Raw genomic sequence first — 57,671 nt, 5'->3', positions numbered from 1 at the left:
CGCTCAAGACCACCCATACCGTGCGCGCAAGTATCTTGGCGTCCAGCCAGAGAGACCACTCGGCCGCATAGCGGGCGTCGAGTGCAACCCGCTCCTCATAGGGTAGGCGGTTTCGGCCACTCACCTGCCACAACCCTGTAATGCCGGGACGCATGCGGCAATAGTGCACCCAGCGGGCGCCATACAGACTGCGTTGGCGGACCATACAGGGGCGGGGACCGACCAGGCTCATCTCGCCCTTTAACACGTTGAAGAACTGCGGCAGTTCGTCCAAGCTGAGTTTGCGGATCAGCCGACCCACGCGCGTGATGCGCGGATCGTTGTCGAGCTTCTGGTACTTTTGCCACTGTGCGCGCACGGCCGCATCGTGTGCCAGATGTCGCTCGAGCAGCGCATCGCCGTCTTCCACCATCGAGCGGAACTTGTAAAACCGGAACGCCCGCCCATCCTGTCCTAGCCGGGTCTGCCAGAAATGGACCGCGCCCCTGCCTTCCATACGCACGGCGAGGGCCACCAACAGGTACAGCGGGCCAAACAGGACGAAGAACATCAGCGCGCCCATGATGTCGACCGCACGTTTTGCTGCACGCTGTCCCGGCCCGAGGCACAAGGGATCGAACGATTCGCCGATGGCGCGCTGCGGCACGCCGGGCCGGTAACGCCTGCCGCCCACCAGGATGCCGTTGAAATCATCGAGGCGCATCAACTTCACACCATCGTGTGTGCAGCGGAAGGATCCCCGTCCTGCCGAGGCGACAGGGCTTAGGACTTCTGCGGGACATGCCAAGCCGGCGAGTTCATCGTCTGCCGCGCCATCTCAGCGCCACAATGCCAACGCGACCAGCACGAGCGCGCAGAAGATCAACATGCCCACGAAATTGCGGCGCCAGCCTTCGGCCTCCCGTGACCTGCGCTGCGCGCGTTGCAGCACGAGCCGTTGTTCGACGCTTGGCCGGCCCCAGAAGTCCTCATCGTCCTCGTTCCGAACGCGCGCCATGCTGTGTCCTCGAAATGTGAATAAAGCACATTTCGCCGCCAAGTGAGGCATAAAGTCGTAGGACGAGGCCGGTATGCCTCGCCGGAAAGCCTTCAAAAGGGCTGGTCGAAGCGTGGCGCGGGACCTATCTCTCCCAAGCCAAGACACCGTTCATGCAGCCAACCCGTCGACCACGGCGCCGCGCCCCTCAAACCCTTGCCGGTCAACCCACGGCGGCTGAGAGTTGGAACTGCTGCGCACCGCGCTTCGGTCGCGGGGCAGGCGTTCCACGTGCCCGTGTGCCGAACGCAGAAAGCCCACCTGCTCCGCCGACCGCGCCGTCCGGGCATGTCATGAGCATGAGCCGCGCCGCGGCTGGAAACTGCTGCGGGTCCTGCGCCCGGGCGACGAGAAACAGTTCAACCCGCACCCAGATTCTTGTAAACGCGACGCGAACGTCGGCTTACGAAGCAAATTTGGGCCCCATCGATGAATGTCGGGTCACGGCCGCGAGTACCAGTTCGCGGCGCGCTTGGAAGCTGACCTTCGCATGTTCGCGCTGTTGGCCAAGGGCTGCTATAGGCGAGTTTGGCGAACAGGCAGTCCCGGCCATGACCCGACATTCGGTGAAGCGGGGCAAGTCGCCACATAGCGGACGTTCTGCACTCAAGGCAGTGCGACGGTGCGCAGGCAAATATGCCCCTGGCTCAGGTCGGCAAGAGAGCCCGCCGGGCGGCTGCGACAAGTTGCTTGGTCAAGCCATCAAGAAGCGCTGAGGCCGCACGGGCATGCTGCCAGTGCAGAGGAACGTCCAGAGGCGTTTTCCGTACCAGTTCGACAAGCGACCCGTCTTTCAAGTGCGGCGCAATCAACGCCTGCGGGTGGAGCCCCCATCCCATACCGGCCAAAGTTGCCGTCACAAACGCCTGGGTCGAGGGGAGGATGTGACGGGGTAGCTCGACGTGCCGATGGCATAAGCGCTGCGCCCACTGGGCTTGCAACTCATCCTTTGCGTTGAACACCAGGCTGGGCGCGCGGGCCAGACTGCCCGCTCCGACGCCGTCGGCAAAATGACGGGCCATGAATTCCGGACTGGCAGCAGGCAAATAGCGCATCGAACCCAATGGTCGGCTGTTGCATCCGGCGGGGGCACGGCTGCTGCCGGTTACGGCGGCCAGTACCGCGCCACTGCGCAGCCATCCTGCCGTGTGGTCTTGGTCATCCACGGCTATCTCCATGAGCACAGGCGCTGCTGACGCGAATGCGGCAACGGCTGGAGCAAACCATGTTGCCAGACTGTCGGCGTTGACCGCGACGGGTAATGGCACGCGTGCAATCCCCTCCGGCGCCAGCGCTGGAACGGCTCCTTCGAGGTCTTGTTCCAGCAGACGAACCCGGTCCACATGCTGGCATAGGCGGCGGCCGATTTCGGTAGCGCGGCACGGCTGCTCACGCACGACCAGCGCGCAACCGATACGGTCCTCCAATAGTCGAATGCGCTGTGAGATGGCCGAGGGCGTCACGTTCACGGCGCGGGCTGCGCGCTCGAAGCTTCCTTCTCGCACGACTGCGGAGAGTGCGGACAACGCCGAATAGTCCAACATAGAGTAAGTTTAGTTTCGCTAAAGCAGCTTTAGGAAAGATAGTTTGTCTTCATTTATTCATGCGGGCAAGCTTCACCCATGCTCAATTCAGACCCCGCTTCGCTGGCCTTTCCCGTATTCATCCAGGGTGTAGCCCTCAGCCTGGGGCTCATCGTTGCCATCGGCGCTCAGAATGCCTTCGTCCTGCGGCAGGGGCTGCGCCGCGAGCATGTTGGAACCATTGTGTTGTTCTGCGCGGTAGCAGACGGGGCGCTTATTGCTGCGGGTGTCTTGGGCATGGCGCAGGCCTTGGGTGACCGTCCCGGGCTGGCACGAGCGCTTGCACTGGTCGGCTCTGTTTTCTTGGCAGTTTATGGAGTGCAGGCGCTCCGCCGCGCACGCCATCCGCATCGACTGCGGGCGGCGGAAGGGAATACGGCCCTTGGCCGGGGTGCGGCCGTGGCGCAGGCCGCTGCCTTCACTCTCCTCAATCCGCATGTCTACCTGGACACCGTGCTCTTGGTGGGTAGCATCGGCGCGCAGCAGCCCGGGGCACTACGTGGATGGTTCGTCGCCGGCGCGAGCACGGCCAGCATGCTCTGGTTTGGACTTCTGGGCTATGGCGCGCGCTGGCTCGCACCCTGGTTCGCTCGGCCGCGAGCATGGCAGATGCTGGACGGTTTGATTGGCCTGACCATGATGGTGTTGGCGGCGCTTTTGGCAAGTCGAGTCTTCGCGGGCTTCTGAGCTCAGAGGTCAACGCTTCTGTGGAATGACATGTACGTTTCTAAGCATCACCAACTGACAAATCGAGAAGCCGTCTTCGCGCTTATGGAGTCACATCCCCTTGGAGCATGGGTTTGCCAGGCCCGCGGCGCCCTGGTCGCCAACCATGTTCCCTTCTTGCTAGACAGAAGCAGAGGGGCGTTCGGCACCCTGATTGGCCACGTCTCTCGAGCCAACGGCGTGTGGCGCGAACTGAGCAGCGATGCCTCTTCGCTCGTGATGTTCCAAGGACCGCAGGCATACATCACGCCGCGGTGGTATCCGGGCAAAAAAGAGCATGGAATGGTCGTGCCCACGTGGAACTATGCGGTCGCTCATGCGCACGGTGTTGCGCGCGCTGTCGAGGAACGCGGTTGGCTACTGGATATGTTGAACCGGCTCACCGACGCTCATGAGGTTGGGCAGCAGGCGCCGTGGCGGCTCTCCGACGCCCCCGCTTCATACGTCGACAAGCTGCTTGGCGCTATCGTGGGAATTGAGATTCCGATTGAGAGACTTGAAGGAAAACTCAAGGCCAGCCAAGACGAAGCCATGCAAGATAGGCGCGGCACAGTAGCAGCCTTGCAGCAGAGCCCGCGCGAGGAAGAACGAGTAATGGCAAATCTTGTGATGAAGGCCATAGACGCCGAGCCACCCAGTGAACATTGAGCGCGCCTTCGACGCGCACGCCGGAAACGGCGCTCGGCGAGGGCATCGAATGGCTGCTTCCGAGCTTGGGCGTACAGCCGCTTCGGGCCCTACCCTGCCTTACGGCAGCCGACGTCGTACTGCAGGTGTGCAGTGCGGACCTTCCCTGCCGCATAGCGACCTCACGCTGTTAACCGGATTCCTGTCATCCCGATGCCATGGAGATTTCAGCATCGACGGCCGGTTTCAAGGGGGTGCAGACATAGCCGTTGCCGTCGATCAAGCTGGACCCCGCGTCTGCGATCAAGGCCCATCGAATGGCAGCTATCCAATCAGTCGGAGTGGAACTCCGGGCCCGTACCGGCTGTACGCGGGCGCTCCGAAGCAGACCTTGATTGCCTGTGGGCTCAGCCCGGCGACGCTACTGTGCTTTTTGGCCCAGAACTAGTTTTGTGGCCCAATAGGCTGCGACAAGTATGAATGCCCACAAGAGACTGTTCGGCAGCCACGGATGGGCCATACGTGGGTGGGAAGGCGACAATTCGCGAGTCGGGGACGGACGTTCCCTTAGTCAGCGCGGAAGCCCGATGCCTTGATGATGGGTGCCCAGCGAGCGATGTCGCCGGCGACGATTGCCGCGAACTCCTCCGGAGTAGTCCCGGTCGGATCCAAACCGAATTCGATGAGTTTTTGCCGGGTCTGTGGCGAACGAAGGGCCGCCATCAGCGCAGCCGACCATTGATCGATGACAAGCCTTGGGGTTTTGGCGGGTGCAAAGACGCCGACCCAGCCGCTGGCCTGCACCGCAGGGTAGCCTTGCTCAACAAAAGTCGCCACGTCGGGTAGCTGAGGCTCCCGACTCACGCCCGATGTCGCGAGAATACGAAGCCGCCCAGCCCGGTGCAGTTCAATCAGGTCCGATGTCACCGAGATTCCGGCGGGCACGGTGCCGCCGACAAGGTCGATCGACATGGGTCCGAATCCCTTGTAGGCGACCATGGTCATGTCAATGCCGACCGCCCTTGAGGTCAGGACGCCGAGGAAGTGAGGGAGACCTCCCGCCGCAGGCGTCGCGTAGAACGCTTGCGTCGGATGAGCCTGCAGCCAGGCGACGTAGTCAGGAAACGATTTCGCGGGGTGATCGGCCGGAACGGCAAAGGCGAAGCGATAGCTTGCGACCTGCGAGATTGGGGCAAAGTCATGCACTGCGTCGTATTGCACATCCTTAAAGGTCATCGGCGCCAAGACCGGTATGGCGATAGGGAGCATCGCAACGGTTGCACCGTCAGGTACGGCATTCTTAAGCGCCATGGCCGCAATGCGACCCCCGGCCCCAGGCTTTTCTTCGAGGAGCACCGGTCGCTTGAGCAACTCGCTTGTCCGCTCTGCGAAATGGAGACCCACCGCTCTGGCTGCGCCGCCTTCGAAAGCAACCAGAATCTTAGCCGGGCCGGGGTCAGGGGCCTGGGCGAGCGCAGACGGGCCGATCCAGCCGCACATGAATGCTGCAAACGCCCACCAAGTTGTTCGAAGCAGGTTCATTCAACCACCTCTTGAAGACGTCATGGACGACGCTGCATCGAATTATCCACCCCGACTTTCCGTGACCGTCGGCGTGGCTTCGCTTCCCGTGCACGCAGCGCTGCAGGAACAGCTAAGCTTTGAGCGCCTGCTCTCGGAGCTGTCGGTTGCTTTCATCTCGCTGGCTGCACGGGATATTGACCGGGCCATCGACCAGGCCTTGGCGCAGGTCGTTTTTGCCCTGGGGATCGATAGATCGACTTTGAATCGCCTTTTTCCTCTGACTGGCCGGGCCGAAGTGACCCACTCCTTCGCCATCGAGGGAGTGGACCCAGTGCCTAGGTTCCCGTCGGCGCGCGAAACGAACCCGTGGGCGCTAGCAAAGGCCATGGCCAACGAGTCCATCGTCTTCTCCCGCCTGGATGACTTGCCACCGGAGGCAAGCGTCGACAAGGAGACCTGGCGCCGGATCGGACTGAAATCCCACGTCATGATGCCAATCGTGGTGGCGGGGCAATTGCATGGCACTCTCAACTTCGGCTGTGTTCACAGCGAGCGCAGTTGGTCGAACCACCTGGTTGCTCGCATGCGCTTGCTGGCGCAGATTTTCGGCAGCGCTCTGGGGCGCAAGCGCGCCCAAGAGGAACTCGACCTGGCAATCGGCTTCGAACGGCTGGCGAGCAGCGTTCTTGCGTCCCTCGTATTGACGGGGCCTGGAGAAGAGAACCACGGGATCGCCCTCGGCCTTCGGCAGATCGGCGAGTTCATCGGCGCCGAGCGGGTGGCGCTCTGGCACCGTGGCGTCGGCATCCCCTTCGGTTTGACGCAGCAGTGGTACGCGGACGGTTTCGAAGGGCCCGCCGCGGACGGGAAGGCGGTCGAACTGCCATGGGTCTACTCACTGCTCGCCGGTGGTAGCGTCGTACGAATCGCCCACCTTTCGGAGCTTCCGGCAGAGGGGCAGGCAGACGCCGCGACCTTGCGTCAGATCGGCGTACGGTCCCTCCTCGCGGTGCCCATCACGGTGGAGGGCTGCATTGCAGGGGCGCTTACCCTGGCTAGCATCGAACTGGAACACGAATGGCCCGATGTGCTGACGCCCGGCGTGAGCCTGCTGGCCGAGGTCTTCGCCAACCTGCATGCGCGCGACGCGGCGGAGCGCCGGAAGATGGCGGCGGAGGTCGAAGCCGCGCACTGGCGCGAACAGCTCGCGCATCTGGTGCGGGTCCACACGGCGGGCGAAATGTCGGTCGCGCTGGCGCACGAAATCAACCAGCCGCTCGGCGCGATCGAGAACTACGCGCTCGCCGCGCGGCGGTGTGCCAAGGAAGCGGTGCCCGACGTCGTCCGGCTGTGCGGCCTCATCGACAAGGTGATCGGGCAGGCCACGCGCGCGGGCGACATCGTGGCTCGCATGCGCAGCATGGTTCAGCGGCATGAGCTGGAGCCGAAGCTGATCGACATCGGACGGGCGGTGGACGGGTGCATGAGCATGGTCAAGACCGACTGCGCGTTGCGCGACATCGACATCGGGTTGGGGGAGGAGCCGCCGCTGCCGCTGGTGGTGATCGACGAGATCCACTTGCAGCAGGTCATCCTCAACCTGCTTCGCAACGCCATGGAAGCCATCGAGGCCGCGCCGCCGGGCGGCGAGCGCGACATCACGGTCGATCTCAGCCTGAACGAGCGCGACGAGGTCGTGGTGCAGGTCGCCGATCGCGGCATCGGCATCGCGGAAGGCGACCTGGAGCGGATCTTCGAGTCCTTCTATTCGACCAAGTCCAAGGGCCTCGGCGTCGGCTTGGCGATCTGCCGCAAGCTGATCGAGGCGCACGGCGGCACGCTATGGGCGGCGCATCGCGATGGAGGAGGCGCAATGGTCAGTTTCACGCTGCCAACCGCTACATCGTAAGCGTTTGGTACGCCACCTTCACGCGGCCACCAGACACATACCAAATCTGAAAAGGATGTCCACCGAGCCTCAGTCGAACGGCCAAAGCGAAGGTCCGGTGTTGGCCGGGACTGCCTGTTCGCCAAACTCGCCATAGCAGTCGTTGGCCAACCGGGAGACCACGCCGAAGGTCAGCTGTCAGGCACGGCCGTGAATTGGTGCTCGCGGCCATGACCGGTCAGTCGCGCATGAGCCTCCGGCCGACCGGTCTTGCCCGCATACCTGCCGCCAATCGGTGTCGACGACGGACGGTGCGGCCCGTTTGCGAAGGGTCACCGCGCTCAAACGGCCCTACGGCACATGCAACTCCGCTGTGGCCAGGGAGCTGACGTCGTTGGCTCCCCCCACGAGCAGCACATTGCCACTCGGCAACAAGGTCGCGGTGTGGAAATAGCGTGCGGCGATCATGGCGCCCGAGGCCGTCCAGACGCCGTTGGTGGGGTCGTAGAGCTCCGTCGAGGTCTGCGTGATGCCGCTGCTGTTGTACCCCCCCGCGGCCAGTACCTGGCCATCAAGCTGCAGGGTCGCGGTGGCGCCGGTGCGGCCGGTGCTCATGGAGCCGGCGGCCGTCCAGGCGCCGGAGGTGGGGTTGTAGCGCTCCGCCGTGGCGAGAGAGCCACCGCCTGCGTTGCCGCCGTTTCCTCCCGCCACCAGCACCGTTCCGTCCGGCAGCAGGGTGGCGGTATGGGTCAGGCGAGCGGCGAGCAAGGACGCTGTCGGCGTCCACTGGCCGGAGACGGCGTCGTAGAGCTCCGCCGCGGCGAGGGGGCTGCCGTTCGTTCCTCCCGCGACCAGCACCCGGTCATCCGTCAGCAGGGTGGCGGTGAACACGCTCCGAGCAGTGTTCATGTTGCCGGTGGCCGTCCACAGGCCGGTGGCAGGGTCGTACAACTCCGCCGTCGCGAGAAAGCCGCCGTTGGTTCCCCCCGCGACCAGCACCTTGCCACTCGGCAACAGCGTCGCCGTGTGGCCGCTGCGCGCCACGCTCATGGTGCCGGTGGGTGTCCACAGTCCGGTGGCGGGGTCGTAGAGCTCGGCCGAGGCGCGGAATGCGCCGGTGAGGTCCTCCCCGCCCGCGACCAGTACCCGGCCATTCGGCAGCAAGGTCGCGGTGTGGAAGAAGCGAGTTGCGCTCATCGAGCCGGTTGCCGCCCACAGGCCGGTGGCAGGTTCGAACAGCGCCGCCGATGCCAGGGTGATGGTGTCGTCGTACCCTCCGGCGACGAGCACCTTGCCAACCGTCAACAGGGTTGCTGTGTGGTTGGTGCGCGCGACGCTCAGGGAGCCGATCGAAACACTCGTGCCGGCGAGCACCACCGCGATATTCACGTTCGCGGAGACCGATCCCGCCGTATTGCTGCCTGTCACCGTGTAGTCGGCGGCAGCGCTTGCGCCTTGCGGCGTACCGGAGATGACGCCGGTGGCGGCGTCGATGCTCAGTCCGAGGGGCAGCGTCGGCGTCACGGTGAACGTATCAATCGGGCCGCCGGTGCTGTGCGGCAGGTTGGGCGTGATGGGCCTGCCCGTCGTGTACAGGGCCCTTGGTTCCTGGTAGCTCAGCGAGGTGGGCGCCACGGCCGGCAGGTCGCGGACCTCGATCTGCAGCACGGTGCTGGTCGAGCCGGCGCTGTTGCTGGCGGTCGCCGTGAAGCTCGCCGGTGCGGCGAGCCGGTTGGGCGTGCCGGAGATGACGCCGGTGAGGGGGTCGATCACGAGGCCGTCGGGCAGCGCGGGCTGCACCGTGAAGCTGCTGACATCACCGCCCTCCACGGAGGGGTGGTTCGGCGGGATGGGCTGGCCGATGGTGTAGATGGCATCCTGGTTTTCGAAACTCAGATTCGCAGGGGGCTCTGCCCTGGCCTTGACCGCGATCAGCAGGCCGGTCGTGACCGAGCCCGCGAAGTTGCTGCCGGTGACCGCGTAGAGGGCGGGCGCGGCCACCACCCGGGGCGTGCCGCTGATGATTCCGGTCCTCGGGTCGATCTGGAGCCCGTCGGGCAATGCCGGATCAACGGCATAGCGAAGAATCACGCCGCCGCTGTGGCTGGGGGCGTTCGGTTTGATCGGACCGCCCACCACGTAGACGACTGCATTGCGCTCGTAGTGCAACCCTGCGGGGGGCAAGATCGTGACCGGGAAGAAGCCTCCTCCGCCACCGCCACCGCCGCATGAACTCACGCTGAACGTGACCAGGATGCTCAAGACCCATGCCAAGAGGCGCAGGGTGCCTGGCCAAGATGTTGTCTTCATGCCGACCCCTTTCGTCGCGCGAGGGCGGGCAGTATGCGTCCGGTGCCAACGTCTGTCCACTCCCATGGCGCGTCGCACTGGGCGGCGAACCCGGAGCGCCGCCAACGACGGCTCCGTCCGGGACAGATCGCCCGACACGACGTGGCAGCCTTCACGTTGGATTTGCTTTTCGACAACTCCTGGCTTTGGCAAAGGCCGTCATGGACAAGGCCACGACATGGCGTCCCTCCAAGGTTTATGCCACGCGCTCCTCGATCCAGTGAGAGCCTTCGCCGCAGACTTCTTCTCCCGCCCGCACCATCCGTTCCGCGATCTCACGATTGATCGGCGTGTCGGGATGCCACAGGCTGCCAGTGACTTCCCGGCCTTCAGGATCGAACTGACCGCGTCGCCAGCGGACACGAATCTCCTTCATGCGAGGCACCGGTTGCATATGTCGGTGATAGTTTGCGGCCGCGAGGGCGGGAGGGGCTATGGATACCCTCGTTGCGGTGAAGATTGGCGCTGACCAATGCCCGCTCTGTGGCAGAGAATCCCACTGAGGGAGTAGAAACTGATGTCAATTCGATTTTCCGTTTGGAGAAGTTCATGGATACCCAAACTCTCGACCGCCTGGCCATTCGCGATTTGGTCGAAAACTGGGTAATTTGGCGAGACGCTGGGGACTGGGAGCGGTTCGCGACGGTCTGGCACGACGACGGAGTGATGATGGCCACTTGGTTTCAGGGGCCTGCCGCCGAATTCATTCGAGTGACCCGGGAGGGATGGGCAAAGGGCGTCAGCATTCTTCATTTTCTTGGCGGCACCTCCATCGACCTTGTGGGCGATCGCGCCGTCGTACAAACCAAGATGACGATTTCACAGCGTGGCAACGTGCAGAATGTGCCATGCGACGTAGTTTGTACCGGGCGGTTTTTCGATTTCGTCGAGAAGCGTAGCGGCAGATGGGGTCTGGTGTTGCGCCAGCCTATCTATGAAAAAGACAGAGTGGATCCGATCGACCCCGCCTCAAAAATCGAGCTCGACCAAGCAGCACTCGCCAAATTCCCGAAGGGTTATCGGCACCTCGCGTACATCCAAACGCAGATCGGCTACACGGTCAAGTTGGACATGCCGCAGCTCACTGGCCCAGAGGTTGATCACTTGTACGAGCGGGGCAAAACCTGGTTGGCCGGCGGCGCCCTGGTACGGTGAGGGGCGAAAGGTCGGCGATCGACCATAGGGGCAGACTGAAGCCTCGTTCGACAACTAGGAGCGCAAGGAAGTATGCATTTCCCCCCAGTCGCGCAGTCTCATTGCGAATCGTGGCGAGCATGTCGCGTTTGGCTTCAGGAAGACTCGAATAGACGAAGCTACCCGGGACTTCCATCACGACCAAGTAGTTGCATGGGCTGTATGCCTCTGGCTGTATCTGTCGAACCTTTGTAGCTTCAGTGGCCCAGGGCGTCGCGCAGGCGACGAGCAACTCGATCAGCACTAGCAGGGCAATGGCTTCATGGGCGGCGTGCTGCGACTCGCATTAGTGATGAAGTCATTCGTGGTTCCATCGCGCTTGGACGATTTTTTCGAGCCACACGGTGTTCGAGGGCGTTTGGAGGATCATGGCCGCTGCCGGAGCAAAGACACTCGTCATTTCGCATCTCGTGCGGGGCGACGGCTCATTGACCACCGACGAGATGTGGAGCACAGGGCGTCGGCAACTTCAAGGGGCGCGGAATCGTCGGCGACGACCTTATGGACATAGATCGATCGTGCCGGCCAAAGCTGCCTGTCAATCGCGCCCCAAGCAGCTGGCCGCTCTCAGTGCGATCGCGTACGCCAAATCGACAGCACGACCCACACGCTGTTCACGAATGCGAGCAGATAGCCAAACGAGCCAAGCACCGTGAAGATCGGGATGCCGAAGACTTGCGGACCGGAGGTGACCGTCATCACGATCGATGAGCCGATGACGACCGAGGCGGTCATGATGCCGATGGTGATGCGGTTGATCGTACGGTCGAGCTTGAGCACGAAGATGTCGAGCCGTTTCAGATCGAGATCCATGCGCAGGCGGCCGTGGCGCGCATCCTTGAGCAGCCGCGCAAGGTCGCGCGGCATGGCTCGCATCAGATCGAGAAACTGGCCGATGCCCGCGCCACCACGGCGCCCCCATTCCGCCGGCGCGTAGCGCGCGGCGAGCGCGCGCTCGACATAGGGCTTCAGCCGGTCGGCGAGCACAAACTCCGGATCGTATTTTCTTCCGGAGCCTTCCAATGTGATCAGCGCCTTGAACATCAGCGTGAGGTCGGATGGCAGCACGATGCCGTGCGTTCGCAGCATCGCCGTGATTCGACCGATCAATTCGCCGATGCGCATGTCCTTGACTGGCAGGTCACCGTAATCGGCCACGAGTTCGTCGACGTCGGCGGCGAGCCTTTCTTCATCGACCGCCTCTGCACCGGCCCAGTCGAGCAGCACGTCGACCATCGGCTCGCTGTCGCGGCGCGTGATCCCGGCAAGTAAATCCATGATCTGATTGCGGCGCCCAAGCGACAGCCTGCCGGTCATGCCGAAGTCGATCATCGCGATGCGATTGCCAGGCAGGTAGATCACGTTTCCGGGGTGCGGATCGGCCTGGAAGAAGCCATGCTCGAGAATCATCTTGAGCACGTTGTCAACGCCGCGCTCTGCGAGCAACTTGAGATCGAGTCCGGCACGCTCCACCGCGGCCAGGTCCTCGGCGCTGATGCCGTCGATGTGCTCCTGCACGTTCATCACTTCGCTGGTCCACTGCGGGAAGACGTGGGGGATCAGGACGTGTGGCTCGCCCCGGAAGTTGCGTTCAAAGCGCTCGATGTTGTGCGCCTCGGTGGCGAGATCCAGCTCGCGCATTGTCGAGCGGCGAAACTCTTCGACGACGTGCACCGGCTGATAGCGGCGCACCTCGGGTACTTCCTTTTCGACGAACTGCGCGAGATGCGACAGCAGCCGCAGGTCGGCCTCTACCTTGGCTTCGATGCCGGGGCGGCGGATCTTCAACACGACTGCGCGGCCGTCGTGCAATCGCGCGCGATGTACTTGCGCGATGGAGGCGGCCCCCGTCGGCTCCTCTTCGAGATCGACGAAGGCTTCCGCGTGCGGCATGCCGAGCGATCGCTCAATCACCGGCAGGATCTGTTCAAACGGCACCGGCGCCGCGTTACTGCGCAGGCGCGCGAGTTCCGTTGTCCACTTCGGTGGAAGCAGATCCTCGCGCAGCGAGAGCATCTGTCCCAGCTTGATGAAGGTGGGGCCGAGCTCTTCGAGAGCGAGACGCAGTCGCTGTTGCGGCTCGAGCTGCGCACTGTGCGTCACTTGGCCCCAATGGAGTATTTCGCCAGCGCGCTCCAGGAGCGAGGCGACGCCGAGCCGCCGCACGAGATCGCCGAGTCCGTGGCGGATGAATACCAGGCTGATCTCGTGGAGGCGCGGCAGGTCACGCACCGCACTGGCCTCGCGCACGACCTACTTCGCTTTCTTCATTTCTGACTGCTGGCGCAGCGCGTCTGCGAATCCGGCAAGCAGCCCGCTGGTGAGCATCGTCATGTTGGCGCCGTACTGGCGCACGGAGTCGATCCCGGGCGCCGAGCCCGCGCGATACGAGCCGATGCGATTGGCGAATTCGCTCATCACCTGTGCGAAGCGCACGCCGGCATCTGCGCCGACACGCTGAGCGTGCAGCGAGAGATCGACGAGTTCACGGCGCAGGTTGCCGGTGGTGGCATCGGCAATCCGGTCGGCGACCGCGACGTAGTCCTGCTGCAGTACCTGCAGGGCCGCGAACGCATTCTTCAGATCGTTGTCGGAAAACTCCTTGCCGCGCGCCGCCAGCGCCTGCAGTGCCGCGTGGGTCGCCAGCGATGAAGCGTGCAGCGCCTCATCAAGGCCGCGGATCGCCTCCGCGAAGGCCTCGCGTTCCTGCGAGCCCTCAAGCGGCGGCTTCGACACGCCGCCGCTCATGGTCCGCACGACTTCCTTGACGCCCTCGGTGTCGAGGCGACCGCCCGCCAGCATCTGCGCGGTCAGTTCGCGCACCCGCTCGCGGATCGCCTGTTCTTCGGCCTGCGCTTCAACCGGCGCAGAGGCAGCGTTCCCCGCCGGCGCTGTGGGATCCGTCATTTCGCACCCTCCTGTGAAACGATGGGAAGGACAGGATAGACCAATTTGGTGCTCGTTGATGACAGGCCATCGCACGCGGCGCTGGGTTCATCAGCGCTGCTGTCAACAAGGCGGCTCGACTCGGTTCGGTCGGTCACCGCAGAGATCCTTCGAGCCGAAGAAGACGGTGAAGGTCCCGTGGTCCCGTCGGAATTCAGCCTCACGTTGCTGCCGTTGATGACACTGTCCTCGGACTTGATGAGGCCGTCGGAGCCCATGAAGGCCTCCACCGAGACGCAATCACGGCGGAGTTCTTGTACCGGAGGCTATTGATCATGTACTGCACTTTCTGGAGAAAATGGACGCGATCGATACTGAAGGCGAAAGGACCGGGATGTCGGCCGACACGTGGTGGAAGAACGGAATCGTCTATCAGATCTACCCGCGCTCGTTCCAGGATAGCGACGGCGATGGCATTGGCGACCTCGATGGAATCCGCGCGCGGCTCGACTATCTCGCCTCGCTCGGCATTGACGCCGTGTGGATCTCGCCGATCTATCCCTCGCCGATGGCGGACTTCGGGTACGACATTTCCGACTTTTGTGGCATCGACCCACACTTCGGAACGCTGGACGGCTTCGATGCCTTGGTAGGCGATGCCCATTCACGGGGGCTCAGGGTCATCCTGGACTTCGTGCCGAACCATACATCCGACCAGCATCCGTGGTTCGTGCAGAGCCGCAGCGCACGCAGTGACCCGCGGCGCGACTGGTACCTGTGGCGCGACCCGGCGCCCGACGGCGGGCCGCCCAACAACTGGCTCAGCAACTTCGGCGGCCCGGCCTGGACCCTCGATCCGACGACCGGCCAGTACTACTGCCATTCGTTCCTGAAGGAGCAGCCCGACCTCAACTGGCGCAACCCCGAAGTGCGAGCCGCGATGTACGAGGTGCTGCGCTTCTGGCTTCGGCGCGGCGTCGACGGTTTCCGCGTTGACGTTCTCTCGCAAATCATCAAGGACGCGCAGTTTCGCGACAACCCGCCGAACCCCGACTTCACCCCGGGCCAGGACCCGTTTCACCGCTGGTTGATGCTCTACAACACCGACCTCCCGGAGGTGCAGCAGATCGTGGTCGAGATGCGCCGCGTGGTCGATGCGTTCAGCGACACACACTCGTCGCGCGTGCTGATCGGCGAGCTCTACCTGCCGCTCTCGCGCCTGGTCGCCTACTACGGACTCAACGCCCAGGGCGTGCTCGAAGGCGTGCAGTTGCCCTTCAACTTCCAGCTGATCGCGACCGAGTGGCAGGCGGCGCGCATCGACCGGCTGGTGCGCGACTACGAGGCCGCCTTGCCCGCCGGCGCCCAGCCGAACTGGGTGCTGGGCAATCACGACAAGTCCCGCATCGCGAGTCGCGTCGGGCCGCGGATGGCGCGGCTCGCGGCCATGCTGCTGCTCACGCTGCGCGGCACGCCAACCCTCTACTACGGCGACGAGATCGGCATGACGGACGTCCCCATCCCTGTCGACGAGGTCCAGGACCCGTTCGAGAAGAACAAACCCGGCATGGGCCTGGGTCGCGACCCGCAGCGAACGCCGATGCCGTGGAGCGCCGCATCGAACGCCGGCTTCACGACCGGCGCTCCGTGGCTGCGCCTGGCGGACGACTGGCGCACGCTCAACGTCGAAGCTCAGTCACACGACGCAGGGTCGATGCTGGCGCTCTACCGGCGCCTCATCGCGTTGCGCCGTGCGCAGCCTGCGCTGAAGCGGGGCAACTATGAAGCTCTTGACGCCGGGGACGAGGTGCTCGCCTATGCGCGCAACGGCGAAGGACAGCGGCTGGTGGTGCTCTTGAACTTCGGCGCCACCTCGACGCCACTGTCAAAGGCGTTGGTAACGCGCCAGTCGATCGTGCTGGCATCGACCGACGCCGCGCGCGCCGGATTCATCAAAGTGCCCCTGGTATTGGCGCCCTACGAAGGGGTCGTTATCTCGACGTAGCTGTGCGCATGCCAGCGCACGCGCACAGGCCGTCTTGCGTCGGCAATGGTTTCCGAGTTCACGTCCTTGCCGCTGCCGTAGTTGATCTGCCGGTCGGGGCGCCTGTTGAGGCCGATCAGCAGCACGATGCGGCTGCCCGCCGCAAGCTTGCAGGCGGTCACGCGCTCGGCGGTGAACGCAAGCAACTGACGCTCGCCGGCCCTCAGAAGCCGGCGGCGCACGCGATGGCCGGCGTAGCTGGCGCGGAAGTCGTAGGGCTCGAACAGCAGCTGGTATTCACCGCTCTCCGTCTGCTCGTACAGCGAGATGTTGAAGTCCACGTCCTGCCGCGAGGGCGTGATGTCGAACACGCCGCGCAGGCTGCCGTCGATCTCGGTGTCCTCGGGCAGCGGATCGCTGACGAAGCTGATGCTGTTGCGCGTCGGCAGTTGCTTCACGCGCAGCGCGTTCGACCACGGGACGTGCACGTCACGTCGATCGGCGAGATCGACCGAGAGTCGCGCGCTGCCACCGCCTTCGGATGGCGATGGCCACAGGCGGTGCGGGTCGTCGCGCTCGCGGGTGTCGAGGTACAGGCGCAGACGGGTGCGCTCCGGCGAGTCCAGCGTCGGCGCATGGCGCCACCTGTCCGCGCCCATCACCTGGTAGTTGACGCGATCCAACAGGAGAGAAGGCTTGTTCGCGCCCTTCAGGATGTGGTCGAGCCATTGGTAGCGCAGCTCGGGCAGATCGACGCGTGCGACGGGGTCGAGCGTGTAGCCGCGCAGCGTTGCCGCCGTGCCGAGCCGGATCGAGGTCGCGTCGTAGGGGCCGAGCAGCATCGTCGTGTCGGCCTGTGGTCGGTGGCGACGATGCTCGTGGTGAAAGTACAGCGCGCCGGCGTCGGCGCCGTAGTAGCCGGCGAAGCTGAGTACCGGGATGTCGATCCGCGCAAACTGCTCCGCCGACGGCAGGAACTTCTGCCAGAAGCGATCGTGACTCGGGTGCGTCAGCCAGGTTCGGATCAGCCTGCTGCGCCTGCCCAGCAGGACGCGGTCGATGTCCCAGTACGGGCGATCGCCGCGATACCAGCGCGCGTCGAGTGCCTGCCATATCGCGTCCGGGTCGGCGTCGGCGTCGATGTCGGCCCGCAGCGGCTCGAGGGTCGCGTGCTCCAGCGCCCAGCGCACCATGGCGTTGCGGAAGATCTGCCCGGCCATCGGGAAGTCGATGCCCGGCGCCATCGGCGCGATCGTGGCGATGGCCTTGAGTGCCGCCGGTCTCCTGCGGGCGGCCGCCCAGGCGGCGTAGCCGGAGTAGCCGTCGCCGAGCATGGCGACGCGGCCGTCGCTCCACGGCTGCCGGGCAATCCAGTCGATGACGGCGGCAGCGTCTTCGCCGTCGTGAACAAACGGCCACACGGCGCCCCTGCCCTCGGGTGTGCGTCCGCGCACGTACGCCGTGACGCCGACGTAGCCTTTGACAGCGCTGCGCTGCGCGTCGTCCTCGGCGGGATCGAGCGTGAAGCGCAGCAGCGTCGGCAGGGCGCCATTCGCGCCGCCGGGCCGGACCAGGCTGGCATGGATGACGCCCCCACGCACGGGAATCCGGACGTCGGCCTGCGCCACGTAGCGGCTGCGGTTTTCCGCCGCAAACAATTCGGGCAGCAGCGAACCGAAGCTGCGACGCGAATCGTACGAAAGCCAGGTGCGCACGAGCGCCACAGCGTCGGCCTCCGGGAGGCTGCCCTTCGCGCGCCAGAGATCGAATGCTTGACGGAGTGGCTCTCTGTAGACGGCCAGCGGGGTCTCGAGCCGCGCCATGATGACCTGGGCTTGCGCATTGTCGAGCGGCGACACCAGCTCCTGGAACGAGCGCGCATAGGCTTCGGCGAAGCCGAGGCGCTCGTCCGCTTCGAGCACGCGTGCACGCGCATAGATGCCGTCGAGGATCGCGCGCTCCGTCAGATCGTCGAACGGCTTGCCCTGGCGTCGGCTGCGCAGGGACTTGCTGCTGTCGTAGGCCGCACGGTAGGCGCCGGTGACGATCTGCAGAGCGGTCACGTTGGCAAGGAAGACATCGGTGTTCGCCTCCTGGTAGACCGGCAGGATGCGCTGCGCCAGATCTCGCATCAGGTCCGCGGCGGTGGCATCGTCAGGATCGCGCGGTGGTCGGAAGCCGAAATTCCCTGCCCAGGCCCACGCGGGCAGCGCAAGAATCAGCCGAATGAGGGCGCGACGCGCACGACGGGGGGTTGGCACAGGGCGTCTCATGGGCGCTGCTCCTCGGGCACGGCGGTCGGCGCCTTGACCAGATGCACCACCTGCGTGAACAGCCGGTCGTGCGCCTGTCCGGCTGAGCCGATATGGACGATGCCCGTGTGCGCGAGCTTGTCCAGCACGTCGATGATCAATTCGAGCGTGTCGTCGTCGAACGCGCCGAAGGCGTCGTCCATCACCAGCCAGGCCGGCGCCTGCAGCACCACGCGGGCGAAGCCCAGCCGCAGTTGCTCGTCCATGCTGAGCTCGCGCTCCCAGCGACCCGTCTTGTTCAGCAGTTCTTCCAGCCGCTGGAGGCCCACACTCGCCAGCGCGGCCACCATGGCTTCCCTCGGATAGCTCGACGGCTCCATCGCATACGACAGCACTTCGGCCAGCGTGCCGCGGGGAAGGTAGGGCGTGCCGCGCGGCATGTAGTGGATCGCCTCGCCGCGGGGCCGGCGCACGGTGCCGGAGCCCCAGGGCCAGAGGCCCGCGAGCGCCCGGAACAACAAGGTCTTCTCGGTGCCCGGCGTGCCGAGGATCAACAGGCGCTGACCGGGGTGCACGACGAGATCCGGGGCGTCCAGCCGATCGTGCCCGGTCCAGGCGCGAACCTCGAGCGCTTCGATCGAGAGGGTTCCGGCTTCGCTCTCCTCGTAGGCGATGCGGCTGCCGCCCGCTTGTGCCTCCAGATCGGACGCCAGCATCTGACGCAGGTCGGCGACACGCAGCAGCGTGGCGCGCCAGTCGGCAATGATGCTGAAGTTGTCGACGAACCAGCGCAGCGACGACTGCGCCTGCGTGAAGGCGGCGGCGGCCATCATCAAGCCACCGAACGAAACCTTCCCCGAGAAGTAGAGGGGTGCGGCCACCAGCGTCGGCGCGATGATGGTGACCCAGCCGAAGCCCGCGGTGACCCAGGTCAGGTTGGTCAGCCCGAGCACCACCCGCGATGTGGCGCGCAAGACGTCGCCGAAATGCATGGCGACGCGACGCTTCTCGTCGGCCTCGCCACCGGCCAGGGAGATGCCGTCGAGATGCTCGTTGATGCGGGTCAGCGAGAAGCGCAATTCGCCTTCGCGCGCGTAACGCTCGGCGTTGCGCAGGATCAGGCCGTTGCCGACCCAGTAGGTCATCAGCGAGCCAACGACCGCATAGACAATCGCCGCCCACAGCATGAAGCCCGGCAGGACATGGTCCTGGCCGTCGTAGAAGATGCTGAAGTCCTTGGAGAGGACCCACAGCACGCTCGCGAAGCTGCCGAACAGAATCGTTGCCTGCAGCAGACCCACGCCGAGGGCGACCGACAGGTCGCACAGCTTCAGCGTGTCTTCGTGCATGCGCTGATCCGGGTGGGCGCCCATGGGTCCGCTGGCCTGAAGCCAGAACGCCCGGCGCGGGTGCAGCCACAGCCCCACGAGGTCATTGACCACGGCATCGCGCAACTTCAGTTGCAAGGTTTCGCCGAGCCACCTCTGCGCGACGTTCAAGACCAACAGCACGCCCGCAATCACCGCGAAGACGCCGACCTGAACGATGAAGTCGCTCAGGTCGCGACGTGAGATCGCGTCGTAGAACGGCTTGTTCCAGCTATTGAGCTCGAGCTGTCCATACGCCGTGAGCGCGATGACCACGACGATTCCGCTCATCAGCGCGACCAGCGTTTTCCCGACCGGCGACACTCGCAAGGCGCCGAGCAACTCGCGAACCTGACGGAAGACGCCGGTCCTCGCAACCGGCTCGACATCGTTCTGCGACGTTGCGCTCATCACCGCTGCGACGCCTGACAAGCGGTGGCCGCGATACGGCGCGCCGAGACACACGAAATGAACGCGGCGTGGCTCCAGGCCAGTTGCTTTGCCGAGGTCTGCGCGCCGCTGCGCCGATCGAACTGCTCCGACAGATCACCACTGGCCGGCGTGTAGGCGCGTACGGTGGCCAGGTAGGCGTCGCCGCGCTCAAGCCAACGGGGTGCATCGCCACCCAGCGCCGCGACGCGGAAGCAGAACTCGGCGGCACCGAGCGTCGAGAAGTAGTACGCGCCGCCGGAGTAGTACACGTCGGCGGCGTAACGGCCCATCGCCGGGCCACGGCCGGCCGCACGGGCGTGGTTGATCGGATAGATCGCATCGAACAGCGCGTCGAGTCGCGCCAGCGTGGCCTGCATGCGTGGATCGGCCGGGCAATGCCTGACCTCTGTGCCGAGGCTGTGGATCGCCGACAGGATCACCGCGATGTCCAACGCCTTCGGACTGGGACTGCCGTCCGCCAGCTCGCGTGAACGGTAGTAGCCACGCGTCGCGTCGCGATCGTCGGACCGGTCGTCATGTTCATTGACCCAGAAGTCGTCAAGCAGGCGGAGCACGGCCCGCGACTCCTCCCAACAGCGCTGCGCCTGTGCCGTGTCGCCCACGCCCTGCAGCCAAGCTGCGCCTTCCGCGAGCGCGGCCGCCGAGACGCGCAGCGTGTAGTAGTGATGGCCGCTTTCCTCCTCCCAGATGTCAAACGACGGCTCGCGCCAGTAACGCAGCGTGAAGTCGATGTCGAAGCGGATCAGGGCAGTGACCTCCGCCAACAGGGCCGCGTCGAGGTGCCCGCCGTCCACCCAGCGCAGAAGCGCCAGTGCGCGCAGTGGCGGCCCATCGTGCTGGGGGCGCGACCATCGGGCGACATCGAGCGTTCCGTCGGGGTTCACCCGCGTCTCGGCGGCAACGGCATCGCCGTAGGCGCTCGCGAGGTCCAGGTCCTCGCGCAGGTACTGCAGGAATTCGGGGATCACGCGCGCCCTGCGGTCCGGCACCGCGGCCATCGCGCGGCCGTCGAGTCGGCTCAAGTCAAGGCTGAAGCGAGTGAAGTCGCGCAGATGCTGCAGGGCTTCGTCGCCGACGCGTCGGTCGACGTACAGCAGGCGCAGTGCATCGATGACGACGGCCGAGTCGCGGAACCAATGAAAGAAGTAGTCCGGGTCCGGGTCGTAGCCGCCCAGTACGGGCGACGCGACGATGGCGCCGGCGATCGGACGCACGGTCTGACCGAAGCCTGGGCGATGCTTGACGATCGACACCGGCGAGACGCTGGACAGCATCCCACGCGTCGAATGGCCGAGCTGTGTTTCGAGCCAGGACTCGAAAGCCGGGTCTTGCTGGCTCGCCACGCTGAAGGTCACGGTGCAGGCGCCCCGAGATGCGGGCTGCTGAAGTCCAGGGCACGCAGCCCGGCCTGCACTTCGGGCACGCTCATGAACAGCTTCCACAGAAGGCCCGTCCGATGGTTCTCCATCATCACGACGATCGGGCCCTGGTCGATGGCCAGATAGGTCTCTGCGAACCAGTCGCGCTGCTCGCAGAACGCATCGACGAAGCCGTAGTCCCTCCACAGTCGCGCGCCATGCACGGTGAGGAAATGCCGCAGCACCTGCATCACCTCGGCGGGCGCATACGGCAGGCTGGCCAGCGCGGCCGTCGGCGAGATGGTGCCGTTGTCGATGTCCGGCGCGTGCGCGAGGTAGCCGTCGGGGTCGTCGCTGGCGGTCAGGCCCCAGCACGTTTCGCCGTAGCCACGGTGGCCGTGCGGATTGACGACGCAATGCGCGCGGTTGATCCGCAGGTGGCGGCAGTTGAGATCCCAGTAGTCGGCGTAGCGATCCTTCAGGCCGCGCGGATGGAGGCCGCAGAACGAGTAATGCGTGAAGAACAGCGGACCGCCGTACGGCATGCCCAGCGGCAACTCGATGCCGTAGTACGACCGGCCGTTGACAAAGCCCCGCCCCGCCGCGTAGCCGCTGTGGTAGACCCGCGGATCGATCGCATGGCGCGGCGCGGCCGCGGCCAGCAGGTACGTCATGAGGCACTCGTCCCAGCCGCGCACTGGATGGTTCATCGCCCAGCCGTGGTTCGGGCTCCAGTGCCAGTACAGAACATCCCGTCCGCCCCGGGTGAACCAGTCCCATTCGACGTCGTGCCACAGCGTGTCGATGTCGCTTCGCAGTCGGCGCTCCGCAGCCGTGTCCTCGCTGAAGTACTGGCGCGCGCACAGCAGACCCATGACGAGGAACGAGGTCTCGACCAGATCGCCCGCATCGTCCTTGGGGCTCATCGGGATCGCCCTGCCGCTGGCGCCGTCCATGAAGTGCGGGTAGGCACCGTGGAAGCGCGTGGCGCGGAACAAGGCGACCAGCATGCGCCGCAGGCGATCCAGGGCTGCGTCTCGCGTGACCCAGCCGCGCTCGACCGCGACGATCAAGGCCATGACGCCGAAGCCCGAGCCACCAATCGCCACCCGCTCGTCGGCCCTGTCTTCGCCTGTGAGGCCGACGAGCGTGCGGCGGTCGAGCGCCAGACCGCTGGCTGCATCCGCACCGTCCCAGAAATAGCGGAAGGTCTGGCGCTGCACGGCCTCGATCAAGGCTTCATCGGGCAGGGCCGCCAGTGCCCCTGGGTTCCTGTCATCCTTCAACACGAACGCCTCCTGTCCTCGTGACTTGGTGTGTCACGTTTGGTTTCATAGAGTCATCGGCGCCAAGCGACCGATGGCCCCCCGCAGCATGCCATCATCAGGCTCCCTTGGGTTCTGCTTCGAAGTCTCCTATGAGTCGCATCGACACCCTCATGGCCCGGATGACGCTATCCGAAAAGCTGGGCCAGCTTACGATGACTGCCTCCGGCTACACGGTCACCGGGCCGGTGATCGCGGGGGACTCCACGCAGTCGATCATCGACGGCACGATCGGCAATCTGCTGAACATGGTCGGAGCCGGGCCCGTGCACGAGATGCAGCGACTGGCCGTCGAGAAGTCACGGCTCGGCATTCCGCTGCTGATCGGCCTGGACATCATCCACGGCCATCGCACGCTCTTTCCGATCCCGCTCGCGGAGGCGGGCATCTTCGACGAAGACCTCTGGGGGCGCACGGCGCGCGAAGCCGCGCGCGAAGGCGCAGCCGAAGGTCTGGCGATGACATTCGCGCCGATGCTCGACGTATCGCGCGATCCCCGCTGGGGCCGCACCGCGGAAGGCCCAGGCGAAGACCCCTGGCTCAACGCGCGCATCGCGCAGGCCAAGGTGCGCGGCTTCCAGGGAAACGACCTGTCGTCGGCCGAATCGATGGCCGCATGTGCGAAGCATTTCGTCGCGTATGGCGCGGTCACCGCGGGACGGGAGTACGCCGCCGTGGACATCTCCGAGCGCACCTTGCGCGAGGTGTATCTGCCGGGCTTCGCATCGGCCGTCCGCGCCGGCGTCGCGACGTTGATGCCCGCCTTCACCGATCTCAATGGCGTGCCGATGACAGCGCACATCCCCTTGCTGCGTGGCTGGCTGCGCGGCGAGATGGGCTTCGACGGCGTCATTGTCAGCGACTACAACGCGATCGCGGAATTGATCAAGCACGGGGTCGCCGCCGATCTCGTCGATGCTGCGGTGCTGGCGCTGAAGGCCGGCGTCGACATCGACATGATGGCCGACGCGTATCGCAAGGGTCTGCCGATCGCGCTCGAGCAGGGCCGGGTGACGATCGAAGAGATTGACGCATGCGTGCGGCGCGTGTTGCGGCTCAAGGAGGCGCTCGGCCTGTTCGACGACCCCTACCGCCGTGGGGCAACACCGGAGCCCGAGGCAGTCGTCGCCGAGCGGCACGCGCTGGCGCGCGACGTCGCGCGCAGGGCCGTCGTCATGCTGAAGAACGAGCGCGACACCCTGCCCTTGCCCGCCGCGGCGAAGGCGCTGTGTGTCATCGGCCCGCTGGCCGATGCAAGCACCGAGATGAAAGGTCCGTGGTGGGGTGCCGGGGAACACGAGCCGGCCATCAGCGTGCTGGCCGGCCTGCGCGCCGCGCTGCCGCAGACCGACATACGCCATGCACCCGGCGTCGCCATCGAGGACGACGACGAAAGCGGCATCGAAGCTGCTGTCCTGCTTTGCGACGGCGTCGACGCCGTCCTGCTGTGCCTGGGCGAGCGTGCCTCGATGAGCGGCGAGGCGGCGAGCCGCGCCACGCCTGCGCTTCCCGGTCGACAGCAGGCTCTGGCCGAAGCGGTGACGGCGCGTGCGCGCGTGCTCGGCATCCCCGTCGTCGCGATCTTGTTTTCGGGCCGCCCGCTCGTCGTCCCCTGGCTGTCCGAACACGCCGATGCGCTGCTGGCCGCGTGGTTCCTCGGTGTCGAAGCTGGCCACGCGATCGCCGACGTGGTCACGGGCCGGGTATCGCCTGGCGGTCGCACGCCGATGAGTTGGCCACGGGCCGTCGGACAGGTGCCGATCTACTTCGGCCAGCGTCCCAGCGGCCGGCCGAAGAATCCCGCTGACCACTTCACGAGCAAGTACCTGGACGTCGACAACACGCCGCTGTATGCCTTCGGTCACGGCTTGACCTACGGGCAGTTTTGCTACGACGAGCTTCAGGCCGAGCCGCGGCGCGTGCGCGAGCATGACACGCTGAAGATCAGCGTCAACCTGCGCAACGTCGGCGCGCGAGAGGCCGAGGAGACTGTCTTCCTGTTCGTTCGCGCCAAGCTGGGCCGTGTCACCCGGCCGCTGCTGGAACTCAAGGGCTACGCGAAGCTGCGATTGATGCCCGGCGAAGCCGGCTCGGTGAAGCTGGACCTGCCGGCAGCCGAGCTGCGCTACCTCGGGCCGGACTTGCAGCCCTTGTTCGAGGCGGGCGAGCTCGAGATCCTCGTCGGACCGAGTGCCGAGCCAACAGGGTTGCTGCGCCAGACTATCGAGATGTGCTGAAACCCTGGCAGTCTGAGGGCGACAGGACTGCCGGTGCCCGCGCTCCGGTTCGCCGGCCCAGGACGATCGCTTTGAGCGCAGCGGACGACTGCTTCGGACCCCGGGCCGAAGGTTTGCGATCCTGGACGGCGACGACTACGACACCCGGCTCGGCCTTCAGCGTGGCCGTTCGGGCGTTCTCGGCCACGCGGCCGAAGCGCTGACGATCGCCGGGCATGGGGTCGAGGCGCAGACGCAGCTCGATCAAGCGCTGGCCCTGGCCGAGAAGATGGGCGAGCGCATCTACATGCCGGACCTGCAGCTGCTGCAGGCGCGAATCGAGATCGGCCGCGGTCGGCCCGTGGAGGCACACGAGGCGATGCGTTCCGCCTGGCGCGAGGCGGCGCAGCAGCAAGCGACATGGCTGGAGTTGAGCGCCCTCGTTGCGCTCGGGGAGGCCTGCGGCGCACGGTCCGCCGAGATCGACGCGCTGGCCGCCGCGCGCGCGCGGCAGCGCGAGGGGGCGGGCTCGGTGCTGGTGGCGCGCGCCGATGCGTTGCTGGGTAGATGGTCCGGAACGTCGGGAGCTTGAAGCGAATGTCTGAGTCCGAGCCGGCGGGATGATCCGATAGCGGAGGTGAGCGTCGGCTCTGGAGCCAAGCAAAGCCGGCTCAAGCATGGCTTGCTAGTTTCCCTGCCATATGGGCGTGCGCCGAGCCACAAAAGCCTCCACGCCATGGTGAAAGTCGGCGCTTCCGTAGCACTGCCGGACCAGGTCATCGCCATCGGGCAGGTGCGCCGAGGCCAGGCGCCGCAGCCCTTCCTTCGCGACGCGCTGCGTCACCGGCGCGAGGGCCAGCAGTCGCTCGCAGAACGCGGCCAGCGAGGCATCCAATTCCGTCGCCGGGCAGATGTCGTGGAGGAAGCCGCTCGCGGCGGCCTGATCGGCATCGAGCACCTCCGCCAGCAGCAGCATCCGTTTGGAGACCGCTGGCCCGAAGGCCGCCTTGAGGCGCGCGAGATTGGCCATCGACAGTGTGTTGCCCAGCGTCCGCGCAATCGGCACGCCAAAGCGCGAAGCCGGCGTGCCTATCCGGAAATCGCAGGCGGCGGCGATCACGAGCCCGCCGCCCACCGCCCAACCATCGATCGCCGCGACCGTCGGCATCGGCAGGCTTTCGATCAGGGCGATGCCCGCGTCGATGCGACGCTCGTACGCCACTCCGTCATCGCCGCTCTGGAAATCCTGGAACTGCGCAATGTCGGTCCCGGCAACGAAGGCCTGCCCACCGGCGCCGCGGAAGGTGACCACACGCACGTCGCCGCGGACCGCCAGATCCGTGCAGATCCGCGCCAGCTGCTCGTACATCGTCCAAGTCATCGCGTTGCGCGCGGACGGCCGGTCGAAGGTGACCGACGCGACCGCGCCGCGGATGGTCAAGGTGACGCAGCCCTGCCCGCTCATGCGCCGAAGGCTCCGCTCGCCTGAAGTTCCCTGCGCTGCGCCAGATCGATGCCGAGTTCCTCGAGGATCTCCTGCGTGTGCTCGGCCAGCAGCGGGGGCGGACGTCGCACCTGCTGGGGCGTGCCGCGCAGCTTGACGGCAAAGCCGATGTTGGGAATGGTTCCTTCGACCGGGTGCTCGATCTCGATGCGCATCTGGCGGTGCACGCCGTGCTCGCTTTCAAAGGCCTGGGGATAGGTCAGGATGGGCCCGGCCGGAATGCCGGCCCCCAGCAGGTACTCGATCCACTCGTCGGCGCTGCGGGCTGCGAATGACTGCTCCAGCGATTCGACGAGCACGAGGCGATTGGCCAGCCGAAGTGCCACCGTTGCAAAGCGCGGGTCGTGCGCCAACTCCGGCCGCTCGATCACGGTGCAGAGCTTCTGCCACAGCTTCTGGTTGGTGGCGCCCATCACGAAGTAGCGGTCCGATGCCTTCATGGCCTGGTAGGGCGCGCTCATGCGGTTTGACGTGCCCAGGGGTTCGGGCTGGCGCCCCGTGCCCCAGTATTCGGACACATCCCATACCGAAAACGCCATCGCGGAGTCGAACAGCGAAGCGTCGATGTACTGGCCCTGACCCGAAGCCTTCGCGCCGATATGGGCGGCCAGCACGGCATAGGTGGCAAACAGCGCGCAACCGATGTCCGCCACCGGCACCCCGGCCTTGACCGGCGGGCCATCCGGATAGCCCGTCACGCTCATCACGCCCGACATGGCCTGGGCCATGAGATCGAATCCCGGACGGCTCGCCCACGGACCTGTTTGTCCGAAGCCAGAGATGCTCGCGTAGACCAACGCGGGGTTGAGCTTGCTGAGCGTTTCGTAGTCGATGCCAAGGCGCTTCATCACGCCCGGGCGATAGTTCTCCACCAGGATGTCCGCGTCCTTGACCATCCGATAGAGCACCTCGCGCCCCGCCGCGGTCTTGAGGTCCAGGGCAATGCTTCGCTTGTTGCGGTTCATGTTCAGAAAGCCCATGCTGTCCGAGCCCTTGAGCTTGAAGCCCATGGCGCCGCGGGTCTGGTCGCCGCCTTCAGGCGGCTCCACCTTCACGACGTCCGCTCCGAGATCTGCCAGCAGCATGCAGGCGTAGGGCCCTGCCATCACCTGGCTGATGTCCAGCACGCGCACACCGGCCAGCGGCAATGGACGGGAGGCGCCTTGGGCTGTCGAATTGGACTCGGTCTTCATGGGGTTGTTTCCTGTCGTAAATCTGGGATGCGGGCTAGGAGGCTTCAGCTGTCGGCACGAACGCCGGCATCCTTGATGACCCTGGCCCACTTCGTGTTTTCGGAGACGATGAAGTCGGCGAACTTCTGGCTGCTGCCGCCGGCGTCTTCAGCGCCGAACTGTTCCAGCTTGTCCGCAACGTCCGCCTGCGCCAGGACCTGATTGATGTCCTCGTTCATGCGCTTGACCATGGCGGCGGGCATGCTCCTGGGTCCGGCAAGGCCGTACCACGAGGCCGCATCGAAGCCCGGAAAGCCCGATTCGGCCATCGTTGGCACATCGGGGTGGCTTTTGGCACGCTTGAGCCGGGTCTGTGCGACGGCGATGACCTTGCCCTGCTTCACGTAGGGCGTGGCCGCCGTCATCGTGTCGAAGGCATAGTTGATCTGGCCGCCCAGAAGGTCGGTGACCATGGCGCTGGAACCCTTGTAGGGCACATGCACCGCCTGGATCTTGGCCGCCATGCGGAACATCTCGAAGGCCAGGTGCTGGGCCGAGCCTGTGCCGGACGATCCGAAGCTGATCTTCCCAGGCTGGCGACGGCACAGGTCGACGACGCCCGCGACCGTGCGCACCTGCTGTGTTTCATTGCAGGTCAGCATGTTGGGCGTGACACCTACCAGGGTGATCGGTGCGAAGTCCTGGCGCGGGTCGTACTTGACGTTCTGCATCAGCGCCGGCGCGATGGCGTGGCTGTTGACATGCGCCATCAGCAGAACCTTGCCGTCTCCAGGCTGCTTGGCCACGTACTCGGCCGCGATGACGCCGGTCGCGCCCGCCTTGTTCTCCACGATCACCTGCGTGTTCCACAGGACAGACAGCTTGTGGGCGATCGTTCGTGCCAACACATCGGTCCCGCCACCGGGCGCAAAGCCCACGATGATGCGGATCGGCCCGGAGGGCAGGTCCTGTGCCCGGACCCAGGGGGCTGCCAGTGAGGCGACGGCGGCGATTGCGAAGGTTCTGCGTTGCATGTGTCTGTCTCTTCGTTGTGAGACTCGACTATGGGCCGCAGGACCTCAGGGCGCCATCGCTAATCCGGCGATTCAGGATTCGCGTTTTGCGTATCCGCGAGAACCTGCAGCACGCTCTGCGCCGCCAGCGAAAGCATCGGCATCGGCCGATGGCAGAGCACGAAGTGGCGCACTGCCCATTCGCCCTCGATGGTCACCCGCGCGAACCGCGGCCCGCCCGCAATGGCGCGCGCCACAGCTTGCGGCATCACGCCAAGTCCCAAGCCTTGTGCGATCAGCGCCGCCATGCTGTCGAAGCCGCCCACCCGCATGGGCATGCGAAGTACCCGGCCCGCCTCTGCGGCCTGTCGCTCAAGGGCAATGGATACAGCTGAGCCCTCGCCCAGGCCGATCAAGTCCCAAGAAAGAATGTCGTCGATGCCCGCTTTGCGGCGTGTGGCCAGCGGATGACCGCGCGCCACGACCAGCACCAGGCGGTCGCTGCGGTAGGGCAAGGCCGGCAGGTCGATCGAGCCCAGGCTGGCCTCGTAGATCCCCACGTCCACCACACCGCGCGCCAGTGATTGCTGGACGATCTGGCTGTTCATCTCCTGCAGGTCGATGCGCACGTCCGGGCAGGCGATGCTGCAACGCTGAATGTCACGCGGCATGAACTGGATGACTGCCGACTTGGGTGCCGCCAGGCGGACCACGCCCTTCTCGCCATGACGGTACGCCGCGGCGTCGTCTTGCATGCGTACGACGGTGTGGGTCAGGTTGCGCGCATGGGCGAGCATGGTGCGCCCTGCATCGGTCAGCGCCATGCCGTGCGGCAGACGACGGAATAGTGGCAGTCCGAACTGCGCCTCGAATTCCTGGATCCGGCGAGACGCCGCAGCCGGTGCCAGATGCTCGCGCTCGGCCGCGCGCGTCACGCCGCCGAGTTCGGCGGTTGCGATGAACAGGCGCAGCGTCGTCATGTCCAGGTGAACCCTTGCGGGCACATCCGGATCGGGACGTCCAGGCTGCTCCGCGCTGCTCATAGTGGCTGAGTCATGGAGTGATTGTCCTGTATCAACGGCTCGTTATGCGTCACCCAAGCTCAGGCTTGGCTTACTGGGAGCGGGAGAGGCAAACGAAAACTCGCGATCAACCACATCGTGCAGGCCCAGGAACGCCGCGCCACGACTTCAGAGCAATGGGTAGGGCTGATCGTCCGGCGTGCCCAGTGCCAAGTCGCGATAGAAGTCCCAGCCGCGCTCTCCGGCGTAGGTGCCGAAGTCCCGCTCGGCCAGGTAGCGCACGATGTCGAGGTGGTTGAGCCTGCAGGCGACCGGCTCCATGTCCAGCTGTGCCGTGCCGCGGATGTGCGACATGACGGATCGTGCCATCAGCATGAAGGCCCACGGCGCGGAACCGATGCCGTCCAGGCCCACGCCCGGGAAATAGAGGTCCGGCGCATCCAGGCTGCGGAAGATGCACGCGCAGCGCGAGGCCAGTTCGCCGACGGTGCGAATGCCTGCGATACGCGGCTCTTCGAAGTACGAAAGGTCGGTGTGGTAGCCCGTGCCCCACAGGAGAACATCCACCGCGAGGCGCGTGCCGTCCGACAGCGTCACGTCTCGCCCCTCGATGGCCTCGACGCTGCCCGGATACCGCTCCAGCTCACCAAAGCTGGCCAGCATGCGAGCGCGGCCGGGAATAAGCTGGTCTTGATGCACATCCAGCGGCCTTTCGGGCTGGATCGACTGGATGCCGAACTTTTCATAGCGGGCCAGCAGGTCGGCGCCGATCATCACGTTCTGCTGCGCGACGGTCATGCCGTTCACCTGCATCTTCGCGTAGGGGCGCACGCTGCCGGCGATGATCTTCGGCTTGCCGGTCGGGGTGAACCAGCGCAGGCCGCGGTACGCCCAGACGATCCGGCGCGCCTTGTACTCAAGGCACAGGTCCAGCAGATCGAAGGCCGAGGCGCCGCCGCCGACCACAAGCACCTCGCGACCGGTCAGTTCGGCCGGATCGCGCAGGGCGCTGGAATGCAGCTCCCGCACCGCGCTTTCGCGACGAAGCACTTCGGGAATCGCAGGCTTGTTGTGGCCACCGGTGGCCGCCACCAGATGACGCGCGCGCACCGTGCCTTGTGGCGTATCGAGCTCCCAGCAGGTGCCGGTGTAACGCGCGCGAGACACAGGGCTGTCGAGCCGGATGCGATCGGCGAGGCCGAAGCGCTCGACCCATGCCTCGATGTTGGCGAGGATGTGCGGCTGCTTCGGGCCACCCAGCGGCAGATCGCCGATGGTCCAGTCGGCCGGGCTGATCTGGATGTCTTGCCACGCCGGAAGCTGGCGCCAGAGGCCGCCGACGCCGCCCTGCTTTTCGAGCAGCAGCACCTTGAGGCCCGACTGCCGCGCGTAGTGCAGGTGGATGACGCCAGCGACGCCTCCGCCAACGATGGCCAGATCGAGCAACGGAGTGGCTTGCATAGGTGCTCCTCCTCATTGCCGAAGGGCGCGGTGCACGGCGGGAGCTCGCCTGGCAGATGGGTGGGGCGATGATGCGCTTGATGCTCAGGGGGCGGCAATAGCGCGGCATGAGACCGATCATGCGCCGAGCACGTCCACCGGGAAATCGAACTGCTGTGGCCGAGCTCCGCTGAACCGCAGCGCTCTGACGACAAGCGAAAAGCCGGTGAAGGAGAAACCCTGGCGCGGCTTCGCAACGACCTGTTGGCAGGCCGCCGTTCAGAGGATGCTTGTCGCATCCAAGGAGACTTCGCCACCGTTCGCTTTCGGAGCGCCCAACTTTCATCGGCTCGAGCGGCGAGCTGACGCCGAGAGGCAAGTCGATGTTGTATTCGAGCGGCCCGAGCACATTGCTTGTCGAATGCAGATCGTGAAGACCGAGAGGACGCGGATGGCGAGGTGTCTCCGCCAACCGGTGATCGGGTGCGACCTCGCCTTCAGATGCCCGCCCAGTGCCATCGCCATCAAGCACTGCACCGCTTCGTCAACCGCCGAATCCTGGACGCGGTGTCGATCAGCGAGCGCTCGGCCACGGTGGAAGATCGGGACGTCGCTCCAACGCCGATGCATCTCTCCTCGACCAGCAGCGCCGCTTGAATGTCCCGCATCACCGACGCGCCAGCGCGTACAGGCCCACGTCCACGCGTCCGGCGCGAAAGCCCGCTTCGCAGTAGCACAGGTAGTACTCCCACAGCCGGCGGAACGCCTCGTCGAAGCCCAGCGCCTCGATCGCCGGCCAGGCACGCAGAAAGCGGCGTCGCCACTCGACCAGCGTGATCGCATAGCTCTCGCCGAAGGTCAGCGCTGTCTCCATCGTCAATCCGGCCCGTTCGGCCTGCGCCTTCATCGCCGACGGCGACGGCAGCATGCCGCCCGGAAAGATGAAACGCTGGATGAAGTCGGTGTGGGTCCGGTAGTGCTCGAAATGCGCATCGGCCATCGTGATCACCTGCACGATGGCCTGACCGTCGGGCTTCAGTCGACCGCGCAGCGTGTCGAAGAAGGTGGGCCAGTAGCGCTCGCCCACGGCCTCGAGCATCTCGATGGAGACGATGCGGTCGTACCTGCCCTGCACGTCGCGGTAGTCCTGCAGGCGCAGGTCGATCTGTGCTTCCAGCCGCAGGTCGGCCACGCGCTGCCGCGCATGCGCGAGCTGCTCGGCCGACAAGGTCAGGCCGATCACGCGCGTGCCGTGGGCACCGGCCAGGGCCAGCGCCAGCGCGCCCCAGCCGCAGCCGATCTCCAGCACCGACATGGGCGCTTTCAGGTCGAGGAGCTCCACAATGCGCTGCAGCTTGAGTGCCTGCGCTTCCTCGAGCGACTCGTTGCCGGTGGCATGGAGGGCACTCGAATAGATCAGTTCGGGATCCAGCCATTGGGCGTAGAACTCGTTGCCCAGGTCGTAGTGGAAGGCGATGTTCTCGCGGCTTCCGCGTCGGGAATTGCGGTGCGCGAAGTGAAAGAGTCGGCCGAGCCAGCGAACCGGCCACGAGGCGTCGAGCGCGCGGCCCCAGCCGGATTCGTTGCGGATGCCGAATTCGAGCAGTGCGGGCAGGTCGGGGCTCGACCAGTCGCCGTCGCGGTAGGACGCGGCCAGGCCGGTGTCGCCCTCCAGCAGCATCCGCGCCAGCGGGCGCCAGCAATGCAGGACGATCGAGGCCTGCGGGCCCGCGAGCGCGCCACGGCCCTCGGCGCGCTCGCCGTCCGGTAGCTCGACCGCGAGGGTTCCGCACTGGATTCCGCGCAGCACGCGCTGGAGCAAGCGGCGAAACGGCCAGCCCGCCCATGACGCGCAGCGGACGGTCACCCTGCGGCCGGGACGACCGGCCGGCAACAACGGCTCCGACGATGCGTTGGAGGATCGAGAACTGTTCATCGATTCTTGCGCTTGATGATCGTCATCGCGTCCAGCGGCGGGGGCGGTCGCGGATGCAGACGCACGCCCTTGGCCCACAGGCGCAAGGCCTCCCAATGGATCGCGACCACCACCTTCAGCGTGAGCAGCGGATGCGACATGAAGGCGAGCGCCAGCGCCTTGTCGTCCAGCACGCGGCGCCGAGCGTCGAAGCAAGCGATGAGCACCGGGCCGTCGGCATCGCTGGCGGTGATCGAGATGCGCAATACACCCCGGTCGGGGTGCGGCGCATCGATGCCAAAACGGTAGGTCATGTCGAGCGCGAGAAAGGGGGACACGTGGAAGCCCTTGGCACAGGACTGCACGATGGTTTCGCCCTCGTGCATGGCCGGGTCGACCTCGATCAGGTAGCTGTGCCGCTCGCCGAAGGTGTTGTTGACTTCATAGAGCAGGGCCTGCAGCGGGCCGTCGGGACGGTGGCAAAAGTAGACGCTCAGCGGATTGAAGACATGCCCGAGGGTGCGCGGCATGCTGAGGAGGCGGATGGCACCGCCTGTTGCGAGCCCCGCTGCGTGCAGTTGCGCATCCACATGGCTGCGCAGGCCCCGCTCCAGACCGGCGCCGTGGTCGCGTTCATGCAGGCTGAAGAGGTTGAAGCGGTTGAGCGAGAACAGGCGCAGCCGCCGCGCGAGGTCAGGCAGTTCGTCGAGATCGACCAGCAGCGAGAACACCCGGTAGCGCAGCCGGTGGCGGGCCGGCCGCAGCCGCTGGTGCATCACGCTACCGCTGTAGAGGGCCGAGTTCTTGCTCATGAAGCCATCGCCACCGGCGCATGCAGGCGGATGCGGCCCGATTCATTCGCCACGCGCCAGGGCCGCCGCACGCCGCCGAGCGCCTCGGCCACCGCCAATCCGGCCTGCAGGCCGTCTTCATGGAAGCCCGAGCCGAAATAGGCACCGCAGAACCAGATTCGCCGCCGACCCTGCAGCGACCAGAGTTCCTGCTGGGCCCGGATGGCAGCGACATCGAAGATCGGATGCTCGTAGATCTCGGTGCGGATGAGTTGCTCGGCGTGCGGCGCGTGTGTGGGGTTGAGCGTCAGGAAGAGCGGTGCGGGGTCCGGCAGGCGCTGCAGGCGGTTCATCCAGTAGCTCACGCACAGCGCGTCCTGGCTGCGGCGATTCGCCATGTAGTTCCAGCTCGACCACACCGCGCGGCGCTGCGGCATCAGCGTCGGGTCGCGGTGCAGCACGGCATGGTTGCGGCTGTACGCGAACGCGCCCAGCAGTCGCGCTTCGTCCGCGCTGGCGTCGGGCAGCAGGCGCAGAGCCTGGTCGGCATGGGTGGCGATCACCACCTGGTCGAAGCACTGGGGCTGCTCGCCCCGTCCCGTGCGCACGAGCACGCCGTCGGCGCCCGCGCGGACCTCGACGGCGGCGCAGTCGAGCCGCAAAGGCTGCGCGAGGCCGCGGATCAGGCGCTCGACGTACCGGCGGCTGCCTCCCTTGACCGTGCGCCAGGCCGGACGCCCGGAAAGCTGCAGAAGCTGGTGGTTCTCGCAGAAGCGCACGAAAGCCTCAGTCGGGTAGGCCCCGACGTGCGCAGCCGGGGTCGACCAGATGGCGGACGCCATGGGATACAGATGGTCTTCGCGGAACGCACGGCCGTAACCGCGCCGGTCCAGATAGGCGTCCAGCGGCATCAGCCCCATGCGGCCAGCGTCGGCGGGCGCCTGGCGGTAGAACCGGACAAGGTCGCGCAACATGGACCAGAAGCGCAAGCTCAGCAGGTTGCCCGGCTGCGCGAAGAGGCCTTGCAGGTCGGTGCCGCTGTATTCCAGCGCCCCCTGGTCCAGGCTGACCGCGAAGGACATGTCGGAAGCCTCGGTCTCGACGCCGAGATGTGCAAACAGCGCCGTGAGGTTTGGGTATGCAGCCTCGTTGTAGACGATGAAGCCGGTGTCGACCGGAAAAGCGCCGGCAGCAGCCGGCACGGCCACCGTGTTGCTGTGGCCGCCGGGCCGGCCGTCGGACTCGAAGACGGTGACGCGATGGCGCGCCGACAACAGCCACGCCGCCGACAACCCCGAGATGCCGCTGCCGATGACTGCAACGTCGAGCGTGCCGCGGCCATCGGGGGATCGCGGCGGCGACGGGTGTTTCGGCGAGAAGATGGGGGTGATGGCCATGGTGCTCCTTCTACGCGGCTGATGCGCGTTTGGATTTGCTCACATTTCGCTGTGATCCAATTTGTGCGGCGGTGCGTAAGGCCCCGCATGACCACCGTCTGACAGCCATTGACGGAGAGCGCCCTACCCGCAGGCCAAGCTGTTCCTGTTGCGCATCGGCACCGGCACCGACATGAAGCTGGCATGGCATACCCACAGCGAAACGGAACTCACCCAGGTGCTGCACGGTTCCTTCCACGACGGGCGTACGCTGTTTGGGACCGGCGATTTCGACCAGGCCGACGGCGGCATCCACCATCAGCCGGTGGTGCAGGCGGACAGCGAATGCATCTGCCTGGCCTCGATCGAAGGCCGCATGCTGTTCGACGGATCCGTGGCGCGCACCCTGGGCGTTGATCGGCATGTAAGGGCTGACCCTCAGTGCCCCCGCGCACCGAAAGCCAGGGTGATCCGGCATGCAGCCGCCGCCGAGACCGCGGTGACCAAACTGCCCCAGCACAGATCGGCCAGCGTGATGCGCCAAGGCCAGCCCTTGAGCGTGGCCTGGTTGGTGAGATCGTAGGTCGCATAGGCCAGCAGTCCCAGCAGTGCGCCCATGCCAAGCGCGGATTGCCATCGCCGCTCGGCCAGCGCGGGTGCAATGACGAAGACGACAACGCCGGCGACGTAGATCACGTAGAAGGCCAGGGCCGGCCCGAAGGCGAAGCGATCGCGCATCAGGTGTCCGATGGCCGGGCGGTAGAGCCGCTCGGCCATGGTGGCGAGCCAGATGGCGTCGAGCGCCAGGAAGACCACCGCCATGGCGGCATAGGCGACGGCGAACTGGCGAACGGTCATGAAGGCTCCTGTTGGGAATGTCGCGGGCGGGGTGGCCCGCACGGCGAAACGAAGCGGCGAGGACAACGCGGTGATCGCCGATCGGCGTGCCGTCCAGGGAGACGCGGAAGTTCCATTCGCTCGTAGCCGCCGCGGCCGCCTGCCGCACCTTGATTCCGCACAGCGCCGGGGCTCGAAGCCACCACTGCGGCATGTGCCTCATCGTCGGCTCCTGCGCGGCGGGCCGGGCACGAAGGCGTTGGTTCGCGCGATGTAGTCATGGTACGCGGGGCGGCGTTCGCCGATGTTCTCTTCGAGCAGGCCGACGCCCGAGACCTTGATCAGCAGCAGCGTCATCAGCGCGGGCGACACGACGCTCCAAGCGGCGGTCCAGCCCGCGCCCGCCATGGCCATGAACCACAGGCCCCACCAGACGCAGGCTTCGCCGAAGTAGTTGGGATGCCGGGTGAAGCGCCAGAGTCCACGGTCCATCACCTGGCCGGCGTGGGCGGGATCGGACTTGAAGCGCGACAGCTGGGCGTCGCCAATCGCCTCGAAGACGATGCCTGAAACCGCGACCGACATGCCGGCATCGTCGACCCAGTTCCACGCGCGGCCTCCGGCAATGCCGGCAAGGAGCGGCGCGGACACGATCCACGCGAGCAGCGCCTGCAGGCCGAAGACCAGGTAGAGGCTCTTCAGACCAAAGTGCGGCGCGTTGCGCCCGCGCATCTCGCGGTAGCGCCGGTCTTCGCCATGGCCGCGGTTGCGCAGCGTGATGAAGATGCCCAGTCGCAGCGCCCATGCGAACCCCAGCGCGGCCATGCAAAGGCCGCGCGCGTCGGCCGCCGGCCATCGCAGCGCATACAGCAGGCCGGCTCCGCCGATCAGTGCGGGCCATACCCTGTCCGCGAGGCTGGCGTCTTGCCGGGCCAGGCTGGCGACCCATGTCAGCAGGCCGAGCGACGTGCACCACGCAAGGCCTTCGAGCGCCATCCGCATCAGCGCCGGCATGACGCACCTGCTGACCAGCGCCGGTCGCAAGGCCCAGCGCGCAGACGATGCCCCACAGGGGGGCGCAGCCAGCGAGCGACGCCGGCGAAGGCGCGTTGCCAGTTGCGCAGGTGTTCGAACATCTCGACCGAGACGACGCGGTCGAAGCGATCCGCGGTGTCGAAGCCGTTGATGTCGCAGGTGACCACGCGAACATTGGTCAGGCCGCGGCGGCCAAGCTCGGCCTCGGTGTGTTCACGCTGCGAGGCCGAGTTCGACAGCGCCGTGATCCTGCTTCCTGGGTAGCGCTTCGCCATCCACAAGGTCAGCGAGCCCCAGCCGCCGAGTTCAAGCACGTTCTGGCCATCGACAAGACCGGCGCGCTCGCATGTCAGTTCCAGTGCTGCGACTTCGGACTGCGCCAGCGTCGTGGCGTGTTCCGGCCAATAGCGGCCGTAATTGCGCTGCGGGCCAAGCACGTCGCCGAAGAACGCGGCCGGTACCTCGTAGTGCTGCTCGTTGGCCTTGGTCGCCAGGGGCGCCAGTTCGGCGCTGTGCATGCGGTCGACGAATTCCTGCGTGACGTCGGCGTTGCTGGTCGGATCGCCGCTTCGCAGTTCGGTCAATCGGTGCTTCAGCAGGCGACGAATGCCCCGCCTGACGATCGCGTCGGGCACCAGGCCGCGTTCGACCCATTGGATCGCGCGGGCCGCGTTTGCTGACATGTTGCGTCCTTTGCATCGACACGGGAGATGTGCCGCCGGCAGATATACGGGCTCGCGCAGCGCTTGGATCTGTGCCGAGCGAAAACCGATGGGCGCGTTGCATGGGCAGCACTACTCTTTGATGTTCGGAATTCGATCTCGGTAACGCTCCTCAGCGCTCGCGCGCCACGCCCGCCACTCGGCAGGTATGCAGGCAGATGGCAACCTTCAGGCTTTCACCGCGCGTCGCGCCAAGGGACTGCTGCAGGCCCAACATGCGCACCCCAAGTCCTTCCTCACATTTCAAAGGCGATGGCGCTCGGCGCCAAGGTCGTCACGGCCGGTGCAATGAACCGCGCCGCTGGCGTGCGCAGCGATTGACCCTACGTCCCAGTGCGACTCGTCTCACCGCATTGAGGCTCGAACACTTCCCTGCTATGGTTTGTTCATGGCCTACCCCCATCTTCCGTACTCGGGCGTCGTGTCGACAAGCCTGCCTTCCATTGATGAAGTACAAAGCTCTGCAAGGTGGGACATGACGTGTTCGTCGGATTTTCAGCATCGCACGACCTCGATCGTCTGGAGGCGCATCAGTCAAGGCGTATCTGCCTTTCTTGTTTGACGCGGTAGGCCACGCGTCTTGCCTTCCCGCCTACCGTTTCGACTCCCGAACTGCTTCTTTTCAAGCCGGTCCTTTTCGGCGGCATGGGGATGCTCATGCCAAGGAGCCACAAAGCGATTCCGCCACAGAGACGCTTTCCCACGCTGGTGCGTGGCGAGGCGCCCAGGGCTCTCGGTGAGGCCCTCCACAGGCTGTTCAGTACCGCCAAACTTTCGTCCGTTACTAGCCGGCGAGGAGAACCCCCGTGCCGACAGTTTTCTTGCCATCGACCCCCCTCACGTGGGCGCCGTTCGCCCAGTACGAACGCCTTAACTGGTTCCTGTTCGAATCCTTCGAGCGTGAGCGAAGGCTCAACCTCAGGGCGCTGTATGCGACGCCGCCTCTTGCAGCTATGACGCTGATGTGCGCGATGCATCCATTTTTCTTCTTTCCGCTGGCATGCGCGGCCACCTCAGCAAGAAGAGGGTGATCCACGATCTGGGAAGGCAAGGCGCATTTGCAGTGATGCGTCCACAAGCGCACGGCACGCCGCGAGCCGCTCGCGTCCCAGGTCTTGCATCGTGGAGAGCCGACCGTTTGCACACCACCTCAACCCGCGTCGTTCACAGCGGAACATTGGCGAAATGCGAATGGCTCCATGAGTGGCCGTTCGATCGGCGCAGCCTAGGGACCGGTATGCCCGGCTTCGGTCGCAGCGGCAGGTTCAATCTGGCAAGAAGCATGAGGCCATTGCTTGCCTATGGATTGCACACTGGCCTAGACTAGCCGCATGACCATCACCCTTGTTTGCGCCCACGTTGCATTGGCCTCGCTGCTCTTCGCAGCGACGTACGCGCGTGCGGCTGCAAAGAAGGTGCATCGTCAGCTGACGCCAGCACAGTCCTAAGCCCGGCGGTCCGCTCTCTCCCCTTTCAGCGCATCCCTCCACCGCCGGGCACAAGCCTCGCGCGGTAGCGGCTGCCGTCCTTCGTGGGCGACGCCCGCATTCGATGGAGTGCTTCCATGCATGCAGTTGTACACGGCGAGCGCACGCTCACCGAACTTGATTTCACCCGCCTGACGAAACTTGGACCCGTTTCGTCCACGCTTTCGGACCTTCTTGCGACCGCGGACGTGACCAGCGGCCGTGCGGTCAGCGCGGATGTCGTGACGATGTACTCGCGCGTCGAGCTCGTAGACGTCGCCACGCACCGGCGCCAAATGCTCACGATTTGCTATCCCGGCGATGCGGAGCCCGCCGCAGGTTTCGTGTCAGTTCTCTCGCCGGTCGGCAACGGCCTGCTTGGGCTGAAAACCGGAGATGTCGCGAGATGGCACACGCCGAACGGCGACGAGTACACGGCCGAAATCGCCGCTATTCAGTACCAGCCCGAAGCGACGGGCGACTACTCCAAGTAGCTGCACGAAAAGGTGTTGGTCCGCTGCGGCTCACGAACGAGCTGCCTTTTTCTCCTGCCCGCAGGTTCCGGCGCTGCTGCATGCCGACGCCGGAGGCCAGGCGCCAGCCATCTCGAAAGGTTTTCCATGACCCCTCACTCCATCCTCGCAGTCACCGACTTTTCCACGCTGGGCGACCACAGCCTCGCTCGCGCCGGGATGCTTTGCGCAGAGCACGGAGCAACGCTGGAACTCATCTACCTCGCACCGCCCGGAGAGCCGCCACCTCCGGATGCGGCCTGCAGACTGGCACACCACGCGCTGCAATTGGGTCAACGCCATGACATCCAGGTGCGTACGCTGAACAGGGTTGCCTTTGAGGTTGCGGACGTCGTTGCCGAGACGCACCGTGCGGACCTCCTGATCTGGGGCACCGAGCCCCTGCGCGGCGTGCGCTCGTTCCTCATGGGCCAGCCAGTCGAAGGAATCGTGCGCAAGTGCCAGCGTCCCGTCCTCGTCGTGCGGCGTCCAGCCGATGGCCCGTACCAGAGCCTCGTGGTCGCCGTCGACTTCTCGAAAACGTCCCGGGGACTGGTCGACCTTGTCCTTGCTCTCAACACGACGGCACAGGTGGAGCTGTTCCACGCGGTCACCGCGGCGCACGAAGGGAAGCTCCGGTATGCCCAGGTGTCGGAGCAGGCCATCAAGGCCTACCGCGAGCAGTGCCGGCGCTACGCGCGCGACCGGATGCTTACGTTGGCCGATTCGTACGACGCACGCCGCAACCGACTGCTCTCATCGCTCGGTTACGGTGACCCCGCGCGCCAGGTTCTCGTCCAACAGCAGCACACGGGGGCGGACCTCATCGTGGTGGGCAAGCAGCCGTCGTCCATGCTCTCGGACCTTCTCTTCGAGAGCGTTGCGCAGCGGGTGCTGCGCGATGCGCACACGGACGTGCTCGTGGTCCCGCATGACTTCCAGCCAGCCTCAAGCGCATCTGCGCGGAGGCGCCTCGCCGGCGGGCCCGCCATTCGCCGGGTGCGGGCTGGGGCGCCACAACCGCCTGGCCTGCCAAACCAAGCGGCTATGCGGGCGAGGACGGTCCGAGGGACCGGCTCAATCCGCAAAACGCAGGCCTTCAGTCGGGTGCCAACAGCGAGCCCCTGCTGAAGAACCATTTTTTCCAGGAGAGGTCCTGAAGCAACGTCGGGGCCAAACATTGCCTGGGAGCTCGACGTACCGCTGGCGATCAAGTTAGCGTCGAAGGGCCCCCTCAGTTCTGCGGGATGGTGCGACCATCGAATGTGTCCACCAAGCTCAAGATCCGGCACGTGCCGGGGCACCGGCGGGCCGGCGTCCTTCGATTGGGTCGGCCATCGGCAGCTTCAGGCCATCTTCCGATTTCCGAGGCAAGGGACACCCGATGGACGCAGGCGGTCCCGGCATTCTGTTCACCACGGCAGGGCGGCGAACCTGCGCAACGGCGTGCTGACGACACAGACCGTCACCTTCGAATGACGGCCGTCATGAAGCGCCGAGACGTGATCACCACCGCCCACTCCATCTGCTGCCTGCGGCTTGTGCCAGCCCGGGGTCACCCGGCGCCAGCGGAGGCTCCGACACCACAAAGACGGAAATGCCTTGAGCTGGCGAGCCTCATTGGGCGTCGTCAACAGCCGCCGAAGCGCTGGCGGCTTGACTCAGGGCGAGCGGCATCACCTCGGGGCCGGCAGGCTCGGCGCCGAAGGGCACTCAGGAACCGCGGTTCGAGGAACTGGGCGAAGCATCGGCGGCCCGCATGATCAACCGCCCGGCCTCGCCCGACGGCGATCTGAAAAGAGGGGCGTCGGAACTCTCCACGGGCGATCGCCTGCCCTTTTGGAAAGACGTCTTATCGATCGAGACCTCCAGCGTGGGGCCGCCGCGTTCGATTTCGCCATTGCGATCCTGCCTTGCAAACCCGACCTGCACCCTATAGACCCCGCCCGCCGCGGCCGCGCCCACGCAGTACCTTGCCCGGTCTGCGGCGGTATGCTGGCTCCAGGCCACATTCATAGGAGTTGGCAATGCTCTATACCTACGTCAACGAGGACGAAGACAAGGAACCGGTCGGCCCGCGCGACCCTACGGAACTGTTCAAGCAGGCGGCTGTGCAGGTAGGGCTGATCCGCGACGGCGATCCACTCGACCAGAACATGGTGGACTATGCCAAACTGATCGTCGAGATGTGCGCCTCCATCGGCGACAACTACGTCCAGCCGGAAAGCAGGGCTGGCGACACGGTCGGCGACCGCATCCGAGGCGACTTCCACGCGCTCTAAAGGCTATGGGGCTGGTCTTCTTCGCGGGTAGAGGCTTTTGACGGATGCGCGCGGAGGCAATCAGCCTTGCCGTGTCTGCGTCGAATTTCGGCTCGCCAGGTTCCATGCGTGCCGCAGCTCGGCTGTCATTTCTTCCGTAGGTACTCGCACACCCTCTCCACGCTGTTGCCTACCGCGGTGATCGCCGTCTTGAGTTCCTGTTCGGTCACGCCGAGCGATTCGGTCCAGCTACGCACCTCGTGCGGCTCGTCCAGCGAAATCAGCTTGCGGTCCAAGCCAGTCTCCTTCGGGTCGTCTTTCATATGGGATCTCCGGATCTCCAGTCTCCGTTGAGCACGGGGCTCAGCCCGCGCCAGAGACTGGATGCGTATCACCCGATGTCGTCCATTGGCCATCGGTCCTTATGCTGCTTTCCTGACAGCCACCACCCCATGCGCGTGTGACCGTATAGCGGCATATGGAACTCTACGATTACCCGCCGATGCTGTTCATCGAGCGCCCGTTGGCCCTCGACGCCCCTGGCTGGATCTGGGAGATCAAGCTTGACGGGTGGCGTCTCACTGCCAAGTTCGGCGATGGCAAGTGCCAGTTGCGCACGCGCGGAGGCGCTAATGCGACGCGGTGGTTCCCTGAGGTCTCCCAGAGTTTGGCGCGCGTCCAGGGCGGACCCTACGTGACTGACGGGGAGGTCTGCGTGTTCGACGAGAGGGGGCGCAGTGACTTCGACCGACTCCAGCACCGGGGCTTGCGCAGACGCTGGGTCGACGGCGGTGACCCGGTGGGCTACGCCGTCTTCGATCTGATGGTGCACCGCGGCATCGACGTCACCCGTCGAACGCTCATGCAGCGCAAGGCGCTTTTGGCTGAGTTGCTCGATCCGTGCCCTGACAACGTGCTGGCCATAGGTCATTTCGAAGAGGACATTCCAAGGGTCTTCAACAACGCTGTTTTGAGCCTGAAGCTAGAGGGGTTGGTGGCCAAGCGCGCGGACAGCATCTATGTTCCCGGAACTCGCTCGGCCGACTGGATCAAGGTCAAGCGCAAAGGCGCCGTGCCGGCCTGACGCTTAGGGCGATAGGGTGCCCTTTGCAAAGGTCAACGGCCGATGCCCGCTGGCTGAAATGCCGCAACGCCTCAGTCAGATGGGACGTCTTCAGCAGCGCGATGTGCCGCAGCACGCGCGCTACACCGAGAAACGGAAGACCGAGACGAGCCATCGCACACCAGCCTACCGCCGCCGCGTCGCGACTTAGGCATCAGACGCACGCCTTCCAGTGCCTGAAGCGCCTTCGCAGCGCTTGCTGTCCTTCCCTGCCGCAGGGTGAAATCACGCTGTGAGGCCGACTCCGGTCACTCATCAGCGAAGGACACCTTGGTATCAACTGCTGGCTCCACGGCATTGCAGCCATAGCCCCGTGCTTGCCCTCTGGCGACGGTGCCCTCGAAGCATCGAACGTCCGTTCTGTTCGCCATCGAAACGGGAGTTCGGGCCCTGAGCGGCCGTTCGCCGTCTGGTCGTCAAAATCAGCAACGCAGCGCGATCAGTCAGTCGCGGGCGGGCCGCGAATTCACGCAGTTGAGCAATGATCGAGGCCCGCGAACGACCTGTAAGCTGTAGGATTCTTCTGTTGAAGCTGTGCGCGGAATCTCACCCTCATTCGGGACGCGCTCGTCCGAGCTGATGAGAGAGTCTGCTGTTGCCCGAACCTGAGAACCAGTCCGCCCTACGGTGTGCAGTCGACGTAAAGGGGATTCGCAATGCCAGGCAAGACGCGCGAATGCTGCAACTTCGCAAGAGACCTCGGTGACCGCCGCGTGGACAAGGTGATCTAGTGAAAGGACGGCGCGAACTCCTGGTGGCCTTGGCCGCGTTGCTCGCGGCGATGCCCCCGTACGCCCAACCCGGTGACCGTGTCCGGCGGATCGGCATCCTCGGCAACATTGCGCCGGTTGCAGACGGACCCAATTCATTGCAATTTTTCGTCACAGCGCTTCGCGACCTGGGATGGATCGAGGGAAAAACAGTGACCTTCGACTACCGCTGGGCCGAGCAGCACTACGACCGCTTTCCAGCGTTGGCGAGCGAGTTGGTCGGGCTCGGCGTCGACCTGATCGTGGTCACCGCCGGTGTGACGGCAGCGCTGGCTACCAAGCAGGCGACAACCACGATTCCGATCGTGGCCGTCTTGATCGCCGACCCGGTGAAATTCGGGCTGGTCGCTAGCTTTGCCCATCCTGGCGGCAACATAACCGGCATCGCGCAACCGCTGGCAGTCTGGGGCAAGTGGCTGGAACTGGCGCGCGAGGCCGTGCCTGGCGCGATGCGAATTGCCGTGATCGGTAATCCGACGAATATCGTCTACGCCGACTATGTGGCTCAGAACGAGGCTGCAGCGCGGCAACTCGGTCTAAAGCTGCAAATGATCCCTGTAGCTCGAGCCGACGACTTGGCTCCGGCCTTCGAGGCCATGAAGGTCGCGCACGCCGAGGCCCTTGTTGTCGGTACCGACGGCGTGTACTTTGTCAACTTGAGAGAGATTGTTGAGCGGGCGCGAGCGAACCGACTGCCGCTGATCGGAGCATTTCGCAATGCGGCGGACATGGGCGCACTGGTGACTTGGAGTTTCGACATCCGATACGCGTTCCGCCGCGCCGCGACATACGCCGACCGCATCCTCAGAGGCACCCTACCGGCCGAACTTCCGGTCGAGCAGCCGTCACGCTTCGAGCTGGTCATCAACCTGAAGACTGCAAAGGGCCTCGGCCTCACCATTCCGCAGTCAATGCTGCTCCGTGCCGACCAGGTGATTCAGTAAGGCGTCGCGGCGCGCTTTCTCGATTCGCTGTTTTGCTCGACGCGATGTCGCCGGTCGAGGCGAATGACGAATGACCGGAGTCAGTCTGCGGATTCAACCGGTCGATACAACACGCTAAAAAGCTGCGTAGGCAGAAGGAGTGTTGCAGATGAAGTATCGAACGCGGACCTACTACAAGGACAGCCAGAAGGCCCTGATGTGAGAGCTTGGGACCAAGCACGCCCCCTTCCATGTTGCCCCCCCGCTGTTCTCCGAGAAGATGACTAGCGACTACATCCCCGCGGCGTCCTTCGACTGCTCGCACTTTGCCTGAGAGTCTTTGCACCGGGGGCCCGCTCCGCGTGCGCTGCCCCTTCTCTTTCTCACCCAAACGGTGGAGGATGTGCGATCGTTGCTGCACTGAGGCTAGGAAATGTCGAGTCAGTTGGGAAGCCCGACGGCTTCGACCGTCGCTGCCGACGGCGATCCATGGCTAAGGCGACCGCTCGAGGCGCTAGGCTTGCTCGCGTGGCGCACCGCAGCTGTCGCCTTTGTGGTCCTGTTGCTGTACGTGTACTTTCGCTGGCTTCCCCAGTGGATGGATGGGCGACTCACCCAGGCGCTGGCCGCCCAGATCAAAGCGGAATCGGCGTTGCCGTATGCCGCGGCCGTTTGGGCCGCCGGCGTGATCGGGATGGTTTGCGTGTCCTCGTGGTCCGCGATCGCCTTCATCATCCTCTGGAAGCGCTCGCGAGATCTGTTCGGGATTCTCCTGTTCGTCTCCTTTGCCTCGGTCGGGGTGTTCAACTCAACCGATATAGCAGCGTTTCTGGCTCAGCATTCACGGGGTCCCGCGGCGCCGCTGTCGTTTTTGGTGGTCCTTGCCGGCAACATGCTGACGATCATCTGGCTCTATGTGTTTCCAGATGGCAGGTTCGTGCCGCGCTGGGCAGCATGGGTGGCCGGCGCTTGGATTGCTTTCAACGTACTGCGATACGTTCAATACCTCGCGGGCATGCAGGAAATCTCGGCAGCGATGCAAATGGTTGGCGTCTCGTTGGCGGTTGTCAGCATGTGCGCTTTGGTGGTCAGGTATTACGCCGGCTCCAGCGAAGTGCAGCGCAATCAGCTGAAATTGTTGCTGCCGAGCGGGCTGATTGCCTTGACGACCTACATCGTCTTTTGGCTGGTCAGAGCCACCCCCCTCGACCGTGAAGGCTCATATTTCCTGGTCGTGGTCGCCGCCCAGGCCGCGCACGCTGCCGTCATGGCGACATTTCCGGTGGCCATGTTCATCGCGATGTTTCGCCAAGGCCTGCTGGATGTAGATCGATGGATCAGTCGAACGCTCTTCTACTCCGCGTTGACGGTGGTAGTGCTGGCTGCCTTCTTCGTCGTTAGCGCAGCGGCATCGAGGCTGCTGAAGGACGTTGCCGGCCTGACCTCGGATCTGGTGCTGGTGATATTGGCCCTGCCCATGGCAATAGTCTTCCTGCTTGTGCGCTCCAGACTTACCAAGCTTCTGGACGGCCTGCTGTCCGAGCGACGCATTCTGAGCGTGATGTTTATCGACATCGTCAACTCAACGGTGCTGGCAGTCAAGATGGGTGATGAAGGCTGGAGCGACAAGCTTGAGCGGTTCCGCGCTGTTGTACGACGAGCCCTCAACAACTTCGGCGGCGTCGAGATCGACACCGCCGGCGATGGGTTTTTCGCCACTTTTGCGGGGCCGGGGGCCGCGATCCGCTGCGCAGAAAGCATCATCGAAGAAGTCCAGGAACTGGGGCTCTCGGTGCGCGCCGGCGTGCACACCGGCGAGGTTACTCGTCGCGGTGAGAGTGCGGCCGGGGTGGCGGTGCACGTGGGCGCGCGGATCATGAGTCTGGCCGCACCGAGTGAGTTGCTTGTCTCCGGCGTCGTTCGTGACCTAGTGGCTGGATCGCGTATTGAATTGGTCGACCGAGGCGATCACCCGCTCAAGGGTTTACCTGGGACGTTTCGGCTGTATGGGTTGGCTCGCTGAGCCTGCCGCTTTCTCTGCGATTGAACTCGGGTGATGTAACGCTGGCTTGGCGTCCTTGACCCGTACCTCCGACTGTCTGCGGTCATCCGAATTTGGCCGCCGAATGACGGCGGTCGCCGAAACCCGACGTTGACCCTTCTCTGGGGCGAACGGCCGGTCTGCGTTTCTGCCTTGAGGCGGAAAGTCCGCTGCCGGCCGGCACCGCCATTCCGAGGTGTGCCCAGAAAGCTGCCATTCGGCTGAGCGAACCGTCGTACGGCTAGAGCACCGCCCCCATGTGGTGCGCGACACCGTCGACCGCACCACGCCAAAGGGCAACCGGGAGCCTGGAGGAATCTCACTGAACTCCGGCCCACTTGCCTCTGCGGGCAGTTCGGCGACACTGCGCAACTGAGCCGTTCACGCTTGCTGTCATGGCCGACCGATCGCATCTTTCGGGGCACACCGACAAACTGGTTCCAAGATCCTGGCGATCCTGGCTCCTGCGCGTGGCGTTGTGGGTCACAGGGCTGGCCCTGGCCGGGGCGCTGGGCCTGTCATTCGTCGTCTTGACCGCACTGGCAGTCGCCTATCCGAACCTGCCGAACATTTCCGAACTTCAGGACTATCGACCGAAGCTTCCGCTGCGGGTGTTCTCATCGGAAGGCATTCTGATCGGTGAATTTGGTGAGGAGCGCCGCGAGTTCACGCCGATCTCGGCCATTCCCAAGTTGATGAAGGACGCTGTCCTGGCCGCCGAGGACGCGCGCTTCTATGACCACATGGGGGTCGACTTTAAGAGCATGGCGCGGGCCGGATACGCGAACCTGAACCGGGTCAAGAGCCAAGGCGGCTCGACCATCACGATGCAGGTGGCACGCAATGCGTACCTGACCTCCGAGAAAACCGTGACCCGCAAGGTCTACGAGGTCCTGCTCACATTCAAACTGGAGCAATCTCTCTCCAAGGATCAAATCCTGGAGATCTACCTGAATCAGGTCTTTCTGGGCAAGCGGGCTTACGGCTTCGCCGCGGCCTCGGAGGCCTATTTCGGCAAGCCGCTCAAGGACCTCTCGATCGCACAGGCTGCCATGCTGGCAGGTCTGCCCAAAGCACCCGGCGCCAACAACCCGGTCAACAATTCCGTGCGGGCACGAGAACGGCAGCTCTATGTGCTCGACCGAATGCAGGAGAGCGGATTCATCACCCCGGAGCAGTCGGCGCAGGCCAGACAAGAAAAGCTTCAGCTGCGCGCCCCCCAAGGCCCCGCTTTTCTACGCGCCGAATACGTAGCAGAAACCGTGCGCCAGTTGATCTACGCGCAGTATGGCGACGCCACCTACACCCGGGGACTTAAGGTCTACACGACGATCTCTGCGGTCGACCAAACGGCTGCCTACAGGGCCTTGCGCGATGGGATCATGAGCTACGAGCGAACCCAGGTCTACCGTGGACCCGAAAAGTTCATCAATCTTCCCGACGATCCGAAAGCACGCGCAGACATGATCGAGGACGTGTTGGCAGAGCACCCCGACTACGGCGATCTGATTGCTGCGGTGGTTCTCAAAGCCAGTGCCAAAGAGGTCACGGCCGTTCGTGCGAACGGCGAGGCCTTGCACGTCACTGGCGACGCGCTGCGGCCGGTCCAGTCGGGATTGGCGGACAAGGCTCCGCGCACCCTCATGATCCGTCGCGGCGCGGTCGTGCGCCTTGCGAAGACGCCGAAAGACGTGTGGGGATTGACCCAGCTACCCGAAGTTGAGGGTGCGTTCGTCGCGATGGATCCGCGCGACGGCGCCATCAAGGCGCTGGTGGGCGGCTTCGACTTCAACAAGAACAAGTTCAACCATGTCACGCAGGCCTGGCGTCAGCCAGGCTCGAGTTTCAAGCCGTTCATCTTCTCGGCAGCTCTTGAAAAGGGATTCACCCCAGCGACCGTGGTCAACGACGCGCCGCTCTACTTCGACGCACCCACGCCCGGCGGCGAAGCATGGGCGCCGAAGAACTACGGGGGCACTTTCTCGGGACCGGTACCGCTTCGCACGGCGCTCATGAAGTCCATCAACATGGTCACGCTTCGCGTCACCCAATCGATCGGTATTCGCTACGCGCAGGACTGGATCACGAACTTCGGCTTCGACCGCGAGAAGCACCCCGCTTATCTGCCCATGGCGTTGGGCGCCGGCGCGGTCACGCCCATGCAGATGGCAGCGGCCTACTCGGTGTTTGCCAATGGCGGCTATCGCGTCAGGCCTTACCTGATCACGCTCATCACGGACCACAAGGACAAGGTCCTGGTCCAGCCGCAACCCCCGCTGCTCAACGAAACGATCCGCGCCATTCCGCAGCGCAACGCCTTCATCATGAACACGCTGCTGCAGAGCGTCGTCAAGGGCGGCACCGGCGCCAAGGCGTATCAGGCGTTCAAGCGCGACGACCTCTACGGCAAGACCGGAACCACCAACGACTCGATCGACACGTGGTTCGCAGGCTTTCAACCGACGATGACCGCGATCGCGTGGATGGGGTACGACACGCCTCGCAGCCTCGGAGATAAAGAGACCGGCAGCAGCCTGAGCTTGCCGATCTGGATCAGCTACATGGAAACCGCCATCAAGGGCGTGCCCGTGACCGAACTTCAGGCGCCCGACGGGGTGGTCCATAGCGGCGGCGAGTGGTACTACGACGAGTACGCGCCGGGCAGCGGGCCCAGCCCGTGGGGCTTGGCCGCCGCAACGCCCGTCGAGGCGACCTCGCCTTCGACGCCCGAGTCATCTTCAGACGAACGCAGCCGAATTCTCGATCTGTTCCGCAACTAAGACAGGGCGCCGATGCGCCTGTGGCTGATGAACAAGAACCGGCGCGAGGCCTCACCTCGGCTGCGGTGGGCTCGTGGTGGTGGCCGCTATCTGGGCCATCGTTGGCTTCTGGGTTCAGAGGCAAGACGAAAAGCAGGTGCTCGAGGCGACCTTCGCCGACATCATCGGGGAAATCGGAGGTGGGCGACAGCGACCGGAGCGGTTGAAGCAACGGACAACCAGCAACGCGCGGCATTGGAACGGCTGCTTCCCACTGTTCGAAATGGCGTTCAGGGCCCGGACTACCACTCCGCCCACGTGAAAAGCGGCCGCTCGCGATCTGGCTTCGAAACCGGGTTGGCGCAGTCGGTGAAGGGGTGCAGCACGGCGATGTCCGTAGTACCTTGGGACCGGTCGTAGATTCTGGGATGCTCGCGGCGCCTGAATGACCGCACTCGGCGTCACAGCGTGAGTCCACTGCGCGGCAGGGAAGGACGGCAATCGCTGCAGAACGGCATTCCCCGGTCGGCCCTTCGACGACAATCCCGGGCCCCCTGCGGTCCTTGCTCCTGCGACCTGGAGTGGCAGGTCTCTGGCATCAAGCGGTCGATCATGCCACCTCGCACTTCCGCCTGGACTCGCTGCCTGGCGGCCCGAGGAGCGACAAACGACACTTCGCCAGGCATCCGGGGAAGTCGTCTCAACGATCTTCGACTCCTCCTGGACTTCCGCGTACCTGCTCTTCCAAATCCCTTCAACCCTCCTCAGGATGGAGGTTGACGGCCTCGATGGCAAAACTGACCATGCGGCCCGTCAGCTCAGGCGCCGATCGACCCCCTCTATGGAACCGACGGCGCAACTGAAGCACAACCAGGAGCAGATGATGGATCGCAGGAGATTTGCTGTCACTGCAGCCGCTACAGGCACCTTTCTGGCAACCCCGCTAGCCTGTCGCCTCGCGGCCGCCCAGACCAATGGCCCACCACCCAGGATCGGGCTTCTCCTGAACGGCGCGGCCGCCAACAATCCCGCCGTCGAGGCCGTGCGCAAAGGCTTCTCCCAACTTGGCTATGTCGAGGGCAGGAACGTCATCCTGGAAGGACGCTACGCCGAAGGCAAGCTCGACCGCCTCCCCGGCCTGGCCGCGGAACTGGTGGAGACGAAAGTCGAGGCGATCGCCACCTTCGGCGGCCCACCAACGAGCGCCGCGCTCAGCGCCACCAAGCAGTTGCCGATCATCTTCGCCGTGGTGGCTGACCCCATTGCCGTAGGCTGGGTGTCGTCCCTGGAGCGCCCGGGTGCGAATGCCACTGGCATCACCAATCATGATCCGACTCAGCCCGAGCGCCAGGTCGAGCTCATCAAGAAGCTACTCCCCGACATGAAGCGGCTCGCCATCCTGAGCGACGCAGACATCCCTGGCGCCGACGCAAGCGGCCTAGCACCCATCGAGCGAACCAATGTCGCTGCTGCAGAAGCCCTCGGGATCGAGGCCCGGGTCCTGAAGCTGCGCGGCCCAACGCCCGAAATGCAAGGCGCTTTTGACTCCATGGCCGCGGCAAAAGCGGATGCCTTGCTCGTCCTGGAAGTGCCGGTGACCCTGTCTTACCGCAAGCAAATAGCGGACGCAGCGGCCGCTCAGCGCATAACCACCATGTTCTCCGCCGGCTCTGCCGACGCCGGCGGCCTGCTGAGCTTTGGAACCAAGGTAGACGACGCTTGGCCACGCGTGCCCTTCTATGTGGATCGCATCCTCAAGGGAGCCAAGCCGGCGGACCTCCCAGTTGAAGTCATCGATCGCCGAGACTTCATCATCAATCTGAAGACTGCCAAGCGCATTGGCCTGCCAATCCCCCAGGAGCTCCTCACCCTCGCTACCCGCGTCGTTGAATGAATCTGCTTTTCAGCTGCAGCGGGCCGTGATTGGCCAGCATTGAGTTGGTTAGCGGACGCCACGCATGAAATCCCCTGATGGGCTGCTATCGCTGCCCTCCTGCAACTGTTGATGATGTGCGGGCCGGCTCGTGTCTATCATGCGTCGACACGGACGGAGGTGCGGTCATGACAAGCATGCTTGCCTGCTCGGCGGAGATGTTGCTGCTGTATGCGCTGCTCAGGGCGCGCACCCGCCAAATGCGGCGTCTCTGTTGGTGACCGCTTAGGCGCGGTCAGGTGACATTCTGTGCCTGAGCCTGCAAGGACCGCTCGTGGGCCGCACCCTGCCACACCTGGGCCGGCGCCATCGGGTCCATTGGAGACTCTCGCGTTTGACCGAAGAGGTCGTTGGTCCGCCATGACGAGCTGGGCCTGCTAGCGTCGACGGGTCCTCTGTACGCGTCCGGTGGTCCGGTTCAAACTTTTGGGCTTGTGCACCTCAGGCGGCGCAAACCGCATGCAAACGCGGTAGACCAACTCTCGGAGCCACTGATGCCCGGCATCGGTTTCGTGGCGAGCGTGCCAAACGAGCGAGAGGTCTACCGGCGGGACCTCGACAGGCAGCGGGCTGACGGCGAGGCCCAGCGCGCCGCCCAGCTCCCGCGCTGCCGTGCCCGGGAGCGAAGCGATACCCCGAAAGCGTCGCAGCACAAACGGCAATGTGCTGAAACGGGTGGTGGTCATCGTGACGTGCCGGGCAAGACCACGCTGCTCCAGCACCTCGTCGACGTAGCCGACGAATTCGCCCCCGAATGAGGTCAGCAGATGAGGGTATGCAAGATAGTCCTTGAGGCTGATTGGAATCCGAGCCCGGACCACTTTGGGGTCGAAGATGCAGGCGAAGAACTCCTGGAACAACGGCTTGGTGCGTATCCACTGCGTCGTGGCGCCAGTATCCGTGATGGCAAGGTCCAGTGTCCCTGCCTCGAGCTGAGCGACTGCGTTGGCCCGGTCGACCGGTCGAAGCGCGAGCCGCACGCGAGGTGCCTCCGCTTCCATGTCACCCAGCAACTCAGGGCCGAGCGTGACCTCCCCGATGTCAAACATACCGAGGGAGAACGTGCGGTCACTTGAGGATGGGTCGAAAGCGCTGGTCGTGAAGAGCGCGGCACTCAGGCCTTCGAGGACCGGCTTGAGCCGCTCCGCGAGAGCGAGTGCATGGGTGGTCGGCTCCATCCCCTGCGCGGTGCGCACGAACAGGTCGTCGCCGGCGAAGGCGCGCAGTCGGCCCAGGGATGCGCTGATGGCCGGCTGTCCGAGGTACAGGCATCTGGCGGCTCGGGTGACGCTTCGCTCGCGCAGCAGTGCCGTGAAGACGAGCAGCAGGTTCAGGTCGAGCCGATGAAAATCATGCTCGTTGATATCAATCATGCTTTCAATCGATTTGAACAATCTGGGGGACGACTCTAACCTTCAGGGGTAGACAACGCATCCCCCTCCTGGGAACGTGCTGCGTCTTCACCAGTGCGACAAATTCATAGCAGATCACCCAAGAGGACCACCATGCGCTACCAAGTTTTTGGCAACCACACCGGTTTGCGAGTCTCCCAACTGGCCCTCGGCACGGGCAACTTCGGGACGGCGTGGGGCTACGGCGCCGAGCCTGATGAAGCCCGCCGCATGTTCGGTCGATACGTCGAGGCCGGTGGCAACTTCATCGATACGGCCGACAACTACCAGGCCGGCCAGTCAGAGACGCTGCTCAGCGACCTGATTGCCCCCGTTCGCGAGCAGATTGTGCTGGCCAGCAAGTTCACGCTGGGCCCCACACCTGCGCAAGCCGGCGTTGCGGCGACCGGCAACTCGCGAAAGGTCATGGTCCAGTCCGTCGAATCCAGCCTGAAGCGCTTGAAGACCGACCGCATCGACCTCCTGTGGGTCCACATGCCAGACGGAGTCACGCCGATGGAGGAAGTGCTGCGCGGGGTGGACGACCTGGCGCGAGCCGGCAAGATTGTGTACGCGGGCCTGTCAGATTTCCCGGCGTGGCGCGTGTCCCGTGCCGTCACGCTGGCCGAGGTTCGGGGTTCGCTTCCCATCGCTGGCGTCCAGCTGGAGTACAGCCTGGTCGAGCGCACAGCCGAACGAGAGTTGTTGCCGATGGCGCAGGCGTTGGGCCTGGGCACGGTCGCCTGGTCGCCACTGGGCGGGGGTCTTCTCACCGGAAAGTACCGTCGTGGCGAAGTGGGCCGCGCGACTCAGTTGGGCGTGCTCATCCACCAAGAAGACAGCGCGCAGAAAGGCGCGGTCCTAGACGCCCTGCAAGCTGTCGCTGAAGAGACGGGGTCGAACCCGGGACGGGTGGCCATCGCCTGGGTGGCAGCACGCGGTGCCATCCCCATCATCGGGCCGAAGTCGGTGGTACAGCTGGATGACAACCTTGCCGCGGCGGATGTGCGCCTCACAGAACAGCAAATTTCGCAGCTGAACGCGGCGGGCACGCCCAGTCTGGGGTTTCCGCATGACCTGCTGAACCAAGCGTCCACCCGCCAGAGTTTGGCAGGGGGTCAGCTTGAGCAACTTGATACGCCGAAGCGCTCGGTCGCATGACCCTCAGCGAGGCAATGCGTGTGCGGGTCGTGTGAACTCGCTCTACACGTTGGGCATTTGAAGGGAGCGTCCGGTTATGGCCGAACTTTGCGGCAGGGCCGACCGGCTGCTTTTGGCCCGCGAGCACCAATTCGCGGCCGTGCCTGACAGCTGACCTCGGCGAGATCGCCCGGTTGGCCAACGACCGCTACAGGCGAGCTTGGTGAACAGGCGGTCACGGCCAATTGACGCGGTAGGAATGCTCATTGCTGAACACCCCCCGCACAGATCCCGGCGTGCGCGATTCACGCACCGGGCTCCCACCTTGGGTGAGTAACGGCGAAGCGCCGCTCTGGCCACGGATGAAGAACGCGCGGAGACGGCAGCCAATGGTCGGCCAACCGTTTGATGCGGTCCCAGGAGAACGAGTCCTTCTGACTGCGCCGTCGCAGCGCCCACAGCCAGGCCCTGACCACGTGATGCCGGAAGCTGCTCATGCGTCGGGCGTTGGTGGGCACAGCGTGATACGCGAAGTACCCCTGCACCACCTGCCGTAGCTGCGCCCCTTGCTCCGGGATCGCGTGATGCCGGTTTCGGTGCAACTGCACCTTGATTCTGCACAGCGCCGCCTGCATCCGATCACGGCGCGTCAGGCGCTGTAGCGCAAACGCTCCGTTCCGGGTGCGACCGCAGATGTGCGTGAATCCAAGGAAGTTGAACGTCTCCGGCTTGCCAAGTCCTCGCTCGGCACGCCGCCTTGCCGCGTGTCGTCCGAACTCGATCAGGCGGGTCTTCTGCGCATGCACAGATAGCCCGAACCGCTCCATGCGTTCGCGCATCGCGGCCAGGAATCGCTCGGCATCGTCCAGTCGCTCGCAACCAACGACACTGTCGTCGGCGTAGCGAACGATGATCATGTTCCCCTGAGCATGGCGGTGTCGCCACTGCAGTGCCCACAGATCGAAGACGTAGTGCAGATAGACATTGGCCAACAGCGGGGAGATGACCGCCCCTTGGGGCGTTCCCGTTTCAGCCTGCGTCACCGCGCCGCCTTCCATGACTCCGGCCTTTAGCCACTTGCGAATCAGCCGCAAGATGCGCGGGTCACCGATGCGATGTTCCAGGAACCTCATCAGCCACTCATGGCTGATGCGGTCGAAGAACTTCTCGACGTCGGCATCCACGATGTAGTTCACCTTCGTGCGCATGATCCCGACCGCCAACGCATCCAGCGCATCGTGCTGGCGGCGCCCTGGCCTGAACCCATACGAGAACCCGAGGAAGTCGGCCTCGTACACCGCATTCAACACCTCCACCACGGCGCGCTGGACGATCTTGTCTTCCAGCGCAGCGATGCCCAATGGGCGACGCGTTCCGTCTGGTTTGGCAATGTATTGCCTCCTCGACGGTAGTGCCCGGTAAGCACCTCGGTGCAGGCGATCCCGCAGGTCGATCAACCTGTTCTCCAAGTCCTCTTCATAGTCCCGCCATTCGATGCCATCCACACCGGGCGCCGCCTTCCGTTGTAGCCAGAAGAACGACTCCCTCAGCAGATCGACATCAAGGTGATGGAACAACGCAGTGAACCGCTCCTTCTTTCGTTGCCTTGCTGCTTGCCGTACACGGTCGAGTCGCTGGGACACGCCAGCCCGGCCCTGAGTCCGGCGCGTGCGCAGCCCAACCGTGTTCCCCTTGGCCCCCGGCCTTCGCTCCACCGACTCCGCCCCCGGTTGCCCGGGTTTGTTCGCCAGCTTCAACGCTACTACGCCGAGGTCCGACTTCTGCCGTTCGTGCATCATTGGCTACGGCTCCTCGCCTTCCCAACACGACCCCGCGGCGTTGCCACCATCGGGGTGAACGGCAGATCTCCCGGTTTCCGTGCAAAGAGCATCCGTGCATGCCAGGTTCTCAGACCTCGCCGGGTCGGTCGAACGCTTGCGATGGCGCGTTCGCCCGTGTTGCCTTCCGCCCAACAGACAGCGTCAGCACCCGGATCCAAGTTTATTTCGCGGCTCAATGGCTGGCCTACACGCTACCCTACCGACGCTTCGCCGACACCCTCGCGGATGCCTGCGCACGGCTCGGGGCCAATGCGGATCGCGACTCCTTCATCGCAGTGGACTTGCACCACCTACTCCTTGCCGGCCTCCCGGCGCACCTGTTGAAAAACTCGACTGGGCGACAAAGCTTGCGGACGCCCAAACGTCAGCCACAGAGCGCGCGACTTGCATCGATGCTCATCAGAGCTGCGTAGAGGCACTCAGGCGAGTTTCGTGCTGCGGTTGGTCGCGCGGTACGTCGAGTGCACCTTCGATGCCCTATACGTAGAAATCGAGTGGGTCGCCACGCCAAAATCGAGTTTTTCAACAGAATTGGCCCGCTGCCGACCTTCAACCTCTCGCTGTGAACGCCCGCAACGCGATCCCAAGCGGCCCTTCGTCCAGGTCACTTCACCTTCTCGATGTCCCCGGGCTTCCAGCTCTTGTCGATGGCAGGTTCGGTCGGGCCGTAGAGCCGGAGGATGGTGAAGTACCCCTTGCCGGGCACGGTGGCGAGCCAGTTGCCCGCCTTGCCCTCAGGTGCCTTGGGACCGAGGTAAAGATCCGTGCTGCCGTCGGCGTTCTGCGCCGGCTTGTCGCGCGAACCCAGCGACGGGAAACGCTGGCCATTGGCGAGACCCGAAGCATTCGCCGCATCGTAGAGCGTCAGGGACCAGAAGATGGCAGCTGGGACGTTGGGCAGGGAGATGCAGGCGATAGTTGTTGCCTCCCACCAGCGGCACTCCCTCGCCATCAGTAAAGCCGATCATGTAAGCGGCGCCCTTGCCCGGTATTTTTGAGAGCATGCCGGGGCTGATCGAGTAGTAATCGGTGAAGAACCAGATCCGGGCGTCGAGGGCGCGATAGCCCCCGGCAACATTCATCCATGACAGATCCATCGTCGTGGCCGGGCTGGGTGGCGTCACGTTGTCCATCGGATTGATCCAGCGGCGGTCTGAATACATGAACAGCGAGGCGCCGTTGAGGGTTTCCTGGAAGCCGATGACGCGGCTCATCTTGTAGGCGGTCTTCGCGGCCCGATCGAGGATCTCCCGCGTGTGCGCATCCGGTGTGAACGGCTGGCCCTTGACGATGCCGATCGCTGCCAGCATGCCGAGCCAGTCGGGACCGGCCAGGTCGTCACCCTCCCGGTCCACGAGCAGCTTGAGTTGATCGAATGCGCTCCCGTCGCTGATTGGCAGCATGTCGGCCGGGACACCGGAAGCATCGGGGAATTCCATTGGCTTGGCGCCGGCCTCGCCGTCCAGTGGATAAATCCTTGTTCGTTCAAGGTGCGCGACAGCCGGCACCAGATTCTTCGGGTCCTCAAAGAACCCGCGCAGGAAGATGAAGACGTTGTGGGTTCCTGAACGGTAGACGTAATGACCTTCCGGCACCGGTCTCTCGTAGCCGGGTGGCAATAGGAGGAACTTGCCGCCCTTGCCACCATCCGGTCCCGCCAGGCCGACGTCGCCGAAGAACTTGCCGCCCTCCACCGCAATGGGGCGCTGCCAGTAATCGAGCAGGATGCCTTGAAGTCCGGGCGGTGCTTCCATCACCAGCGGACCATCCTTGCCCAAGTCAACGTAGCTCATCGCGTAGAGAACGTCGGAGTTGGGAGTCGTCACCAGAGTCTTGGCGTCGAGTCGCTGCTTCCAGATGGGCAAGACGTTGTAGCCGGTGCCAAACGTCTTTTCCGACCCAACCTGCATGCCGAG

Annotated in this window: 43 protein-coding genes and 3 pseudogenes (1 of these 46 cut by a window edge); 18 read left to right on the top strand and 28 right to left on the bottom strand. The window is 64.9% G+C overall.

Annotation, left to right across the window (positions count from 1 at the left end; all coding sequences use genetic code 11):
* The 3 genes from QTI04_RS01185 to QTI04_RS01175 form a co-directional block, all read right to left on the bottom strand.
* A protein-coding gene (locus QTI04_RS01185) for a sugar transferase (RefSeq protein WP_286613860.1) crosses the window boundary here: on the bottom strand, positions 1 to 703 show its 5' portion. It extends 17 nt beyond the left edge of the window; 703 of the gene's 720 nt are visible here — the first part of the coding sequence; its start codon is at positions 701 to 703; the stop codon falls past the left edge of the window.
* Positions 704 to 817: 114 nt separating this feature from the next.
* On the bottom strand, positions 818 to 997 hold the full coding sequence (locus QTI04_RS01180; protein WP_286613859.1) for a hypothetical protein: 180 nt from the start codon (positions 995 to 997) through the stop codon (positions 818 to 820).
* A 686-nt stretch (positions 998 to 1,683) separates the two neighbouring features.
* Positions 1,684 to 2,580, bottom strand: a complete 897-nt coding sequence (locus QTI04_RS01175) for a LysR family transcriptional regulator ArgP (protein ID WP_286613858.1) — start codon at positions 2,578 to 2,580, stop codon at positions 1,684 to 1,686.
* Positions 2,581 to 2,658: 78 nt separating this feature from the next.
* On the opposite strand from QTI04_RS01175, the gene QTI04_RS01170 reads away from it, so the two are divergent.
* Positions 2,659 to 3,306, top strand: a complete 648-nt coding sequence (locus QTI04_RS01170) for a LysE/ArgO family amino acid transporter (RefSeq protein ID WP_286613857.1) — start codon at positions 2,659 to 2,661, stop codon at positions 3,304 to 3,306.
* A 30-nt stretch (positions 3,307 to 3,336) separates the two neighbouring features.
* On the top strand, positions 3,337 to 3,993 hold the full coding sequence (locus tag QTI04_RS01165) for an FMN-binding negative transcriptional regulator (RefSeq protein ID WP_286613856.1): 657 nt from the start codon (positions 3,337 to 3,339) through the stop codon (positions 3,991 to 3,993).
* A gap of 546 nt (positions 3,994 to 4,539) precedes the next feature.
* Here the strand turns inward: QTI04_RS01165 and QTI04_RS01160 are convergent.
* Positions 4,540 to 5,328: a tripartite tricarboxylate transporter substrate-binding protein gene (locus QTI04_RS01160; RefSeq protein ID WP_286613855.1), complete on the bottom strand. Its 789-nt coding sequence runs from the start codon at positions 5,326 to 5,328 to the stop codon at positions 4,540 to 4,542.
* Positions 5,329 to 5,335: 7 nt separating this feature from the next.
* Here QTI04_RS01160 and QTI04_RS01155 point away from each other — a divergent pair, with 7 nt between their 5' ends.
* On the top strand, positions 5,336 to 7,405 hold the full coding sequence (locus tag QTI04_RS01155) for an ATP-binding protein (RefSeq protein ID WP_286613854.1): 2,070 nt from the start codon (positions 5,336 to 5,338) through the stop codon (positions 7,403 to 7,405).
* A gap of 330 nt (positions 7,406 to 7,735) precedes the next feature.
* Here the strand turns inward: QTI04_RS01155 and QTI04_RS01150 are convergent, their stop codons facing one another.
* Both QTI04_RS01150 and QTI04_RS01145 read right to left on the bottom strand, forming a co-directional pair.
* Complete coding sequence (locus tag QTI04_RS01150) at positions 7,736 to 9,694, bottom strand: kelch repeat-containing protein (protein ID WP_286613853.1); 1,959 nt, start codon at positions 9,692 to 9,694, stop codon at positions 7,736 to 7,738.
* A gap of 235 nt (positions 9,695 to 9,929) precedes the next feature.
* The gene (locus QTI04_RS01145; RefSeq protein ID WP_286613852.1) at positions 9,930 to 10,109 is read right to left on the bottom strand and encodes a hypothetical protein; all 180 of its coding nucleotides are present in this window, start codon (positions 10,107 to 10,109) and stop codon (positions 9,930 to 9,932) included.
* Between the two features lie 173 nt (positions 10,110 to 10,282).
* On the opposite strand from QTI04_RS01145, the gene QTI04_RS01140 reads away from it, so the two are divergent.
* Entirely contained in the window at positions 10,283 to 10,888 is a 606-nt protein-coding gene (locus tag QTI04_RS01140; RefSeq protein ID WP_286613851.1) for a nuclear transport factor 2 family protein, read from the top strand.
* Between the two features lie 606 nt (positions 10,889 to 11,494).
* On the opposite strand, the gene QTI04_RS01135 is transcribed toward QTI04_RS01140, so the two are convergent.
* On the bottom strand, positions 11,495 to 13,177 hold the full coding sequence (locus QTI04_RS01135) for an AarF/ABC1/UbiB kinase family protein (protein ID WP_286613850.1): 1,683 nt from the start codon (positions 13,175 to 13,177) through the stop codon (positions 11,495 to 11,497).
* A gap of 3 nt (positions 13,178 to 13,180) precedes the next feature.
* Positions 13,181 to 13,834, bottom strand: a complete 654-nt coding sequence (locus tag QTI04_RS01130; protein ID WP_286605156.1) for a DUF6781 family protein — start codon at positions 13,832 to 13,834, stop codon at positions 13,181 to 13,183.
* 373 nt (positions 13,835 to 14,207) lie between these two features.
* Here QTI04_RS01130 and QTI04_RS01125 point away from each other — a divergent pair, with 373 nt between their 5' ends.
* Positions 14,208 to 15,818 (top strand): alpha-amylase family glycosyl hydrolase, encoded by a 1,611-nt coding sequence (locus QTI04_RS01125; RefSeq protein ID WP_286614142.1) that lies wholly within the window; start codon positions 14,208 to 14,210, stop codon positions 15,816 to 15,818.
* On the opposite strand, the gene QTI04_RS01120 is transcribed toward QTI04_RS01125, so the two are convergent.
* Genes QTI04_RS01120 through QTI04_RS01105 form a run of 4 tightly spaced genes read right to left on the bottom strand, consistent with a single transcriptional unit; the run spans position 15,791 to position 22,516 of the window.
* The gene (locus QTI04_RS01120; RefSeq protein WP_286613849.1) at positions 15,791 to 18,070 is read right to left on the bottom strand and encodes a CocE/NonD family hydrolase; all 2,280 of its coding nucleotides are present in this window, start codon (positions 18,068 to 18,070) and stop codon (positions 15,791 to 15,793) included. The genes QTI04_RS01125 and QTI04_RS01120 overlap by 28 nt on opposite strands.
* Positions 18,067 to 19,827, bottom strand: a complete 1,761-nt coding sequence (locus QTI04_RS01115) for an ABC transporter ATP-binding protein/permease (protein ID WP_286605159.1) — start codon at positions 19,825 to 19,827, stop codon at positions 18,067 to 18,069. Before QTI04_RS01115 ends, QTI04_RS01120 begins: the two co-directional genes overlap by 4 nt.
* A complete protein-coding gene (locus tag QTI04_RS01110) occupies positions 19,827 to 21,224 on the bottom strand; it encodes a glycoside hydrolase family 15 protein (protein ID WP_286613848.1) in 1,398 nt (465 codons plus the stop codon). The genes QTI04_RS01115 and QTI04_RS01110 overlap by 1 nt, the downstream gene beginning before the upstream one ends.
* Entirely contained in the window at positions 21,221 to 22,516 is a 1,296-nt protein-coding gene (locus tag QTI04_RS01105; protein ID WP_286613847.1) for a glucoamylase family protein, read from the bottom strand. The genes QTI04_RS01110 and QTI04_RS01105 overlap by 4 nt, the downstream gene beginning before the upstream one ends.
* 128 nt (positions 22,517 to 22,644) lie before the next feature.
* On the opposite strand from QTI04_RS01105, the gene QTI04_RS01100 reads away from it, so the two are divergent.
* Both QTI04_RS01100 and QTI04_RS01095 read left to right on the top strand, forming a co-directional pair.
* Positions 22,645 to 24,789, top strand: coding sequence for a glycoside hydrolase family 3 N-terminal domain-containing protein (locus tag QTI04_RS01100; protein WP_286613846.1), 2,145 nt, complete (start codon positions 22,645 to 22,647; stop codon positions 24,787 to 24,789).
* A 268-nt stretch (positions 24,790 to 25,057) separates the two neighbouring features.
* Entirely contained in the window at positions 25,058 to 25,360 is a 303-nt protein-coding gene (locus tag QTI04_RS01095) for a hypothetical protein (RefSeq protein ID WP_286613845.1), read from the top strand.
* A 93-nt stretch (positions 25,361 to 25,453) separates the two neighbouring features.
* Here QTI04_RS01095 and QTI04_RS01090 read toward each other — a convergent pair whose 3' ends face one another.
* The 8 genes from QTI04_RS01090 to QTI04_RS01055 all read right to left on the bottom strand — a co-directional run bounded on the left by QTI04_RS01090 (position 25,454) and on the right by QTI04_RS01055 (position 35,022).
* Positions 25,454 to 26,233 carry an enoyl-CoA hydratase/isomerase family protein gene (locus tag QTI04_RS01090; protein WP_286613844.1) on the bottom strand — a complete coding sequence of 260 codons (780 nt, stop codon included), beginning with the start codon at positions 26,231 to 26,233 and terminating at the stop codon, positions 25,454 to 25,456.
* Entirely contained in the window at positions 26,230 to 27,465 is a 1,236-nt protein-coding gene (locus QTI04_RS01085) for a CaiB/BaiF CoA-transferase family protein (RefSeq protein WP_286613843.1), read from the bottom strand. Before QTI04_RS01085 ends, QTI04_RS01090 begins: the two co-directional genes overlap by 4 nt.
* Positions 27,466 to 27,509: 44 nt before the next feature.
* Complete coding sequence (locus QTI04_RS01080) at positions 27,510 to 28,478, bottom strand: tripartite tricarboxylate transporter substrate binding protein (protein WP_286613842.1); 969 nt, start codon at positions 28,476 to 28,478, stop codon at positions 27,510 to 27,512.
* 59 nt (positions 28,479 to 28,537) lie between these two features.
* Positions 28,538 to 29,437: a LysR family transcriptional regulator gene (locus QTI04_RS01075; RefSeq protein WP_286613841.1), complete on the bottom strand. Its 900-nt coding sequence runs from the start codon at positions 29,435 to 29,437 to the stop codon at positions 28,538 to 28,540.
* A gap of 210 nt (positions 29,438 to 29,647) precedes the next feature.
* Entirely contained in the window at positions 29,648 to 30,940 is a 1,293-nt protein-coding gene (locus QTI04_RS01070) for an NAD(P)-binding domain-containing protein (RefSeq protein ID WP_286613840.1), read from the bottom strand.
* Between the two features lie 646 nt (positions 30,941 to 31,586).
* Entirely contained in the window at positions 31,587 to 32,855 is a 1,269-nt protein-coding gene (locus tag QTI04_RS01065) for a cyclopropane-fatty-acyl-phospholipid synthase family protein (RefSeq protein ID WP_286613839.1), read from the bottom strand.
* Positions 32,852 to 33,646, bottom strand: a complete 795-nt coding sequence (locus QTI04_RS01060; protein ID WP_286613838.1) for a DUF1365 domain-containing protein — start codon at positions 33,644 to 33,646, stop codon at positions 32,852 to 32,854. The genes QTI04_RS01065 and QTI04_RS01060 overlap by 4 nt, the downstream gene beginning before the upstream one ends.
* The gene (locus tag QTI04_RS01055) at positions 33,643 to 35,022 is read right to left on the bottom strand and encodes an NAD(P)/FAD-dependent oxidoreductase (protein WP_286613837.1); all 1,380 of its coding nucleotides are present in this window, start codon (positions 35,020 to 35,022) and stop codon (positions 33,643 to 33,645) included. Before QTI04_RS01055 ends, QTI04_RS01060 begins: the two co-directional genes overlap by 4 nt.
* Before the next feature lie 172 nt (positions 35,023 to 35,194).
* On the opposite strand from QTI04_RS01055, the pseudogene QTI04_RS01050 reads away from it, so the two are divergent.
* Positions 35,195 to 35,299, top strand: a pseudogene (locus tag QTI04_RS01050) (transcriptional regulator); the annotation flags it as partial.
* Positions 35,300 to 35,439: 140 nt separating this feature from the next.
* Here QTI04_RS01050 and QTI04_RS01045 read toward each other — a convergent pair.
* The 3 genes from QTI04_RS01045 to QTI04_RS01035 form a co-directional block, all read right to left on the bottom strand.
* Positions 35,440 to 35,859, bottom strand: a complete 420-nt coding sequence (locus QTI04_RS01045; RefSeq protein WP_286613836.1) for a DUF2177 family protein — start codon at positions 35,857 to 35,859, stop codon at positions 35,440 to 35,442.
* 198 nt (positions 35,860 to 36,057) lie between these two features.
* A complete protein-coding gene (locus tag QTI04_RS01040; protein ID WP_286613835.1) occupies positions 36,058 to 36,852 on the bottom strand; it encodes a DUF1295 domain-containing protein in 795 nt (264 codons plus the stop codon).
* Positions 36,840 to 37,556 carry a cyclopropane-fatty-acyl-phospholipid synthase family protein gene (locus tag QTI04_RS01035; protein ID WP_286613834.1) on the bottom strand — a complete coding sequence of 239 codons (717 nt, stop codon included), beginning with the start codon at positions 37,554 to 37,556 and terminating at the stop codon, positions 36,840 to 36,842. The genes QTI04_RS01040 and QTI04_RS01035 overlap by 13 nt, the downstream gene beginning before the upstream one ends.
* Positions 37,557 to 38,401: 845 nt before the next feature.
* Here QTI04_RS01035 and QTI04_RS01030 point away from each other — a divergent pair.
* The 4 genes from QTI04_RS01030 (at position 38,402) to QTI04_RS01015 (ending at position 41,855) form a co-directional block, all read left to right on the top strand.
* Entirely contained in the window at positions 38,402 to 38,626 is a 225-nt protein-coding gene (locus QTI04_RS01030) for a hypothetical protein (protein ID WP_286613833.1), read from the top strand.
* 533 nt (positions 38,627 to 39,159) lie between these two features.
* Positions 39,160 to 39,555, top strand: a complete 396-nt coding sequence (locus tag QTI04_RS01025; RefSeq protein ID WP_286613832.1) for a GreA/GreB family elongation factor — start codon at positions 39,160 to 39,162, stop codon at positions 39,553 to 39,555.
* Positions 39,556 to 39,681: 126 nt separating this feature from the next.
* Positions 39,682 to 40,704 carry a universal stress protein gene (locus QTI04_RS01020; protein WP_286613831.1) on the top strand — a complete coding sequence of 341 codons (1,023 nt, stop codon included), beginning with the start codon at positions 39,682 to 39,684 and terminating at the stop codon, positions 40,702 to 40,704.
* A gap of 896 nt (positions 40,705 to 41,600) precedes the next feature.
* Complete coding sequence (locus QTI04_RS01015; RefSeq protein ID WP_286605190.1) at positions 41,601 to 41,855, top strand: hypothetical protein; 255 nt, start codon at positions 41,601 to 41,603, stop codon at positions 41,853 to 41,855.
* Positions 41,856 to 41,980: 125 nt separating this feature from the next.
* On the opposite strand, the gene QTI04_RS01010 is transcribed toward QTI04_RS01015, so the two are convergent.
* Positions 41,981 to 42,157, bottom strand: coding sequence for a DUF3606 domain-containing protein (locus QTI04_RS01010; protein WP_286613830.1), 177 nt, complete (start codon positions 42,155 to 42,157; stop codon positions 41,981 to 41,983).
* 155 nt (positions 42,158 to 42,312) lie between these two features.
* On the opposite strand from QTI04_RS01010, the gene QTI04_RS01005 reads away from it, so the two are divergent.
* The 5 genes from QTI04_RS01005 (at position 42,313) to QTI04_RS00985 (ending at position 51,344) form a co-directional block, all read left to right on the top strand.
* Entirely contained in the window at positions 42,313 to 42,918 is a 606-nt protein-coding gene (locus QTI04_RS01005) for an RNA ligase family protein (protein ID WP_286613829.1), read from the top strand.
* 769 nt (positions 42,919 to 43,687) lie between these two features.
* On the top strand, positions 43,688 to 44,671 hold the full coding sequence (locus tag QTI04_RS01000; protein ID WP_286613827.1) for an ABC transporter substrate-binding protein: 984 nt from the start codon (positions 43,688 to 43,690) through the stop codon (positions 44,669 to 44,671).
* A 412-nt stretch (positions 44,672 to 45,083) separates the two neighbouring features.
* Positions 45,084 to 46,673, top strand: a complete 1,590-nt coding sequence (locus QTI04_RS00995; protein ID WP_286613826.1) for an adenylate/guanylate cyclase domain-containing protein — start codon at positions 45,084 to 45,086, stop codon at positions 46,671 to 46,673.
* 413 nt (positions 46,674 to 47,086) lie between these two features.
* Entirely contained in the window at positions 47,087 to 49,471 is a 2,385-nt protein-coding gene (locus QTI04_RS00990; RefSeq protein ID WP_286613825.1) for a penicillin-binding protein 1A, read from the top strand.
* An 820-nt stretch (positions 49,472 to 50,291) separates the two neighbouring features.
* Positions 50,292 to 51,344 (top strand): ABC transporter substrate-binding protein, encoded by a 1,053-nt coding sequence (locus QTI04_RS00985; protein WP_286613824.1) that lies wholly within the window; start codon positions 50,292 to 50,294, stop codon positions 51,342 to 51,344.
* A gap of 416 nt (positions 51,345 to 51,760) precedes the next feature.
* Here QTI04_RS00985 and QTI04_RS00980 read toward each other — a convergent pair whose 3' ends face one another.
* Entirely contained in the window at positions 51,761 to 52,777 is a 1,017-nt protein-coding gene (locus QTI04_RS00980) for a LysR family transcriptional regulator (protein WP_286613823.1), read from the bottom strand.
* A 111-nt stretch (positions 52,778 to 52,888) separates the two neighbouring features.
* On the opposite strand from QTI04_RS00980, the gene QTI04_RS00975 reads away from it, so the two are divergent.
* A complete protein-coding gene (locus QTI04_RS00975; protein ID WP_286613822.1) occupies positions 52,889 to 53,935 on the top strand; it encodes an aldo/keto reductase in 1,047 nt (348 codons plus the stop codon).
* Positions 53,936 to 54,219: 284 nt separating this feature from the next.
* Here the strand turns inward: QTI04_RS00975 and ltrA are convergent, their stop codons facing one another.
* The 3 genes and pseudogenes from ltrA to QTI04_RS00960 form a co-directional block, all read right to left on the bottom strand.
* The gene (ltrA, locus tag QTI04_RS00970; RefSeq protein ID WP_286614141.1) at positions 54,220 to 55,710 is read right to left on the bottom strand and encodes a group II intron reverse transcriptase/maturase; all 1,491 of its coding nucleotides are present in this window, start codon (positions 55,708 to 55,710) and stop codon (positions 54,220 to 54,222) included.
* A gap of 760 nt (positions 55,711 to 56,470) precedes the next feature.
* Positions 56,471 to 56,707 (bottom strand): annotated as a pseudogene (locus QTI04_RS00965) (DUF1214 domain-containing protein); the annotation flags it as partial.
* 574 nt (positions 56,708 to 57,281) lie between these two features.
* Positions 57,282 to 57,665: pseudogene (locus QTI04_RS00960) on the bottom strand (DUF1254 domain-containing protein); the annotation flags it as partial.
* Positions 57,666 to 57,671: the final 6 nt, after the last annotated feature.

Origin of the sequence: Variovorax sp. J22R115 (assembly GCF_030317005.1) — a bacterium.
In the GTDB taxonomy this organism is placed as follows: domain Bacteria; phylum Pseudomonadota; class Gammaproteobacteria; order Burkholderiales; family Burkholderiaceae_C; genus Variovorax.
This window is presented reverse-complemented; position numbering and strand designations above follow the sequence as displayed.

What these genes read in the sequence shown, in the direction of transcription:
- QTI04_RS01180 (WP_286613859.1), bottom strand. Translation starts at nt 997, where the DNA reads ATGGCGCGCGTTCGGAACGAGGACGATGAGGACTTCTGGGGCCGGCCA.
- QTI04_RS01175 (WP_286613858.1), bottom strand. Translation starts at nt 2,580, where the DNA reads ATGTTGGACTATTCGGCGTTGTCCGCACTCTCCGCAGTCGTGCGAGAA.
- QTI04_RS01170 (WP_286613857.1), top strand. Translation starts at nt 2,659, where the DNA reads ATGCTCAATTCAGACCCCGCTTCGCTGGCCTTTCCCGTATTCATCCAG.
- QTI04_RS01165 (WP_286613856.1), top strand. Translation starts at nt 3,337, where the DNA reads ATGTACGTTTCTAAGCATCACCAACTGACAAATCGAGAAGCCGTCTTC.
- QTI04_RS01150 (WP_286613853.1), bottom strand. Translation starts at nt 9,694, where the DNA reads ATGAAGACAACATCTTGGCCAGGCACCCTGCGCCTCTTGGCATGGGTC.
- QTI04_RS01145 (WP_286613852.1), bottom strand. Translation starts at nt 10,109, where the DNA reads ATGAAGGAGATTCGTGTCCGCTGGCGACGCGGTCAGTTCGATCCTGAA.
- QTI04_RS01140 (WP_286613851.1), top strand. Translation starts at nt 10,283, where the DNA reads ATGGATACCCAAACTCTCGACCGCCTGGCCATTCGCGATTTGGTCGAA.
- QTI04_RS01130 (WP_286605156.1), bottom strand. Translation starts at nt 13,834, where the DNA reads ATGACGGATCCCACAGCGCCGGCGGGGAACGCTGCCTCTGCGCCGGTT.
- QTI04_RS01125 (WP_286614142.1), top strand. Translation starts at nt 14,208, where the DNA reads ATGTCGGCCGACACGTGGTGGAAGAACGGAATCGTCTATCAGATCTAC.
- QTI04_RS01120 (WP_286613849.1), bottom strand. Translation starts at nt 18,070, where the DNA reads ATGAGACGCCCTGTGCCAACCCCCCGTCGTGCGCGTCGCGCCCTCATT.
- QTI04_RS01115 (WP_286605159.1), bottom strand. Translation starts at nt 19,827, where the DNA reads ATGAGCGCAACGTCGCAGAACGATGTCGAGCCGGTTGCGAGGACCGGC.
- QTI04_RS01100 (WP_286613846.1), top strand. Translation starts at nt 22,645, where the DNA reads ATGAGTCGCATCGACACCCTCATGGCCCGGATGACGCTATCCGAAAAG.
- QTI04_RS01095 (WP_286613845.1), top strand. Translation starts at nt 25,058, where the DNA reads ATGGGCGAGCGCATCTACATGCCGGACCTGCAGCTGCTGCAGGCGCGA.
- QTI04_RS01090 (WP_286613844.1), bottom strand. Translation starts at nt 26,233, where the DNA reads ATGAGCGGGCAGGGCTGCGTCACCTTGACCATCCGCGGCGCGGTCGCG.
- QTI04_RS01085 (WP_286613843.1), bottom strand. Translation starts at nt 27,465, where the DNA reads ATGAAGACCGAGTCCAATTCGACAGCCCAAGGCGCCTCCCGTCCATTG.
- QTI04_RS01080 (WP_286613842.1), bottom strand. Translation starts at nt 28,478, where the DNA reads ATGCAACGCAGAACCTTCGCAATCGCCGCCGTCGCCTCACTGGCAGCC.
- QTI04_RS01075 (WP_286613841.1), bottom strand. Translation starts at nt 29,437, where the DNA reads ATGACGACGCTGCGCCTGTTCATCGCAACCGCCGAACTCGGCGGCGTG.
- QTI04_RS01070 (WP_286613840.1), bottom strand. Translation starts at nt 30,940, where the DNA reads ATGCAAGCCACTCCGTTGCTCGATCTGGCCATCGTTGGCGGAGGCGTC.
- QTI04_RS01065 (WP_286613839.1), bottom strand. Translation starts at nt 32,855, where the DNA reads ATGAACAGTTCTCGATCCTCCAACGCATCGTCGGAGCCGTTGTTGCCG.
- QTI04_RS01060 (WP_286613838.1), bottom strand. Translation starts at nt 33,646, where the DNA reads ATGAGCAAGAACTCGGCCCTCTACAGCGGTAGCGTGATGCACCAGCGG.
- QTI04_RS01055 (WP_286613837.1), bottom strand. Translation starts at nt 35,022, where the DNA reads ATGGCCATCACCCCCATCTTCTCGCCGAAACACCCGTCGCCGCCGCGA.
- QTI04_RS01045 (WP_286613836.1), bottom strand. Translation starts at nt 35,859, where the DNA reads ATGACCGTTCGCCAGTTCGCCGTCGCCTATGCCGCCATGGCGGTGGTC.
- QTI04_RS01040 (WP_286613835.1), bottom strand. Translation starts at nt 36,852, where the DNA reads ATGCCGGCGCTGATGCGGATGGCGCTCGAAGGCCTTGCGTGGTGCACG.
- QTI04_RS01035 (WP_286613834.1), bottom strand. Translation starts at nt 37,556, where the DNA reads ATGTCAGCAAACGCGGCCCGCGCGATCCAATGGGTCGAACGCGGCCTG.
- QTI04_RS01025 (WP_286613832.1), top strand. Translation starts at nt 39,160, where the DNA reads ATGCATGCAGTTGTACACGGCGAGCGCACGCTCACCGAACTTGATTTC.
- QTI04_RS01020 (WP_286613831.1), top strand. Translation starts at nt 39,682, where the DNA reads ATGACCCCTCACTCCATCCTCGCAGTCACCGACTTTTCCACGCTGGGC.
- QTI04_RS01015 (WP_286605190.1), top strand. Translation starts at nt 41,601, where the DNA reads ATGCTCTATACCTACGTCAACGAGGACGAAGACAAGGAACCGGTCGGC.
- QTI04_RS01010 (WP_286613830.1), bottom strand. Translation starts at nt 42,157, where the DNA reads ATGAAAGACGACCCGAAGGAGACTGGCTTGGACCGCAAGCTGATTTCG.
- QTI04_RS01005 (WP_286613829.1), top strand. Translation starts at nt 42,313, where the DNA reads ATGGAACTCTACGATTACCCGCCGATGCTGTTCATCGAGCGCCCGTTG.
- QTI04_RS00995 (WP_286613826.1), top strand. Translation starts at nt 45,084, where the DNA reads ATGTCGAGTCAGTTGGGAAGCCCGACGGCTTCGACCGTCGCTGCCGAC.
- QTI04_RS00990 (WP_286613825.1), top strand. Translation starts at nt 47,087, where the DNA reads ATGGCCGACCGATCGCATCTTTCGGGGCACACCGACAAACTGGTTCCA.
- QTI04_RS00985 (WP_286613824.1), top strand. Translation starts at nt 50,292, where the DNA reads ATGGAACCGACGGCGCAACTGAAGCACAACCAGGAGCAGATGATGGAT.
- QTI04_RS00975 (WP_286613822.1), top strand. Translation starts at nt 52,889, where the DNA reads ATGCGCTACCAAGTTTTTGGCAACCACACCGGTTTGCGAGTCTCCCAA.
- ltrA (WP_286614141.1), bottom strand. Translation starts at nt 55,710, where the DNA reads ATGCACGAACGGCAGAAGTCGGACCTCGGCGTAGTAGCGTTGAAGCTG.